Below are 57,671 nucleotides of genomic sequence, written 5' to 3'. Positions count from 1 at the left end.
CCATCCTGGTGCACAGCGACACGCCGGGTTCGACGCAGCTCGCGCGAACCGTCCGCGAGACGATCGAAGCGGGCGGGGGCACCGTCACCCCTGCGACCCAGATCCTGGCTTGATCGATCGGTCATTGGCCGCAGCGACGCGCCAACCGGTGTCGGCCAATGCTGACACGTTCCGGCCAGAATCGCGTCAGGTGCAGACCCATTCGCGCACCGCGCATTGCGTGCCTGTCCGCTCGCACGCCTGCACGGCCTGATCCGCGGCTTGCTGACGCGTCGGCGCCGCCTTTGCGCTCCAAGGTGTGATGCGGTCGCTCTTGTCCTTGGCGACTGCGAGCGCGCCGCAGTGATGATAGGGAAACCCGGTGCGGTCATCATCGTCCCAATGGCGATGATTTCGATTAGCCGTGGCCAAAATCGCCAGCCGTTCGCGCGGACGAGATGCGCCATGGACGGACATTGGACGATTGCCCGAAAACGGACGTTGCCAAGGGGCTCTCCTGACTGCGGCTCCCGAGCCGATCCAGTCAGAGATGCATCGCTCGACATCACCGGTCACGATCGTTGCATGTGAAGCCTAAACGGTTGCAACTATAACAGTCTGCGAACTTCGCGCTGGCTGCTTCGCAGCAGCTCGACAACGGACAGAGGTCTCGCGGAGCAGGATGAAGACCCTCATTGATTCCACCAATGCGCTGATCGGCGGAATGGCGGCGATACGCCGGCAATTCGGCGTGCCCCCGCAGTTTCCGCCCGCGGTCCTTGCGGCGGCGGAAACGGCTGCCCATCGCGCGCCGACCGCGCATGTCGATCGCACGGACCGGCCTTTCGTCACGCTCGACCCCGCGACCTCAACCGATCTCGACCAGGCCTTCACGATCGAGCGCAGCGGCAGCGATCTGCTGCTGCATTACGCCATCGCCGATGTCGCCTGGTTCGTCGACGATGGCGACGTGGTCGACCGGGAAGCCTGGCAGCGCGGCGCGACGCTCTATCTGCCGGACGGCAAGGCCGGGCTGTATCCGCCGGTTCTCACTGAGGGCGCAGCGAGCCTCCTGCCCGCTGTCCTGCGGCCGGCCGTGATCTTCACCACTCGGATCGACGCCGCTGGCAATGCCCATCTCGACGGTGCCGAACGGGCCGTCATCCGCAGCATCGCCAAGCTCGCCTATGACGGGGTCAAGGCCGCCGATCTGCCGGTTGATTTCGATGAGTTCGCCCGCCGTATCGAGGCTGCCGAGAGCCGGCGCGGCGCAGCGCGCGTGGACCCGCCGGAACAGGAGGTCGACGCTCTCGGCGACGGCCGCTACCAATTGCTCTTCCGCCCGCGCCTGCGCGCCGAGGAGCAGAACGCCGCCCTGTCCCTGGCCAGCAATGTCGCAATCGCGGCCGCGCTGCTGGCGGCCCGGACCGGCCTGTTCCGGGTCATGTCGGAACCGGATCAAAAGGCCGTCCAGCGCCTGCGCCAGACCGCGCGTGCCCTGGGATTGTCATGGCCGGACATGCAGTCGCTCGTCCAGTTCGAGAAGACGCTGAATCCCACCGACAGCAGCCATGCCGCCTTCATGCTGGCGGTGCGGAGGGCCAGCGGCGGTGCAAGCTATGTTCCTTATCGCGACGGCATCGTGCCCTGGCATGCGCCGATGGCGGCGACCTATGCGCATGCCTCGGCACCGCTGCGCCGCCTCGCAGATCGCTATGTGGTGCGCGCTGCGCTCGCGGTCGCGAACGGCCAGCCGGTGCCGCCGGCGGTATCGGCCGCATTCGAGCAATTACCCGCGGTGATGGCGAGGGCCGATGCCCGCGACGGGCAAATCGACCGAAACGTGATCGACCTCGCCGAAGCTCTGATGCTTCAGGGCAGCGAAGGAACCACGTTCGAGGCAGTGGTGACCGATGCGGACGAGCACGGCCTGCGCATCCAGCTCTGCGAGTTGCCCGTGGTCGCGCGGGTTCACGGGCAAGGCGGCAAGCCGGGCGATCGGATCCGGGTCAAGCTGACATCCGCCGATCCCCTGCAGCACACGGTCACCTTCGAGCGAGCAGGTTGAGGGCGATGACATTCCGAAAGCCCGTCCTACAGCCGGTGCGGATCGCAGAGCTGCGTCCGCCCCCGATGTCGGTCGGCGGCTTCAGGGCGGTCGAGGACAAACGTCGGATCTGGCGCGTTCGGGATGGCGGCGAGACGCAGGGTTTCCTGGCGCGGCACACGATCCCGGTGATCAGGGGCCCAAGGATCGTCCTTACGTCCCCAGGCAGCTAAGGTCGTGGTGCTGCGAGCCTGAAGCAGGACGAAAAAGGGTGGGAGGGGAGCCGCTCAGCGCGGCTCGTCCATGATGTCGTCGATGCCGGCTGCCAGTGCCTCCCGCGCAATCTCGCCTGTAGGGAGCGAGGGGAGCGTGCCGTCGCGGCGCAGGAACAGTGTCACCGGCAGCCCAGGTGTAGCGCAATAAGCCCACGGACTTCGCTCCGGGGGCTTTTGCAATTTCGGCCACCGCGGGCAGCATGTTCGCCGTCCATGGGACGTGCCACGGAGAACCCGACGCAAGCCGTTGATCGACCTGCTGAGCCATGTCTGGAAGAGGGTGCGGATCGTCGCGGCAATACGGTGCTGCGGCGATCTGCAGAGGTCTCATCCGGCGGCGCGGATGTCCTCGCGCTTGGGCAGCGTCCAGTTCGGCCGTGGGAAATGGCAGGTGTAGCCGGCAGGATAGCGCTCCAGGTAATCCTGGTGCTCCGGCTCGGCCTCCCAGAAATCGCCGACCGGTGTCACCTCGGTCACGACCTTACCGGGCCAGATCCCCGATGCGTTGACGTCGGCGATGGTATCCTCGGCGACACGCTTCTGCTCGTCGTTTTCATAGAAGATCGCCGAGCGGTAGCTCGCGCCGATATCGTTGCCCTGACGGTCGCGTGTCGACGGGTCGTGAATCTGGAAAAAGAATTCGAGCAGGTCACGGTAGCTCGTCTGGGCCGGGTCAAACACGATCTCGATCGCCTCGGCATGGTTGCCATGATTGCGGTACGTGGCATTGGGCACCTCGCCACCCGAATAGCCGACGCGGGTGGAGATCACGCCGGGTCTGCGGCGGATCAGGTCCTGCATGCCCCAGAAGCAACCGCCGGCAAGCACTGCGCGTTCCGTTGTCATGGCTCTCGACCTCCTGATTTTAGGTTGGCCCGAATATAGGCATTGTCGAACACAATATCAGGCAGGGAGCGAGTAGGCGGATGGCGGTGAGATTTCTCTTCGACGGTCCCGAACAGGCGCAACGAACGGTCCTGCTCGCTCACGGCGCTGGGGGGCCGATGGATTCACCCTCGCTGACAGCGACGGCGAAGGCCTTGGCGGGATCGGGCTTTCGCGTGGCTCGCTTCGAGTTCGACTATATGGCCGGCCGACGGACGGCGTCGGGCCGCAAGCCGCCGCCGCGCGCAGAAAAGCTCAATCCGGAATACATCGCCGCCATCGACGCGCTCGACGCAAAAGGTCCGCTCATCATCGGCGGCAAGTCGATGGGCGGCCGGGTTGCCAGCATGGTCGCAGACGACCTCTTCGCCTCCGACCGGGTCCACGGCCTGCTGTGCCTTGGTTATCCCTTTCATCCGCCGGCCAAGCCCGAGCAGTTGCGCACGGCGCACCTTGTCGACCTGAAGATCCCGACGCTGATTGTGCAGGGCACGCGCGACCAATTCGGCATGCGGGACGAGGTGGCCACCTACACGCTGTCACCGGTCATCGAGATTTTGTGGCTCGAGGACGGCGACCACGATTTGAAGCCACGTAAATCCGTTTCCGGCTTTTCTGCCGCCGACCATCTGAAGACCATCGCTGAGGCGGTTTCGGCCTGGGCCGAGCCGATCACGAGCTGAGACGGGACGATGAAAATCGCCACCTTCAACGTCAACGGCATCAACGGACGCCTAGCGGTGCTCCTGCGATGGCTTGAGGACGCGCAGCCGGAGGTCGTTTGCCTGCAGGAGTTGAAGGCTCCTGATGGCCGCTTTCCGATCGGAGCGATCGAGAAGGCAGGCTATGCTGCGATCTGGCATGGGCTTGAAGCCGTGGCCATGCTGCGGGCAAGCGCCTGGTGACTGCCGGCAGGGCATCGCGCCGGCCGCAACTTGCCTGCCGGCTTTCATCCGGCGTGGCGCGAAAGAGCTTCCGCCATTCGCTCGACAGCGTTCGTCAGAACCGCGCGGGTGCAGCCGAAATTCAGACGCACGAACGAACCATATCCCGCACCAAACACCTCGCCGGCATAGAGTCCGAGCATCGCCCTCTCGAGGAAGAAGGCCTGGGGCGAGGTCGGCAGGTCCAGCGCGCTGCAGTCGAGCCAGGCCAGGAACGAGGCCTGCGGCGGATGATAGCAGATGCCAGGAAGCAGCCGGCGGAGTTCCAAGTCGAGATGATCGCGGTTCGCCTGCAGGTAGTCGAGCAACGCCACCCGCCAGGCGCCGGCATCGCGATAGGCTGCCAGGGTCGCCTCCAGCCCCATCAGGTTCACGCTGTCGACGAGACCGCTGCGTGCGCCGTTGAAGGCGTTGCGCAGGGCAGGGTCGGTGATGACGGCGAAGGCGGTCTTCAGGCCGGGGATGTTGTAGGTCTTGCTCGCCGACATCAGCGTGATGGTGCGCTTCGCGATCTCGGGACCCAGGCTGGCGATCGGGACATGCGGCCTGCCGTCGAAAACGAGGTCGCAATGGATCTCGTCTGAAATGATCAGCGTGTCGCCGGCTTCCGCAGCCGCCGCGATCCCGTCGAGATCGTCGCGCGTATAGACGTAGCCGGTCGGGTTGTGCGGATTGCTCAGGAGAAAGGCGTGCGCCTGCCGCACGCCGTCGGCAAGGGTTGCGCGATCGGGGACGTAGCCCTGTTCGCCGCGGACCAACGGAACCAGAAGCGACTCTAGCCCCCAATGGCCCGGCGCGTCCAGGATCGGCCTGTACATCGGCGTCTGGATCAGAACCTTGTCGCCGGGCTTCAATCGTGCCTTCAGGGCCATGTTGAAACCGGCCTCGACTCCCGGCAGGAAGACGATGTCGCCCGGCTTGATCTGCCAGCGGAAGCGGGTCGCGAGGTCGAGGACGATCTGCTCGCGCAGGGCGGCCTGCGCGACGGCATAGCCGAAGACGGGATGGTCGAGCCGGCGCCTCAGCGCCGCCACGATCTCGGGCGCGACGGCGAAGTCGGTGTCGGCGATCCACATCGGCAGAACGTCGGCCGGATAACGGCTCCATTTCGTGCTGCCCGTGTCGCGACGGTCAGGCGCGGTATCGAAGTCGTATTGGGGCATGGCTGCTTTCTGCGGCTTGGCAGGTCAATGACGGCGGTGGCCGATCTCTGGCGCGACCAGGCCGATGAAGTCCGAAAGGATCTGCTCGTACTCTCCACGAGCAAAATTATAGGGTAGTTCCAGCCTGAGTTCCGCGACATGACGCAGCACAGGGTCCCGGTTCAGGGCTTCGAGGATCTGCTCGGCCGAGCCGACGATGTCGGGCGCGAACTGCGTTCTGCGCTCGCCTTGCGGCGACAGGGTGCGCTCATGCCGCGAGGCCGCGAAGTCCTGATATTTCCGCCTGGTCCGGGCATTGGCGCTGTCGAGCGGGAGGATCACCCGCCCGGCCGAGACGCGCGGCGCCGCCTGGCCGGCATAGCTGTTCCAGTAGGCCTCGATCTGCGCCTGCTGGACCGCCTGGAAACTGCCGGCGCCCTCCGTGACGTTGATGTTTCCGACGAGGAGGTTGAAGCCCGATGTGCCGGCCCAGGCCGCCGAGCGCAGCGAGCCTGCGCCGTACCAGAGCCGGTCGCGCAAGCCCTGCGCGTGCGGCCGCACCCGCGGTTTCTGCCGCCCGCCGGCGGAGACGATGACCGCATCCTCCTCGCCGATCCAGCCGCCGGCGAGATTGGCGGCGAGTTCGGCGATGCGGCCATAGCCGGATTGCGAATCCGCCGCGGCGTTGTCGTTGAAGCGGGCTCCGAGCAGGGCGGCAGGCGAGGGCTCCCCGGCGCTCAGCCCGACATTGAGCCGGCCGTTCCCCAGCACATCGACGGTGGCGAGGTCTTCCGCCAGCCGCATGGGGTTCTCGTAGCCCATGTGGATCACGGCGACGCCGAGGCCGATGCGGCGGGTGCGCTGCGTCGCAGCGGCGAGGAAGGTGCTGGCCGAGGAGATGCCGGTTTCCAGATGGCGCTGCCGCACCCAGGCGCTGTCATAGCCGAGCGCCTCGGCACGTGCGAACAGCGACAGCGTGTCCTCAAGCCCTTCGGCGGGGCGCTCCTCGGCATAGTTGCCGGGAATCAGGAAGCCGATATGGCCTATGGCCAGCGAAGCGAGCGACATAGGATGCGTCGATCCCGTCAGTACTTGGGAAGGCCGGGAGGATTGGTCTCCGCTTTGGGGAGTGCCTCGTCGCCGAGGTCCCAACGGTCCAGCGCCTTGCGATAGCTGCCGTCGCGGAACAGGCCATTGAGCGCTGCCGTGACGCCGTTGGCGAGGCCGCTGCCCTTTCGGGTCGTGACGGCGACGTCCGAGCGATCGGGCCAGCCGGCGCTAAGCGTGCCGACGCGCCTGATGTTGCCGTCGCGCGACTGGATGAACAGCAGCTGCGCATGGGGCTGCACGATGACCTCCGCGCGTCCCGCTGCGAGCGCCAGGAGGCGTCCGGGCTCGTCGTCGAAATAGATCAGCTCGAGCGGCTTCAGGCCCTGCGCGACATTCTGCTTGTTCCATTCGAGCAGTATGCGCTCCTGGTTCGTGCCGGCCCCGATGATGATCTTGAGGCCTGCGGCGTCCCTGGGCTGGGCGATGCGCTCGATCTTGCTGTCAGCCTTGACGAAAAAGCCGTGCAGGCCCTGCCGGTAGCTCGAGAAGTCGAACTTCTCCTTGCGCTGCTCGGTGACACCGATGTTGGAGATCGCCGCGTCATATTTGCCCGAGACGATGCCGAGCGGCCAGTCGGCCCAGGCGACGGGCAGAAGCTTCAGCTTCAGCCCGAGTGCGTCGGCCAGCAACTGGGCGATATCGGCATCCGCGCCGACGATGGTTTTGGCGTCGGTGGCGTAGGTCGCGATCGGCGGCGTGCCGGGGTTGATCGCGACCGTCAGGATGCCAGGCTCGACGAATTTGTAGTTTTTCGCCACAGCAGCGACGGCCTCGTCGTTGCGGGTCGTGCGCGGCCGCCCGGCCTGCTCGGGGCCGAGATCGTATTTCGTTTGCGCAAGCGCGCCCGAGGCCGCCAGTGCGGCGCCGAGTGCGAGCCCGGCCAGCCAGGCCGGGGCGAGATAGCGTCTCATCATGTCATGCCACCTTTTGGCCGCGTCGCGGACCGGCCTCAGCTCTTGGGCAGGCCCGGGGGATTGGTGCGGGATTCCTGGATCGCCTCGTGAGGCAGGTTCCAGCGCGCCAGCACCTTGGCGTAATTGCCGTTCTTGATCTGCGCGTTGATCGCCGCCGTGATCGCCTCGGCGAGGCCTGCGCCCTTGCGGGTGGTCACCGCGATCTCGGCCGTCACCGGCCAGCCGCCCGATAGGTTGCCGACACCCTTGGTCTTGCTGTCGAGGGCTGCGCGGTAGCTCAGCAGCGCGTTGGGGCCGAGATAGACATCGGCGCGCCCGCTCTGCAGCGCCAGCTGCAGCACGGCGTCGTCATCGTAATACTGCACCTCCGATTTGGGCAGACCGGCGGCTTCGTTCTGCTTGATCCAGTTGAGCAGGATGCGCTCCTGGTTGGTGCCCGAGCTGACGATGACCTTGAGCCCGGCGACGTCCTTGGGTTCCTTGATGGCGGTGATCTTGCTGTCGGCCTTGACGAAGAAGCCCAGCAAATCGTTGCGGTAGGTCGAGAAGTCGAATTTCTCCTTGCGTTCCTCCGTCACGGTCACGTTCGAGGCGACGGCGTCGTATTTGCCGGAGATCACGCCGAGCGGCCAATCCGCCCAGGCGACGTTGACCAGTTCGAGCTGGAGGCCGAGGCTGTCGGCAACGAGCTGCGAGATATCGGCTTCTGATCCCACCAGCGTCTTGTTGTCGGTCGCGAAGGTGCCGAAGGGCAGCCTTGTCGAGGCATTGGCGATGGTGAGCTTGCCGGGTGTGACCAGTTTCACGCCGGGGCCCAGCAACTTTATCGCGGCCTCGACCTTGTCAGTGCGCACTCGCGACTTCTGTTCGGGCGAGAGATCGGGTTCGAGGGCGCGGGCGCCCGACGACAGTCCCAATGCGAGACCCGCGGCCAGGACCGATACGGCAAGACGTCTGCTCAACATGGAAATCTCCTTTGGTGGAAGCGGGGACAGGTCAATGCTTTTGGGGTCGTCGCGCGCTCACAGGACCTTGGCCAGGAACTCGCGGGTGCGGGGATGGTTGGGGGCGCCGAGCACGACCGAAGGCGGCCCCTGCTCGATGATCTCGCCCTGGTCCATGAAGACCACGGTGTCGGCGACCTCGCGAGCGAAGCCGATCTCGTGCGTGACGATGATCAGGGTCACGCCGGAGCGCGCGAGCTCCTTGATAACGTCGAGCACCTCGTTGACGAGCTCCGGATCGAGCGCCGAGGTCGGCTCGTCGAAGAGCAGGACTTTTGGCCGCATGGCGAGTGCGCGCGCGATCGCCACGCGCTGTTGCTGGCCGCCGGAGAGCTGGCGGGGATAGGCATCCGCCTTCTCCGACAGGCCGACGCGGGCCAGAAGGTCGCGGGCCTGTGCCTCGGCCTCAGTGTGCGGGACGCCGCGCACGGTCACCGGCGCCTCGGTGATGTTGTCGAGCACGGTCAGATGCGGGAACAGATTGAAGTTCTGGAACACCATGCCGACATCGACGCGGCGCTTGAGGATGTCCTTTTCCTTCAGCTCGTAGAGCAGCCCGCCCTCCTGCCGGTATCCGATCAACTCGCCATCGATGGCGATGAAGCCTTGGTCGACGCGCTCGAGATGGTTGATCGAGCGCAGCAGGGTCGATTTGCCGGAGCCGGACTGGCCAAGGATCGCGGTGACGCTGCCTGCCGGTATCGTCAGGCTGAGGCGGTCAAGAACCTTGAGCGGCCCGAAGCTCTTCGAGACGTTGTGGATGGCGACCGTGCCGCCGGCCGCCGCACGCTCGCCGGCGGAGATGCCGCGCGGCTCGATGGCGCTGCGGGCCGAGCCGACGAAGCGCGGCGCCGTGACAGGTGTCGTCGACGGAGTGGGTTGGGGGACGAAGCGGAACTGGCCAAGCCATTCGAGAATGGCGCGCAGCACGGGGGGCGGCGGATTGCGCAGGGCGCCCCGGGCATAGTGGCGCTCGATGAAATACTGGACCGCCGACAGGACCGACAGGATGATGAGGTACCAGATGGTCGCAACCATCAGGAGCGGGATCACCTCGAGATTGCGCCGGTAGATGACCTGGATCGTGTAGAACAGCTCGGGCAGCGCGAGGATGTAGACGTTGGACGTGCCCTTCGCGAGGCCGATGATGTCGTTGAAAGCGGGCGGCACGATCGAGCGCATCGCCTGCGGCAGGATGATCCGCGAGGCCTGGCGCGAGCGCGGCAGGCCGAGCGAGGCGGCGGCCTCGAGCTGGCCCTGGTCGACGGAGAGAATGCCGCCACGGATGATCTCGGAGGTGAAGGCGGCCTGGTTGATCGAGAGGCCGAGAAGCGCCGCCGTGAAGGGGCTGATCAGCTGCGTGGTCTGGTAGCTGAAGAAATTGATGCTCGTGTAGGGCACCCCGATCGTGATCGTCTCGTAGAGATAGCCGAGATTGTTCAGGATCAGCAGCAGGACGATCAGCGGGATCGAGCGGAAGATCCAGGTGAAGGTCCAGGACAGGCCCGACAAGAGCGGTGAACCCGACACGCGCGCCAGGGCCAGAGCGGTGCCCAGCGTGAAGCCGAAGAGAGCGCCCAGCAAGGTCAGCAGCAGCGTGCGGCCGAGCCCCATCAGCACGGGCTCCGACAGGAACCACTCCGCGAAGACGTTCCAGCCCCAGCGCTCATTGCCGAGGATGGAGTTCAGCGTTGCCGCGATGAGCAGCGCCGCGACGATGGTCCCGACCGTCCGGGCCGGATAGCGCGCCGGGACGATCCGGTGCTGCGAGTAGTCGCCGCTCGCTGGCCGGATCGGGGCCAAGGGCGTGTCACGGAAATCGGTCGTCGCGGTCATGCGGAGGTCTCGTCCTTGTCGGGCTGTCACGCACCGACGGCGCGGCGCGCATCGGGGGAGGCGGTGGCTTGGTGCGGGGCGTAAGGAGCATCGGTGCCGCGGCCGAGATGCTTTTCGAAGGGCAGAATGCGCACCGGTCCGGAGTCGACTTCGGGATCCTCCAGCCGGCTGTAGCCGTGGCCGAGATAGAGCCCCTCGGCCTCCGGCTGGCGGAAGCCGGTGGTCAGGAAGATCCGGCTGTAGCCCTGGCGCAGAACCTGAGCCTCGAGCTCGATCAGGACCTTGCGGGCGAGGCCCTGCCGGCGCAGGTCGTGCCGGGTCCAGACGCGCTTGAGTTCGGCGGTCTGCGCGTCGAAGAGCTTGAACCCGCCGCCGCCGATGGTCTCGCCATTGCGGATCAGCAGCAGGAAGTTGCCATGCGGGGGCTGGAACAGCGCGGGCGGATAGCGATGCAATTCGACGACCGCGCCCTCGCGGCCGGGAACGTCGCCATAGCGGCTGTCGTATTCGTGGATCAGCTCGTCGACCAGCGGCCTGGCCCGGGGATCGTCCGTGGTGGTGTAGAGAAACTCGTCGCTCATGGCGTCGTCTCGCCTGTAGGGTTCATGACAGGAAGCGTTCCGTCAGCCGGGTCCAGAAGGTCGCGGCAGGGGCGATCAACGCGTCGTTGAAGTCGTAGGCCCCATTGTGGAGCGATGCGGATTGCCCATTTCCGACAAAGAGAGAGGAGCCTCGCTTCGCTTCGAGGAAATAGGCGAAGTCCTCCGAGGCCGTGCGCGGCGGGAAGGCCGGGTCGACCTGGTTTCGGCCGAATGTGTCGAGCGCGACGGCCGCGGCGAATTCAGTTTCCGCCACATGGTTCGCTACGCTGGGCAAGCCGAGCCGGTAATCGACCTCGGCCATCGCGCCGAATGCTGCGGCTTGGGCTTCGACGAGGTCGGGAATGCGCCGCTGGAGCAGTTGCCGCACAGCCGGATCAAAGGAGCGGATGGTGAGTTGAAGATCAACGCTTTCGGGAATGACGTTGGCAGCGGTGCCGCCATGGATCGATCCGACGGTCACGATCGCCATCTGCCGTGGATCGACATTGCGCGAGACCACGCTCTGGAGAGCGGTGATCAGGTGGGCGGCCACCAGGATAGGGTCGACCGTCTCATGGGGCGCAGCGCCATGCCCGCCTTTGCCGACGACCTTGATCAGGGCCTTGTCGACCGAGGCCATGGCGGCGCCCGCAACGAAACCGAAATACCCGGTGGGAACGCCCGGCCAATTGTGCAGACCGAACACCGCATCGACGGGAAAGCGCTCGAACAAGCCTTCCGCCAGCATCCTCCTCGCGCCCGCACCGATCTCTTCCGCCGGCTGGAAGATCAGGTGCAGCGTGCCGTCGAAGTTTCTCGTCTCGGCCAGATGGCGCGCGGCGGCAAGCAGGATCGTGATGTGCCCGTCATGTCCGCAAGCGTGCATGACGCCGGTTGTTTCGCTGGCATAGGGAAGGCCGGTCTCTTCATGGATCGGCAGGGCGTCCATGTCGGCGCGCAGGCCGATCGCCTTGCCACCCGCGCCATGGCGCAAGGTCCCGACGACGCCCGTGCCGGCGATGCCGGTCGTGACCTCATAGCCCCAGGACGTCAGCAGTTCGGCGACCTTCGCGCTCGTCCGCGCCTCACGGAAGGCGAGCTCGGGATACCGGTGAAAATCGCGGCGCAGGGCGACGAATGTGTCGAGATGCGCGGCGATACCGGGCTCGATGGCGCTGGCGATTGCGGTCGGGTGGGTGTGAACGGTCATGATCTCGCGATCCGGATGCGGCGAGGCTCAGCTCGCGGTCTTCTGCCGGTCGGGAGCGGGCTGCGCATGGCGGCTCACCTTTCGCGGCAGTCCGAGATGGTCGCGCAATGTCGCGCCGGGCAGGTCGCGACTGTAATATCCGCGTGCCTCCAGCACCGGGACCACATGGGTGATGAAATCGTCGAGCCCCTGCGCGACCACGGGGAATCCGAGGATGAAGCCGTCGGCCGCGCCCGCGTCGATCCAGCGGATGATTTCGCCGGCGACGTGTTCGCCTGTGCCGATGAAATTCGGCTTCGGCGTCGCGACCTCCAATGCGACCTCGCGCAAGGTCTGGCCCTTTGATTTTGCGTTGGCCTTGATGCGGTCGGTGGTCGAGCGGAAGCTGTTCTTGCCGAGTTCGCCCAGCTCGGGAAAGGCTTCGTCCAGCGGGTAGGCCGTGAAGTCGTGGTGGTCGAAATAGCGGCCGAGATAGGCGAGAGCTTCGTCGATGCCCAGCAGGTTGCGGATGACCTCGTACTTGGCCTGGGCTTCTTCCGCGGTCTCACCGACGATGGGGCCAATGCCGGGAAATATCTTCACGTCGTCGGCTGAACGGCCGTGGGCGACTGCGCTCGTCTTGACCTGCTTCAGGAAGGTTCGCGTCTCCTCGACCGAGGGCGAATGGGTGAAGACCGCGTCGGCATATTTCCCGGCAAGCTTGATCCCTGGATCGGAGGAGCCGGCCTGAAAGATCACCGTCTGTCCCTGCGGCGAGCGGCCGATGTTGAGCGGACCGTCGACCTGGAAGAAGCGGCCCCGGTGGTTCAGCTCATGCAGCTTGGTGCGGTCGAAGAATTGCCCTGTCTCGCGATTGCGCAGCACCGCATCGTCGTCCCAGGAATCCCACAGCCCCTGCGCGACCTCGAGATACTCATCCGCGATCTCATAGCGTTGTGAATGCTCCGGATGCTGCCGGCTGTAGTTGCGGGCGGAGCCTTCCAGCGGCGTCGTGACGACGTTCCAGCCGGCGCGACCCTTGCTGATCAGATCGAGCGAGGCGAACTGGCGCGCGACGGTGAAGGGGTCGGAATAGGAGGTCGAGACGGTGCCTGCGAGGCCGATCTTGCTCGTCTGCGTCGCCAGCGCCGAGAGAATGGTCAGCGGCTCGAAGCGATTCAGGAAATGCGGAATCGACTTCTCGTTGATGTAGAGCCCGTCCGCGACGAAGGCGAATGCGATGCCCGCAGCCTCGGCCTTTCGCGCCGTCTGGATGTAAAATTCGAGATTGACGCTTGCATCGGCCGGGCCGCTCGCGTGCTTCCACGAATTCATATGACCGCCGGCACCATGCAGCATGATGCCGAACGTGATGTGTTTCTTGCTCATTCGTCTTCTCCGCCGTGAAAGGCAGAGTGACTAAAACATATAGTACAGGGAATTAGTTGCTTATTATATTGGTAGGAAGAGAAGCGATCGACCGCCCATCGCCCTGTCGGGAGCGATCAGTTCCCGACGTCGATCGTTGCCGGCGCCACCGCTCGGCGGGCTGCGTCAGGCCGGCCTCGCCTGAGCGAGCCGGCCAGTCTGCGTCACAAGCGGCGGGAGTTCGAGATTGGAGCGGAAGTCGTCTCCGACATAGTCCGCATCGATCAGGGATCGGCGCCGCAGTTCGGGCAGCAACCCATTCAGCAGCAGGTCCTCCTGATCGGGATTGCCCAGCCCGTGCAGGGTGACCACGTCGAGGACGCCGGCGCGGAAACGTTCTTCGAGGGCATCGGCGAGCTGTTCCGGCGTGCCAGCCACGGACCAGTGACCGGTTTCCTGAGCCTCGATGACAAGTTGCCTCAATGTCAGTCCCTGCTCGGCATAGCGCCGGAAGATCTCGACGCGCCCGCGCCTGCGGTTGATGCTCGTCACATCTGGCAGCAGGCTGTCGGGCAGCGGTCTGTCGAGCGGCAGGGCCGATAGGTCGATGTCGCCGCCGAGCATGTCGGCGAGCTTCAGCCGGCCCTGATCGTAGTCGATACGCTCGTGCTTCTCCTTCAAACGGCGGGCGACGTCGGCCTCCGAAGAGCCGATGACCGAATGGAAGGAGTTCATGATGTTGGGCAGCCTGCCGGCGCGTCCGAAGCCGATGGCCCGGCGGCGAAGCTCGCCAGCGAAGGCGAGGGCATCTTCGAGTGTCGGCTGCGAGGTGTAGACGACCTCGGCATAGCGCGCCCCGACGCTGATGCCGGCGTCCGATTGTCCGGCCTGGAACAGCACTGGGCGTCCCTGCGGCAAAGGCGGCACGTTCAGCGGACCCTCGACGCTGAAATAGCGGCCGCGATGATCGATGCGGTGAAATTTGCGGGGGTCGATGGTGATCGTTCCGGAGGCCTTGCGTATCGCGGCATCCGATTCGTTGGCGTCATAGAGGGCATTGACGATCTCGATGAACTCCGCGGCCCGAGCGTATCGCTCTTCCGGGCTGAGCAGCGCTTCCCCGAAATTCTCTTCTCCCACGGAGGACGTCACCGCATTCCAGGCGGCGCGCCCGCCGCTGGCATGGTCCAGCGTGCCGATCTGGCGTGCGAGATTGTAGGGGTGACTGAAGGTGGTGGAGACGGTGGCGACGAGGCCGATCCGCGATGTCGCCTGGCTGAGTACGGCAAGCGCGACGATCGGCTCCTGGGTTCCCGTAGTTCCGGCCAGCCCGGCCGCGTCGGTCTGCAGGAGATCGGCGGTGAAGAGGCCGGTGATCTTCTCCGCTTCAGCCCGGCGCGCGAGCGCGATCGCGCGCTTGCCACCGATCATCGGGTCCGAATCGCCGGGGGCTGCGACGACGCTGCTGGCCCCGACGAGTGTCTTGAGGCGTCGTGAATGGGCTGCTGTCACGGCAGGATTCCTCGCTGACTCGAAAAAAAATTAATAACTTCAAGGGCTTGATTGATGCCGTTCCGGGAGAATCAGAGGGAAGACCCAGAATCGATGCCTGAACCTCGATTGGAGACGCTCCGGCATGGATCCCGGATCGGCGCTGCTTCACGGCCTGTCCGGGATGACGGCGCGTTGGGGAGACCGACTGACATCATCGCGTCTTTTCAGGCAGCCCTCAGGCTGCGAGCGCGAAATTGGCCGCCGCCAGCAACTCGATGGTTTTTAGCCGCCGGCTGCCGTCCGTCTCCGGGCATTCGAGGATGAACTCGTCTATGCCGAAAGTCCGGTGCAGGCGGTCCAGTTCGGCGCCGACGCACGCAGGCGTTCCACGGACCAGAAGCGGGGTCCGCTCCTCTATGCGATATTGGGTCGCGCCGATCTGCCTGGCATACTCCAACGCCTGCTCGCGGCTGCCGACGTTCACACCCGGGCCGTTTTCGATATCGATGCGGAAGCGGCGGATTTCGCCCCCGAGGGTGGCGGCTTCGGCCTCCGTTTCGGCGATGACGATATTCGTCGCCAGCAGCACCGACGGACCGCCGGCCTCGCGATAGGCCGTGACGGCAGCGGCGATGGCGGCCGCGTCGCCGTTGATGTGACCGGCATAGACGAAGTTCCAGCCTAGCCGCGCCGCGAGCCTGGCGCTGTCGACGCTCGCTCCCAGCAGGAAACGTTCTGGCGGCGTCGTCGGCGTGGGGTACGCGGCGAGCTGTCCGCCGAATTCGTCCGGCCCGGCCTCGCGGGTGCTGTTGTGGCGCAGAAAGCTGTTGAGATCGGCCAGTTGCGTTTCGAAGGAGGGCTTTCTCGCGGGATCATGAGCGCCCTGGAGAGCCTGGGTCGACAGTGGCATGCCGCCGGGAGCCTTGCCGATGCCGAGATCGACCCGGCCGGGCGCCAGCGAGGCGAGAAGATTGAAATTCTCCGCCACCTTGTAGGAGCTGTAGTGCTGCAGCATCACGCCGCCGGAGCCGATCCTGATGCGGCTCGTGTGGGCGAGCAGGAAGCTGATCAGAATCTCGGGTGAAGAACTCGCCAGCGCCTGGGCGTTGTGATGTTCGGCGACCCAGAAGCGAGCAAATCCGGCTTCTTCCGCTTTCTTGGCCAAGGCAAGCGTGCGCCGAAGCGCATCAGTGCCGCTGTCGCCGGCATGAAGCGGGCTCTTGTCCAGAAAACTTAGGGCGTAAGACATCCGGTTCCTCGCCAATCGGTTCAGCCAAGTTAGGTATTGCTTTAATCCATAGCTTTGATGGATTATATCGGCAACCCACGATCTTCGGAGATCGGACTAAGCGCTGGAGGCATGCCTATGACGGACGTTATCATCCGGTCTTCGCTGGTGGACGCGGCGGCCCAGCCGCTGCTGGAGGGACTCGTCAGCGAATATGACGGGCGCTATGGCGCAGCGAGCCGTCCTGGCGGTGCGAGGTCGGAAATCCTGCGCTACCCCGCTGAAGCTTTCCGTCCTCCGCTCGGCGATTTCCTGCTGCTGCAGCGCGGCGGGGAGACGATCGCAGGCGGGGCCTTCATGAGCCACGACGATGACACAGCCGAATTCAAGCGCATCTGGACCCGGCCGGATCTCCGTCGCCAGGGCCTGGCCAAGCGCATCATGCTCGCGCTTGAAGAGAGCGCCGCGGAACTCGGCTACACCCGCGCCTACCTGACCACAGGTTTTCGCCAGCCGGAGGCGACCGCCCTTTATCTTCTGCTGGGATACCGGCCTCTTTTCGACATCGCGGCAAACCTCGAGCTTTATCGCTCGCTGCCTTTCGAGAAGCATATCGGTCCGAAGGCGGGGCAGGGCGGCACATCGCCGGTCTATCCGCCCACGGCCTCCTTCGAGGAGGCGGTCGCCCGCGTGGCGGCGATCAAGGCTGGCCAGGAAGCGAAGGTGTTGTCACGATTGGCCAGCTATGGCGTGACGGTTGCCGCGTAGAGCGCGCTGCTTTCCGGACGGAACCATGCCGTCATTCCGCATGAAGGCGGCAGCTTTTGGGATTCGTTCCTGATTTTGACGGTGCGGGCCTTTCTTTGATCGGCAAGAGCGCCGGCGCACGCGTGTGCGGGCGTGATCGCGCCGCCGACATCGCCGCGCCAAGCGAGTGATCGAATTGAAGCGAGAGTGACGATGACCGAACTGCTCTGCTGCGGGGCGAAGGGCTGCGCAGAGCGCGACAAGCTGCGCATTGTCGTCGCGGAGGCGAAAGCCGGGCGGGACAGGCGCTAGCCCCGGATCACTGCGGCCGCGTGCGGGATGGACGCGCGCCGCTTGGTGGTCTTCCCTACCTCAACGATACAGAACAGCAGGCCGATCGCGTGAGCAGCAATTCCGAGTTCCTCTGGTACATCCCCAACGACGTCAAAGCCGGGCATCGCGGCGACTCCGTCGTCGAAGATCACAACAGCCTGGAGACGCTGACCAACCAGGCGAAAGCGCTGGAGGAGCATGGCTGGAAAGGCGCGCTCATCGGCACCGGCTGGGGCCGGCCCGACACATTTACCCTTGCAGCCTCGCTGGCTGCGCGCACCACCACCTTCGAACCGCTCATAGCGGTCCGCCCGGGCTATTGGCGGCCGGCGCATTTTGCGTCCGCAGCGGCCACGCTCGACCACCTGACCGGCGGCCGCGTGCGCGTCAACATCGTGTCGGGCAAGGACAACCTCGCCGCCTATGGCGACAGCGAGGGCGACCAGTCGCATCGCTACGACCGCACCAGGGAGTTCATGCGGCTGGTTCGCAGATTGTGGACCGAAGAGAACGTGACCTATGTGGGCGAGCATTTTCGAGTCACCGGAGCCACCGTGGTGCCGCGCATCCAGCTTCGCGGCGAGCGTCGGCATCCCGTACTCTATTTCGGCGGCGCTTCGGAGGCGGCGGAACGTGTGGCGGCCACCGAGGCCGATGTCCAGCTCTTCTGGGGCGAGCCGCTCGAGGGCGTCCGGGAGCGGATCGAGCGGCTCAGGGCGCTGAGCAAGGAACTGGACCGCGACCTGCCGCCGCTGAAATTCGGGCTGCGGATCACCACGCTGGTCCGCGACACCACCGAGCAGGCCTGGGCCGATGCCGAAGCGAAGGTCGCCGAGATGGCCAAGGGCAAGGGAGCCGGCTGGAATGACCATCAGCGGGCTGTCGCGGTCGGCCAGCAGCAGCTGCTCGATCTGCATGCGCGCGGCGATGTGCTTGACGACAATCTCTATACCGCGCCGGGCAAGTTTGGGGGCGGCGGCGCCGGCACGACCTGGCTGGTGGGTTCGGCGGCAGATGTCGCGCGTTCGCTAAGCAAATACCGCGATCTTGGCGTCACCCACTTCGTGCTCTCCGACACACCGTATCTGTCCGAGATCAAGCGACAGGGCGATCAACTGCTGCCGCTGCTGCGCGACTGACCACCAAGATCCACGCTCTTGTCGATGCTGAAGGCCGCCCAATCGACCTGAATCGGAGCGAAGGCCAGGCTCACGACGGGAGCTCGGCCGCCGACATGCTGGAACCGCTTCTCAGTCGAAGCAGTAGGTCGCTGACGCGGCGCACTTTCGGGGAGTATCGGATCGCCCGACCTACCAAGTGCGCGCTTCATGATTCGCTGGAAACGAAGCGCCGCCCGGCTTGGTTGCCGGGCGGCGCAGGTCGGATTGCGGAAATTTTCCTACAAGCGCGGCAACGCTATGCCGCGCTTGTCAGCCGGAATAATCAGCTGCACCCGGTCGTGGACCCGCAGGTGTTGCACTTCAGGCAGGTGCCGTTGCGGACCAGGGTGAAGTTGCCGCATTCGCCGCAGCTGTCTCCGACATAGCCTTTCATGATCGCCTCGGCGCGACGCTCGGAGGCCTTGGGCTGGCCGGCGGCAGCGGGGGCCGCGAAGCCGAGCTTGGCCATCTCCGCCTCGCCATAAGGCTGCTCGGCCGGCTCCTGCTTCAGCGCGGTCGCGCCTGCGGTGGCATAGCCATGAGGCTGGCTGGCCTGGCGCGGGGCATCCGGCACCGCGCCGCCCGGGATCAGCATCAGCTTGTCGGCGCGCGAGCGGACGAGACCCTTCGAGACTGAGGTCTGCGGGGTGGCGCCAGCCGTAGCCTGCTGGTTCTGGCCGCCGCTGCCGAGCCCGATATTGCCGACCTCGCTCGGGTCGATATGGGCGAGCTCGTAACGGCCGAGATAGCTGATCGCCAGTTCGCGGAAGACGTAGTCGAGGATCGAGGTCGCATTCTTGATCGAGTCGTTGCCCTGGACGAAGCCCGCCGGCTCGAAGCGGGTGAAGGTGAAGGCGTCGACATACTCCTCCAGCGGCACGCCATATTGCAGGCCCAGCGACACCGAAATGGCGAAGTTGTTGATCAAGGCGCGCAGCGCCGAGCCTTCCTTGTTCATGTCGAGGAAGATCTCGCCGAGGCGGCCGTCATCATATTCGCCGGTGCGCAGGAAGAGCGTGTGCCCGCCGATCTTGGCCTTCTGGGTGTAGCCCTTGCGCCGCGTCGGCAGCTTCTCCTGCTCGCGGTTGCGCTCGACGCGCTCGACGATGCGCTCGACGATCTTCTCGGCGACATGGGCGGCGCGAGCCATCATCGGCTGCTGGTGCAGCGCCTCGACGGCGTCCTCCTCATCATCCTCGTCGGAGATCAGGGCCGAGTTCAGCGGCTGCGAGAGTTTCGAGCCGTCGCGATAGAGGGCGTTGGCCTTCAGCGCCAGCTTCCAGGAGAGCATATAGGCGCTCTTGCAGTCCTCGACGGTGGCGTCGTTGGGCATGTTGATGGTCTTGGAGATCGCCCCCGAGATGAAGGGCTGGGCCGCGGCCATCATGCGGATATGGCTCTCGACCGAGAGATAGCGCTTGCCGATACGCCCGCAGGGGTTGGCGCAGTCGAAGACGTTGTAGTGCTCAAGCTTGAGATGCGGCGCGCCTTCCAGCGTCATCGCCCCGCAGACATGCACGTTGGCGGCCTCGATCTCGGCTTTGGAGAAGCCAAGGAAAGGCAGCAACTCGAAGGACATGTCGGCGAGCTTCTCAGCCGGCACCTTAAGCGTGTTGACGAGGAAATCCTCGCCCAGCGTCCATTTGTTGAAGACGAACTTGATGTCGAAGGCGGCTTTCAGGTCCTTCTCGATCGCGTCGATCTTGTCCTGGGTGAAGCCCTTGGCCTTGAGCGAACCGTGGTTGATGCCGGGCGACTGCGCCAGCGTGCCATGGCCGACCGCATAGGCTTCGATCTCGGCGATCTCGCTCTCACGGTAGCCGAGTGCGCGCAGGGCGTCGGGCACCGCGCCGTTGATGATCTTCCAGTAGCCGCCGCCGGCGAGCTTCTTGAACTTCACCAGCGCGAAATCGGGCTCGATGCCGGTGGTGTCGCAATCCATCACCAGGCCGATCGTGCCGGTCGGCGCGATCACGGTTGCCTGCGCATTGCGGTAGCCATGCTTCTGGCCGAGCGCGAGCGCATTGTCCCAGGCGATGCGGGCGCGTTCCGAGAGCAGGGCGCTGGAGCCGCCCAGGCGCGCCAGCGTGCCATGGTCGAGCGGCACTGGCGTGACCTGCAGGCCTTCATAGCCCGAAGCCTGGCCATGGGCCGCGACGCGGTGGTTGCGAATGACGCGCAGCATATGCGCGGCGTTCTTCTTGTAGCCGGGGAAGGGGCCGAGCTCGCCCGCCATCTCGGCCGAGGTCGCATAGGAGACGCCGGTCATGACCGCGGTCAGCGCGCCGGCGAGCGCGCGGCCCTCGTCGGAATCATAGCCGAGGCCCATGGTCATCAAGAGGCCGCCGATATTGGCGTAGCCCAGGCCCAGCGTGCGGTATTCGTAGGAGAGTTCGGCGATTTCCTTGGAGGGGAACTGCGCCATCGTCACCGAGATCTCGAGGACGATCGTCCAGAGCCGGCAGAGATGCTCATAGGCAGCGACATCGAAGGCCTTGGCCTCGCGATCATAGAACTGCAGCAGGTTGGCCGAGGCCAGGTTGCAGGCCGTATCGTCGAGGAACATGTATTCCGAGCACGGATTGGACGCCCGGATCCGGCCGGAGGCCGCGCAGGTGTGCCAGTCGTTCATCGTGGTGTTGAAGTGCAGGCCGGGATCGGCCGAGGCCCAGGCGGCGTAGCCGATCTTCTCCCAGAGGTCGCGGGCCTTCAGCGTCTTGGTGATCTTGCCGGTGGTGCGGCCGGTCAGGTTCCAGTCGCCATCGGTTTCCACGGCGCGCAGGAAGTCGTCGGTCAGCGAGACCGAGTTGTTCGAGTTCTGGCCCGAAACCGTGAGATAGGCCTCCGAATCCCAGTCGGTGTCGTAGATGTCGAACTGGATGTCGGTGTAGCCCTGCTTGGCGAACTGCATCACCCGCTTGATGTAGTTGTCGGGCACCATCGCCTTGCGGGCGAGCTTGATCTCGCGCTTCAGCGCCGGGTTCTTCTCGGGGTCGAAGCAGGAATCGCCATCGCCCTCGCAGTTCACGCAGGCCTTCATCACGGCCTTCATGTGCTTCTGGACGACCTTGGAGCCGGTGACGAGGGCAGCGACCTTCTGCTCCTCGCGCACCTTCCAGTCGATATAGGTCTCGATATCGGGGTGGTCGACATCGACCACGACCATCTTGGCGGCGCGGCGCGTCGTGCCGCCCGACTTGATCGCACCCGCAGCCCGGTCGCCGATCTTGAGGAAGGACATCAGGCCCGAGGAGCGGCCGCCGCCGGCGAGCTTCTCGCCTTCGCCGCGCAGCAGGGAGAAGTTCGAGCCGGTGCCGGAACCGTATTTGAACAGGCGTGCCTCGCGGACCCAGAGGTCCATGATGCCGCCCTCGTTGACGAGGTCGTCCTGCACGCCCTGGATGAAGCAGGCATGGGGCTGCGGGTGCTCGTAGCTCGACTTCGACTTCACCAGCTTGCCGGTCTTGAAGTCGACGTAGAAATGGCCCTGGCTCGGGCCGTCGATACCATAGGACCAATGCAGGCCGGTGTTGAACCATTGCGGCGAGTTCGGCGCGACGCGCTGGGTCGCGAGCATGAAGCGCAGCTCGTCATGGAAAGCCTGCGCGTCCTCCTCGGAGGAGAAATAGCCGCCCTTCCAGCCCCAATAGGTCCAGCAGCCGGCGAGCCGGTCGAAGACCTGCTTGGACGAGATCTCCGAGACGAAGCGCTCGGCTTCCGGGAGCTTGGCGAGCGCGGCTTCATCAGGCACGGAGCGCCAGAGGAAGGAGGGGACGTCGTTTTCCTCGACCTTCTTCAGGGCCGCCGGAACGCCGGCCTTGCGGAAGTATTTCTGCGCGAGCACATCGCTGGCGACCTGCGACCAGGCTTCGGGCACCTCGATGCCTTCAAGCCGGAACACGATCGAGCCATCGGGATTGCGGATCTCGCTGACGGCAGAGCGGAACGGAATCGCCGCGTAAGGCGATTGGCCGGCGGAGGTGTAGCGGCGCTCGATGCGCATGATCTCGTAATCCCCATGCAATGCCGCGGGCTTCCTGAGCCCCGCGCGGCCGGTTGATCACCGGCTCCTGATGTCAGCCCAACTCGGTTTGTGCCCCGTGGACGTCGCGGCGGCTATGTTTCCGCCTTCACTCGTCCGGTTGCGGCCAGAACAGTCCGCAAACAATCGCTCGCCGCTGCCGTTGCCGGCATGCCACGTGATGATCGCCTCGACCCTTCCGGAAACTCTTTTGCGGGTGTCGATGGCGTTTCCGCCGGCCGTCACGCGACTGTCAAAATTTAGTCCCGAATGGGTCGCCACGTCAAGGATTAGTGCGCATGAAACCCTGTGGACACGACATCTGGTAGGTAGGTGTGAGTTATGGGGATAAGTTTCAAGGCCGACGCTAAGCCTTGGGAATCGCGGGACGAATCCTCTCCGCGGTGCAAGCTTGCCACAGTCGCGCGCTGAAGAAACGCATCAAATGCGCGCCATCATGGTTAACCCAGGGTTAGCCGGACGATCTTTCGGCCGTGGACGAAAGCGGCATCTGCAGTGGCGCGATCAAGTGCTTGAATCCATGCGGGCTTCGCCAAAGCCGGGCGTTATGGGAGACGGTCTCGAATCAAGGCCGAATCGTGGCGCTGATATTCGCGGTCGCTGAGTCATTGAGGGTGGCGATTTCTTTAAGCGAGTGGCCAAGCCCCAAGCCGTCAGTCGGTCACCCCAGGCTTTCCCCGGTCAATTTAGCGGCGAGTTAAGGCGAGAGGGCTAAGCATCGCGTGCATGTGAGTGGTTGGGGGAGAAGCCGATGCGACGCCTCGCCTTGGTTCTATCGGTCTTGGCACTGCCTGGATTTTTGGTGCTGCCTGGATGTACAGATCAAGAACCACTAGCGCCGGCTTTCGCCGGCGAGTGGTCGTCGGCCAAGATGGGCTGCGGCGGCCCTCGCATCGCCATCAACAGAACCGGCATCTCCGCGAGCGGCATGCCGATCGACGGGATGACCTTCACGAGCTCCAGCGTTTCGGGTTCGACCGCCCATGTCGTCATGGAGGTGAGTTCGGCAGCCCGATTCATGGCCCGGGCTCCGAAGCCCACAAGCAAGCCCAATGACCTGAACCCCGAGAATCTGGAGGTCGTTGCGACGCTGATCGCCTCAAGCACCCGGATTCACCCGACCAATGTGATCTTCCGCCACAAGGGCACGCGGCAGCTTCAGGCCGCGCATGAGGATGTGCTGGCAGTCATGACGCTGATCCGCTGCAAGGAGCGGTCGGCCAATGAGAGATTGTCGGGCGGCCCGCGCGTGTAGAGGTCTGGACAGCGCCGCTCCATCTCTCCATAAGTCGCCCAGGCAAACCGACCGCGACGGGCGCACTTTCATGAAGCCTTTGCTGCTCCAGATCTTCACCTGGTGGAACGGCCAGACCATCGGCACGCGCTTCCATACCTGGCGCTTCGGCGAGCGGGTCGGCGCCGACGAGTTCGGCAATGTCTATTACCGCACCAAGGGCGGGGTGAAGGACAAGGCGCTGGGCATCCAGCGTCGCTGGGTCGTCTATAACGGCGAAGCTGAAGCCTCCAAGATCCCGCCGGGCTGGAATGGCTGGCTGCATCACACCGTCGATGTCGCGCCCTCCGAGGAGCGCTACGAGCCGCGCGAGTGGCAAGAGCCGCATCAGCAGAACTGGACCGGCACGGCGCTGGCCTATCGCCCGCAGGGTTCGACGCTGACTGGTGGCCACCGCCCGCCGGCAACAGGCGACTACGAGGCCTGGACGCCAGGGCGCTGAGGCGCCGCCGGCCGGGCAGGGCGCTTCACGCCGAAGCAGAGATCAAATCCAGCACCTCCGCGGTCGGCCTGACATCGCCGAAGCAGCGATAGATTGTCGTCAGCGAGGCCTCGTGCAGGCCGTGGGCGTGGCCGACATTCGCGTCCGAGACCATGACGACGCGATAGCCCAGTTCGACAGCGTCGCGAGCCGAGGATTCGCAGCAGATATTCGTGACCGTCCCGGCAATCAGCAGCGTGTCGAGCCCCCGCCGCTGCAATTGCGCGTGCAGGTCGCAGCGCCCCGGGAAAAAGGCGCTGTAGCCCTGTTTCATGGCGTGGATGTCGCCGGGCTGCGGCGTGAGTTCGTGCCAGAGCCGCGAGCGCGGGTCGTCAGACCGGGCGCCGTCCTGGAAATGGCGCAGGCGCTCCGGGCCATGGATCGCCGCCAGGACAGGGCTCTCCAGCGGCATCGGCGCTGCGGTGACCCAAGCCACCGTGCCGCCGCGCTCTCGCAACGCTGCCGCCACCTGGTTGATCGGGCTGATGATCTCGCGGCAGGCTTCGTCATTCTCGACCGAGGCGCGCATCAGGTCGATGACGACGAGCGCGGTCAGCGCCGGGTTCAGGCTCTCGAAGGCATGGAGACGCCCGCGCCGGGACACGACCTTGGCGACAACGGCCTCGTCGATGCCGCTCGGATGGCGCAATGTCATCTGTCCGTCCTGCGATCGGCCTCTGCCTTTCCCAGGAGAGCCGATTCGCTGTCGCCAGAGCAATCGCCGCGTCAGCCGCCGATGACGAAATCGAACAGCAGCTTGATGTTGAGCGCCGCGATCACGATCGCGATCAGCCAGGCGAAGATGGCGAGCCAGCGCGGAGCGACGAGCGCGCCCATCTTCGCCTTGTCTGCGGTGAACATCACCAGCGGGAAGACGGCGAAGGAGAGCTGCAGGCTGAGTACGACCTGGGTCAGGATCAGGAGCCGCGCCGTGCCGCTGTCGCCATACCAGATGGTCACGGCGGCGGCAGGCACGATGGCGATGGCGCGCGTGATCAGGCGGCGCAGCCAGGGCGCCAGCTTGATCTTGAGGAACCCCTCCATGACGATCTGGCCGGCCAGCGTCGCGGTCACCGTCGAATTGATGCCGCAGCAGAGCAGGGCGATGCCGAACAGGGTTGGTGCGATCGCCAGCCCCAGCAGCGGCCCGATCAGCTTATGCGCCTCGCCGAGCTCGGCGACGTCGGTCTGGCCGGTCTTGTTGAAGGTCGCCGCCGCCAGGATCAGGATCGCGGCATTGATCAAGAGCGCGAAGGTCAGCGCCACCGTCGAATCGATCGTGGCGTATTTCAGCGCCTGGCGCTTCTCGGGCAGGCTCTCGCCATAGGCGCGGGTCTGCACGATGCCCGAATGCAGATAGAGATTATGCGGCATCACCGTCGCGCCCAGGATGCCGAGCGCGAGATAGAGCATCTCGGGATTGGTGACGATCTGCGTCGTCGGCGCGAACCCCTTGATCACCGCCCCCCAATCGGGATCGGCCAGCGCGATCTGGATCGCAAAGCAGATGGCGATGACGCCGAGCAGGGTGATGATCAATGCCTCGACCCAGCGAAAGCCGAGCCGCTGCAGATACAGGATCAGGAAGACGTCGAGCGCGGTGATCAGGACGCCGATCTCGAGCGGGATGCCGAAGATCAGGTTGAGCCCGATCGCGGTGCCGATCACCTCCGCGATATCGGTCGCGATGATCGCGGTCTCGGCGAGAAACCAGAGTGTGAGCGCCACCGGCTTGGGGAAGGAGTCGCGGCAGGCCTGGGCGAGATCACGACCCGAGCCGATGGCAAGCCGCGCGCAGAGCGCCTGCAGCACGACTGCCATGATGTTCGACAGCAGCGCGACGACAAGCAGGGTGTAGCCGAATTTGGAGCCGCCGGCGATCGACGTCGCCCAGTTGCCCGGATCCATGTAGCCGACGGCGACGAGATAGCCCGGGCCGACGAAGGCGGCCGCGCGTCGCCAGCCTGGCTTGGCGGCTTGAACGTCGACCGAGCGATGCACGTCGGTGAGCGAGGCCTCGCCGCGATCCTGGCGCCAACCGGCGGGGGGCTTCTTGACGAAGGCGTCCATTGCGCATCACCTGCTCTTGCGAATTATTTGCAAGATACAGTTCTGCAAATTATTCGCAACAAGGAAAATCACGTGTCGTGTGATGGGAACGCCTGGGCGCCCATGACTACGGGGCATGGCTGGCGCCGAGACCGCAATCGCCCTTTTTCCGCTCGCTTTGCCATGGTAAGCCGCCAGCGCGCGTCGACCTCGCGCGACAGAGAATCGTTTTGAGCATGCCGTCCCGCAGCCTTTCCGTTCTGGCCCTTGCTACGCTTGTTTCGTTTGCGCTGGCTGAGCCCGCTGCGGCCGATCGCATCCGCAATCCGACCGCGGTCTTCGCCGGGCTCGACAAGATCACAGGGCGGATCATCTCCTTCGAGGTGGCGGTCGACGAGACCGTGCAGTTTGGCGCTTTGCAGATCACGCCGCGCGTCTGCTGGACGCGCCCGCCGACGGAAGCGCCGCAGACGACCTCCTTCACCGAGGTCGACGAGGTGACTTTCAACAACGAATACCGGCGCATCTTTACCGGCTGGATGTATGCGGCAAGCCCCGGCCTGCACGGTGTCGAGCATGCGATCTACGATGTCTGGCTGACGGACTGCAAAGGCGGAACGGAACTCGTCGTCGATCCCAAGGAGCCGGAGGCCCCGGTCCCCGAAGAACCGCGCCGGCCGCGCACCGCGCCGGCCCGCGACGTCAATCAGGCGCCGAACGCGCCGGCGCCGGGCGGACGCATCGATGTGCAGCCGCCCCAGGGCGTGCCGGTCGCGCCGCGCCAGGCGCCGAGCCAGCGTTTCTTCCCGACCAACCCTGCCGGTCCCAGAGATCCGGCCGCCGGCGGCAATCGCTGAGACCGCTCGGCATATTCTCGCTTAAGGGCTGAGATCGAGCCAGCATTCCGGCGAGGCCTCAGCTTGAAGTGAGTTCGGCCAGCGCCTGCCGCCCATCGGTGTTCGAGCTCTTGGGCCAGGACCACCAATTGCCGGGTTTGGCGACAGCTCGCTCCAGCAGTCCCTGATAAGCCGAGCGCGGGACCTCCTGAGTGCCGAACTGGGCGAGATGCGAGGTCTGGAACTGTGCGTCAAGCAGGCTGTAGCCGCCGCGCCTGAGCCGCGCGACGAGATGGACGAGGGCGACCTTCGAGGCGTCGGTCTCGCGGTGGAACATGCTTTCGCCGAAAAAGGCGCCGCCAAGCGAGAGCCCATAGAGCCCGCCGACGAGCCTGTTCTCGCGCCAGCATTCGACCGTATGGACATGGCCGAGGCGGAACAATTCACCGAAGATCTCGCGGATGCGGCCATTGATCCAGGTTTCGGGCCGGTCGGGCTTGGGCTCGGCGCAGGCCGCGATGACATGGTCGAAGGCGCTGTCGACCCTGATCTCGAAACGGTCGGAGCGGACGGTGCGGGCCAGGCGGGACGACAAATGGAAGGCGGCGAGCGGGATGACGCCGCGGATCTCGGGCTCGACCCAGAACAGATTGGGGTCGTCGGCGCTCTCCGCCATCGGGAAGATGCCGGCTGTATAGGCGCGCAGCATGATCTCAGGCGTGATCAGCGGCGAGCGGACGGGCACGGAGCGGGCCTTCATGGCGTGATGGGAGCGCGGGCCGCGCGGGGAGTCAAACGGCGGCCACGTCATTCCCAGGCGGGGCAGAGCGCAGCCTCAAGAATCTCGGGCAGAGGACTTATCTCGCGCAGGGCATCATGCCTCTCCCGCGGGAGATGGTCGGGTCAAGCCCGACCATGACGTGGTGTGTCCCGCGAAGAGCGCTCAGCCCTGGTTGGTTTCGCCCATCCCGCCGGCTGCGAGGAATTTCTCCAGCCAGTGGATGTTGTAGTCGCCGTTCAGGATGTCGGGGTTGCGCACCAGCGTGCGGAACAGCGGCAGCGTGGTGTCGACGCCATCGACGACGAACTCGTCGAGCGAGCGGCGCAAGCGCATCAGGCATTCAGCCCGGTTGCGGCCATGGACGATCAGCTTGCCGACCAGCGAATCGTAATGCGGCGGGATCGTGTAGCCCTGATAGGCGGCCGAATCGACACGCACACCGAGGCCGCCTGGCGTATGAAACGACGCGATTTTGCCCGGCGAAGGCCGGAAGGTCGCCGGATGCTCGGCATTGACGCGGCATTCGATGGCGTGGCCCTCGATCACCACATCCTTCTGCATGATCGAGAGTGGGGCGCCGGCCGCGATCCGGATCTGCTCGTTGACGAGGTCGATGCCGGTGATCATCTCGGTGACGGGATGCTCGACCTGGATGCGCGTGTTCATCTCGATGAAATAGAACTCGCCATCCTCGTAGAGGAATTCGATCGTGCCGGCGCCGAGATAGCCGAGCTTGGCCATCGCATTGGCGCAGACCATGCCGATCTTGTCGCGTTCGCCGGCGTTGAGTGCGGGCGAGGGGCCTTCCTCCCAGACCTTCTGGTGGCGGCGCTGCAGCGAGCAGTCGCGCTCGCCGAGATGGATGGCGTGGCCCTTGCCGTCGCCGAGCACCTGGATCTCGATATGGCGCGGCTTCTCCAGGTATTTCTCGATATAGACCGCGTCGTCGCCGAAATTGGCTTTTGCCTCGGTGCGGGCGGTCGAGAGCGCAACCGACATGTCCTCGGCATTGCGCACGACCTTCATGCCCTTGCCGCCGCCGCCGGACGCCGCCTTGATGATGACGGGGAAGCCGATCTCGGCTGCGATCCGCAAGGCTTCGTCATCGTCGGTGACGCCGCCCTCAGAGCCCGGCACGCAGGGGATTCCGAGCGCCTTGGCGGTGCGCTTGGCCTCGATCTTGTCGCCCATGCTGCGGATATGCTCGGCCTTGGGGCCGATGAAGGTGATGTTGTGCCGGTCCAGAATCTCGGCGAAGCGGGCATTCTCCGAGAGGAAGCCGTAACCGGGATGGACGGCATCCGCGCCGGTGATCTCGCAAGCGGCGATCAAGGCGGGGATGTTGAGATAGCTCTCGCGCGCCGAGGGCGGGCCGATGCAGACGCTCTCGTCGGCGAGGCGCACATGCATGGCGTTGGCGTCGGCGGTGGAGTGCACCGCCACCGTGGCGATGCCGAGCTCCTTGGCGGCGCGCAGCACGCGCAGCGCGATCTCACCCCGGTTGGCGATCAGGATCTTGTCAAACATCTTGAAGCCCAAATCGGATCGGCCATCCTCGCTCGGGGCCCGGCTCACTCGATCACCAGCAGCGGTTCGCCATATTCGACCGGCTGTCCGTCCTCGACCAGGATCGCGACGACCTTGCCGGCGCGGGGGGCGACGATGTCGTTGAAGGTCTTCATCGCCTCGACCAGGAGGACGCGCTCGCCCGCCTTCACGATGCTGCCGACCTCGACGAAGGGCTTGGCCTCCGGCGAAGCTCGGCGATAGGCCGTGCCGACCATCGGCGAGGCGACCGCGCCGGGATGGGCGGCGGACGGCTTGCCCTCGGCCGGGGCAGCGGCGACGGGCGCCGCGGCGGCGACGGGCAGGGACGCAGCGGCAGCGGGAACCTGCACGGTTGCCGTGATGGTCCGCGCCACGCGGACACGCAAATCGCCCTTCTCGACTTCGATCTCGGTCAGATCGGTCTCGTTCAGGAGCTGCGCGAGTTCGCGCACCAGTTCGGGGTCGATCGGGCTCTTGGTCGCCATGGCGGTGTCACCGTCTTTGTCGTCTTGGCAGCGGAGCGCTCAGCGCGCTCACGCCATCCTGTGGGAGATACTGGCGGTTCAGGCCGCCGGTTTCGCGAGCCGCTTCTGCAGAAGCGGCACGATCGCGTCGAAAGCAAGATCATAGCTTGCGACGCCGAAGCCGCAGATCACGCCCACGCAGACCGGCGCCATGTAGGAATGGTGCCGGAACTCCTCGCGGGCGTGGACATTGGAGACATGCACCTCGATGGCCAGCGCCTCGGTGCCCTTGATCGCGTCGCGCAATGCGACCGAGGTGTGGGTATAGGCGCCGGCATTGATGACGATGCCTGCGCCGGCCAGGCCCGCCTGCTGGATGAAGCTGACGAGCTCACCCTCGTAATTGGTCTGGCGGAAGGTCAAATCGACGCCGGCCGCGAGCGCCTTGGCCTTGAGCCTCTCCTCGACGCCGGCCAGCGTCACCGCGCCGTAGGTGGCGGGTTCGCGGGTGCCGAGCAGATTGAGATTGGGACCGTTGAGGACGTGGACGGCGACCATGGTGCGCGGTGATTCCAGCGCCGCATGAAAGCGGCAGACGCCGCCCTCATAAACGCTGCAGACCGGCAGGGGAAGGGCGAACCCCGACCAAAGTCGGCAGGCCTCAGCCGCTGCAGGTCGCCTTGCCGCATTTGCGGACGGCGTCGATCTTCGCTTTCAGCGCGGCCTGGCCGACTGCACCGAAGACGACCTCGTCGCCCAGGATGAAGGCCGGCGTGCCGGTAAGGCCCAGACGATCGCCCAGGGCGACGGTATCCTCGATCACGGCCTTGGTCGCCGAGGCGTCCATGTCCTTCTTCAGGCGCTCGATATCCGCGCCGGCGTCCTTGGCGACCTCGAGCGCCTTGGCGCCGTTGACGCGCCCCTTGGTCGCCATCAATTTGTTGTGGAACTCGAAGTATTTCGCGCCCTGGAGCTGATTCATGGCGGCGACAGCGACGCGGCTGGCCTCGACCGAATCCGGTCCGAGGATCGGGAAATCCTTGATCACGACCTTGAGCTTCGGGTCTTCCTTGGCAAGCGCGCGGACATCTTCCAGCGCCCTTTTGCAGAAGCCGCAATTGTAATCCATGAACTCGACGATGGTGACGTCGCCCTGAGGGTTGCCGACGATCGCCGAGGTTGCGGGATCGACGAGGCGGGCCTTCTCGGCCGTGACCGCGCTGCGCTGCGCCTCGGCCTGGGCAACCGTGTTGCGGCGTTCGATCTCGACCAGCGCTTCCTGGACCAGTTCGGGGTTCTGCAGCAGCGTCTCGCGGATCAGATCGACCACGGCCTTGCGCTGCTCGGGGGTGAGAGCGGAGCTTTGCGCGCGGGCCGGCGCCATCGTCAGGCTGCCCGCAACCAGGAGCGCGGAGAGCGCAAGGCCGGCGCGGCGCAGCACCGCGAGGTCAAGGCGCAGCAGGAAGGGAAGCGCGATCATCGTCGTCCTTTCGGGCAGGCCGGCGCTGGCCGGCAGGGCATCTCGCCCCATCATGGTTTCGAAAAAACCTTCAGAATTGCTTCTGGGCTCTTGCCGGGATTGCGTCAAATCACAGCTGTGACAGCGGTTGCGGGATGAGGGCTGCTCGGTTACGGCAACGGGCATGACCCAGCCAGCTCCTTCCGGCCTCCTCATGCCCGCGCTCGCCGCGCGGGCCGAGCGCGTTTCGCCATTCATCGTCATGGATGTGATGAACCAGGCCGCCGCGATCGAGCGGAATGGCGGTTCGGTGGTGCATATGGAGGTCGGGCAGCCTTCCGCGCCGACGCCGGCCTCGATCCGCACGGCGGCCGGTCGCGCGCTGGAGCATGGCCGCATCGGATATACCCAGGCGCTCGGCACGGATTCGCTGAGGGAACGCATCGCGCGGCATTATCGCGATGCTTATGGCGTCGGCGTGGCGGCGCAGCGCGTTGTGGTGACGACCGGCTCCTCTGGCGGCTTCATCCTGGCGTTCCTGGCCTGTTTCCAGCCCGGCGCACGGGTCGCCATCACTGCGCCGGGTTATCCGGCCTATCGCAACATCCTGATCGCGCTGGGGCTGGAGCCGGTCGCGATCGAGGTTGGACCCGAGACCCGTTTCGCACTGACGCCGGAGCTGATCGCCAGGGCGCATGCGCAGGCTCCGCTCGCCGGCGTGCTGACGATGAGCCCCGCCAACCCGACCGGCGTGGTGATGGCGCCCGACGCCATCGCCGCCGTGGCGGCGGAGTGCCGCAAGCTCGGCCTCTGGTACATCTCCGACGAAATCTATCACGGATTGACCTATGAGGCGCCTGCGACGACGGCGCTCGCCGCCGATCCCGACGCCATCATCGTCAACTCCTTCTCGAAATATTACTGCATGACCGGCTGGCGCGTCGGCTGGCTCGTCGTGCCCGAGCGGCTGGTGCGCACGATCGAGCGGCTGCAGCAGAATTTGTCGATCTCGGTGCCTTATCTCAGCCAGGTCGCGGGCGAGGCGGCCTTTGAGGCGACCGAAGAGTGCGAGGCGATCAAGGCCGGCTACGCGGCAAACCGCACCTATCTGCTGAAGGCTCTGCCGGAGATCGGGCTGGGTGATTTCCTGCCTGTCGACGGGGCCTTCTACATCTATCTCGACATCGGTCGATATTCGAATGATTCCATGGCCTTCTGCCGCGATGTTCTGAACCATGCCGGTGTCGCGATCACGCCCGGGCTCGATTTCGACGAAAGCCGTGGAGCCCGTACGGTGCGGCTCTCCTTCGCCGGCTCGCTGACGGAATGCGAGCAGGCAGTCGAACGGATGGGGGCCTGGCTGAAGCGCGGCTGAGCGCAAAGCGGGCTAAGCGAGCCCGGCGCTTGCCAAGAGCGAGGATTCCCGTCCAACTCGCGCTGTCCTTGGTGTTGGGAGCGGTCGATGCGACATTGCTTTGCGTCTTCGAGCAAGTCGGTCGCGTCCTGCGCCCTGGCGCTGCTCTTGTTCCTGTTGGCCAGTCTGGGTTTTGCGTCCGCGGGTTTCGCCCAGGCTCAAGGCGACGCGCCGGCTCAAGGCAACGCGAATGTCACGCTGACCCTGCGCGGCGACGAGACAGCGGAGACGGTGCGCAAGCTGGTCGACGCCTTGTCGACCGGCGGCCGGAAGGTCGAGGTCAGGATCGCGGGCAAAGACCAACCCAGCAAGGACCAGCCCGTCCAGGCCGCACCAGTGACGGTCACGAACGGCGCTGCCACGCCGCCGGCAAACACCAGCCCGGATCAGGGCGAAACACCGGTCGAGGCGTTCTGGGATCATTTCGTCGACGGGCTGACCCAAGGGGTGAGCGCGGTCCCGCGCCTGGCCGCGCTGCCGGCTGCCTGGCGGAGCGCCTGGGCGCAGAACCGCAACGGCGCAAGCGGGCTTCCGGCCGGCTGGGGGATCATCGCTGGCCTGGCGCTCGCGGTCGCCGCGGCAGGGCTATTGCGTTTCGCGACCGCGGGCTGGTTCGCGCGTCGGCTGCAGCCCAAAGGGCCTGAATTCACGCCACGCCTGATCGCATCGTCCTGGGGACTGTTCCAGGATCTGATGACGCTCACAGCCGGCCTGGCGGCGTTGCATGCCGCGCGCATGCTCTGGTTGCCCGAACCCGATCTTGCCGCGACGACCTTGCGCGTCATCACCAACGGCGTCGTGATCGGGGCCGGGCACCTGATGCTCGCGCGCTTCCTGCTGTCTCCCGGCGTACCGGAGCGGCGGATCATGCCGCTGCCGCGGGCCAACCGGCATTTCGGCCTGATTGCCTTCTTCGGCATCGCCTCGCCGATCCTGCTGACGACCGCGGTCGCAAGCCAGCACGCAGCTGGCCCCGGTCCGGTCGCGGGGCTGTTCACGCTGGCCGGCATTGCCGTGACTCTGTTCAAGGCATGGTGGTTCATCGATGCGCGACACGATCTCGCAGCGCTCATCCTCGAATCATCGCATGAGCCGGGGCCAGGCCGGCGGGTGATCGCGGCCGGAGCCGGCTGGCTCTACGCCGCCTCGGCCGTGGCGATCTGGATGGTCGGCAACGCGGCGGCGATGATGGAGGGCGGAGCGCACTGGACCGAGGCGGCCGGATTGACGCAGCTTATCATTGTTCTGGTGCCGATCCTGGCGGTCGGCATCACCAGCCTGATGGCCTGCCGGCAGGCGCATGCCGCCGCCCTGGGCGAGCGCGCGCCGCTGACGCTCGCGCTCGGCCATGCGGCGCGGGCAGCTGCCGGAGGCGTGATCTGGGCCGGCGGCTTCTATCTGCTGGCGCGGCTCTGGGGCGGCTTCCTCCTCGGCGTAAGCTCGACGGAGTTCTCCGCCTTCTCGCAGCGGGCGGCAGGCGTCGCCATGCTCGCCTTCGCGGGTTGGGTCGCGCTCGTCTTCCTGCGGGCCTTCTTCGACGCCTATGCGCCCAAGCGCGGTGCGACCGGCCCTGTCGACGAGGACGCCACGCATGAAGAGAGCATTCCTTCGCGACTCGCGACCGTCCTGCCGGTGCTGCGCGGCGTCGTACTGGGCGCGGTCGTCGGCTTGACCGGACTTGTCGTGCTGTCGCGGCTCGGCGTCGATATCGGCCCCTTGCTCGCCGGCTTCGGCATTCTGGGGCTCGCCATCTCCTTCGGCTCGCAGGCGCTGGTGCGCGACATCGTCTCCGGCTTCTTCTTCATGATCGAGGATGCTTTCCGCGTCGGCGAATATGTCGATACCGGGCGGCTCAAGGGCACGGTCGAGAAGATATCGCTGCGCTCGATGCAGCTGCGCCACCAGAGCGGACAGATCCACACGGTGCCGTTTGGCCAGATTCCCTCCCTCACCAATGCCAGCCGCGACTGGGCGACGCTGAAGTTCAATGTCAGGCTCGATCACTCCGCGGATATCGAAAAGGCACGCAAGGCGATCAAGAAGACGGGCCTGGCCCTGCTCGAAGATCCGGAATTCGCCCCACATTTCATCGCGCCGCTCAAGATGCAGGGCGTCGCCGACATCACGGACAGCGCCATCGTCATCCGGTTGAAATTCACCGCCAAGCCGAACCAGGCTTCCTCGCTCCAGCGCGAAGCGTTGAAACGGGTCTATCGCGCGCTCAACGAGGCGGGTGTGCCCTTCGCCTCGAACGCCGTGACGGTGCGCGGCGGGGAGGCGGGTTCGCAAGCCGGCGCGGCGGCAGCGATCAGCGCCGTGCCGCCGCCGAGCCCGCTCGCGCCGGCCGCGGGATGAAGTTTGCGGGAGAAGGGCAGAATAGGCGCTGCGCCGGTTCGTAGGCGTCCGGGCGCCCAAGCGCTCTTGTTGGCGGCATTATATGAATCCGCGACAGGAAAAAGGCCGCTGCGGTGTCCCGCAGCGGCCTTTTCATTCAGTTCCTGCCGGCCAGCTTGTTCCACCAGCCGCCGCGCTTGGGGCGGTCCGGATCGGGCGGGGTCAGCACCACCGCGACCGGCTCCTCGACCACGCGCGGAACGGGGACGGGTTCTGGTTCCGGAACAGGCGCGGCAGCGACCGGCTCGGCGGCGATGGGCGCAACCACCGGCGTCTCGGCGACGACCGGCGCCGCTTCACCGTCTTCCGTGATCGGCACGACCTTCTTGCGGGCGCGGCTGCGCTTGGGCTTCTCGACCGGGGCGGCTTCAGCCTCGACCGTGACGGCCTCGGTCACAACCTCGGGAGCATCCGCGACCTTGGCGGCCTCGGCCGGAGCCTCAGCCTCGGCCGGAGACTCGGCGTCGGCCTTGGGCTTGCGCCCGCCACGGCGGCCGCGGCGCGGCTTGGCATCCTCGGCTTCCGGCTCTGCTGCCACTTCGGTCACAACCGGCTCGGGAGCGGCAGCGACGGTCTCGGTCTCCTGCGATTCGGCGGCGTTCTCATCGCCGTCCTCGTCGTCGTCCTGACCGTCCTCATCGCCCTCGGCATCCGTGCCGCCGTCGAGACGCACGCCATTGGCGTCACGCTCGCCGCCACGCCGCCGCCGGCGACGACGCCTGCGCTTGCGGCCGCCTTCGCCGCGCGCTTCGCCCTCGCCACGGTCCGGCTTGTCGTCATTGGCGGCCGCGGCTGTCGTGGCCTCGGCTGCTTCGCTGCCCTCGTCTTCGGCGCCGAGCGCCTCGGCTTCAGCCGCGGCGTCGAGCGCGTCATCGTCGATATCGGCGGGGATCGCCTCGGCCTTGAAGGAGGTCGGGACGATGCGACCTTCATTGCCGACGAACTCGCCGCGCTCGACCTCGAAATAGCGCGTGCCGAGCAGGGTTGCGTCGACCGTGATGCTGATCGCGATGGCGAAGCGGGTTTCCAGGTCGGTGAGATGGGCGCGCTTCTGATTCAGCACATAAAGCGCGACCTCCGGCCGGGTGCGGACGGTGAGGTTATGCGAGGCGCTCTTGATCAGGTTTTCCTCGAGCGCGCGCAGGATCTGCAGCGAGACGGACGCCGCCGAGCGCATCATGCCGGCGCCGGCGCAATGCGGGCAGGGCACGGACGAACTCTCGAGCACGCCGGTGCGAATGCGCTGGCGCGACATTTCGAGCAGACCGAAGGCCGAGATGCGGCCGACCTGGATGCGGGCGCGGTCGTCCTTGAGACAATCCTTCAGCTTCTTCTCGACGGCGCGGTTGTTGCGGTTCTCCTCCATGTCGATGAAATCGATCACGATGAGGCCGGCCAGGTCGCGCAGGCGGAGCTGGCGGGAGATCTCCTCCGCCGCTTCGAGATTGGTCTTGAGGGCGGTGTCCTCGATATTGTGCTCGCGGGTCGAACGCCCGGAGTTGATGTCGATGGCGACCAGCGCCTCGGTCTGGTTGATGACGATATAGCCGCCGGATTTCAGCGTCACATTGTTGGAGAACATCGCATCGAGCTGACTCTCGACGCCGAAACCGGCGAAGAGCGGCGTCTGCTCGCGATAGGCCTTCACGCTCTTGGCGTGGCTCGGCATGAGCATGCGCATGAAGTCCTTGGCCTCGCGATAGGCCTCCTCGCCGGCGACGTGAACCTCGTCGATGTCCTTGTTGTAGAGGTCGCGGATCGAGCGCTTGACGAGGTTGCCCTCCTCATAGACCAGCGCCGGCGCGACCGAGGCGAGCGTCAATTCGCGCACGCTCTCCCACATCCGCATCAGATATTCGTAATCGCGCTTGATCTCGACCTTGGTGCGCGAGGCGCCGGCCGTGCGCAGGATGATGCCCATCCCCTCCGGAACCTCGAGCTCGGAGGCGACTTCCTTCAGGCGCTTGCGGTCCTCGGCATTGGTGATCTTGCGCGAGATGCCGCCGCCCTTGCCGGTATTGGGCATGAGCACCGAGTAGCGGCCGGCGAGCGAGAGATAGGTGGTGAGCGCCGCGCCCTTATTGCCGCGCTCTTCCTTGACGACCTGGACCAGGATGATCTGGCGACGCTTGATCACCTCCTGGATCTTGTACTGGCGGCGATGATGGCGCTGGGGCCGCTCGGAGATGTCGTCGAGCGCGTCGCCGCCACCGAGCTGCTCGGGCTCTTCATGCTCGGCGTCCTCGTGAGCGTGCTCTTCGCCGTCCTCTTCGTCCTCGGCCGGCTTACGGGCCTCTTCGCCTTCTGGTGCGGCTTCGTCCGTGGCCGTAGCCTCGACCGTTTCCGTCTCGTAGGTCAGCGAGGGTGCGTTCTCTACAGCGTCCTCGGTCGCAGATTCGGTGATGGAGGGCGCGAATTCCTCGCCGAAGGCAGGTCCGCCTTCATTGACCATCGCGGCGCCCTTGCCGTCGGCCTCGATCTCGGAGGTGACGGTCTCGTCATGGGACGCCTTCTTGGCGCGCCCGTCGCGATCGCCTCGGCGGCCACGGTCACGACGACCGCCACCGCGCTTTTCGCGCTTCTCCTCGTCGCGCTCTTCCTCACGGTCGGCGCGCGCCTCTTCCGCGATCAGCGCCTGACGGTCGGCGACCGGGATCTGGTAATAGTCCGGGTGGATTTCGGAGAAGGCGAGGAAGCCGTGGCGGTTGCCGCCATACTCGACGAAAGCGGCCTGGAGCGAGGGCTCCACGCGCGTCACCTTCGCCAGGTAGATGTTGCCCCGCAGCGGTTTGCGGCTGGCAGACTCGAAATCAAATTCCTCGACGCGGGATCCGCGAACCACCACGACCCGGGTCTCCTCCGGGTGGGTGGCGTCGATGAGCATCTTGTTGGCCATATGAATTTTCCATGGGCGCGGCCGCCATCAAAACCCGCCGGGCTGCGGATGAGAATCCGCTGCCGCGGGCAGGGGCGCCGCGTGAAGGCCGGCGACAGCCGGCATGTTGCAGGAGCAAAAGCCGGCGCAAACCGGCGTCTGGGACGGGGAAGTGTTCGATCGAGACAGGATAGCGGCTCGGGAAATCCGGCCGGGCAAGCGCCCCGGCACAGTCCCGCAGGTATGGACGAATCACCGATGAAAAATGCGGCGTCGTATGCCCCGACATCTGTCCTGACCTGCGACGCACTCGCCGAAAGACGAAGCACGCCGCGTTTGCACGCTCGCGAGACCTAGCCAGGCGCCGAACTTTCGTGGCTGACGCCGGCCGTCCGCGGACGATCCGTTGGCGGTTGCGCTGCTGCGGCCGAACCCGGAAGGGTCGGCCGCCTTAAGCCTGACCCCGGACGCCGACGGATCCTCGGATCCGGATGCGCACCATGGGCGGCTTCGCAATGCAACCATCCCCATTACAGACAGGTGACAGTGATTTGCAAGTCACATCATCCAGCCATTGCAACAGTGAGGCGGGCAAGCACGGTTCACGGTCGGGGACGGGCATGGTAACGCCCTGTTAAGGCCTCACGCCCTTATGGTTAAGCGTCGGTGACGCAGACACGGATCAATTACCCCTTTGCTCCGCTTTCGCAGCCCAGCTTTCCGCAGCCTCCGCGTCGGCCGTGCCCGTCACAGCGCGAGCTTGCTTTCGCGCGTGCTTCTCGGCTCCTGGCTTGCCGCTGTCTGCGTAAGCGCCGGCGGCGCCAATGCCGGGCCCGCCAATGATTTTCCGGTCGCGACCGACGCCAGGATCGAGCAGGCAGGAGAAATCATACGCCTGACCGTGGCGCTTTCGCGGCCAGTTTCCGTCACCACATCGGTGATGGCCTCGCCCGATCGGGTTATCGTCGATTTGCCGTCAGTCAATTTCCAGATGCAGCCCGCGACCGGGCGCAATGGCGCGGGCTTCGTCAGCGCCTTCCGTTTCGGCCTGTTCACGGCCGAGCGCTCGCGCATCATCATCGACCTGGCGCAGCCCGCTCTCGTCGCGCGCGCCGAGATGCGCAACCGGCGCGGCGGCTTCGGCGAGCTCGTGATCGAGCTGAAGCGCTCCTCGCGGGTTGAGTTCCAGGCAGCGGCGAATGAGGCTTCGAAAAACCGCCCCGAGCCGGCCATGTCGCCGGTCGAGATCGTCAAGCCCGCCGGAGATACCCGCCAGATCGTGGTCATCGACCCGGGCCATGGCGGCATCGACCCCGGCACGGTGGTGGCGTCGATTGCGGAAAAGGCGGTCGTGCTGGCTTTCGGCATGACGCTGAAGGAGAGCTTGGAGGCGTCGGGGCGCTATCGCATCCTGATGACCCGCGATGAAGATCGCTTCGTCCCGCTGGGCGAACGGGTGAAGATCGCGCGGGAGGCAGGGGCCGATCTGTTCATCTCGATCCATGCGGATTCGCTGACGCAAGCGCAGGATGTGCGCGGCGCCACGATCTATACCGGCTCCGAACGCGCGACCGATGCGGAAGCGGCCCGGCTGGCGGCCAAGGAAAACCAGGCGGACACGGTCGCGGGCCTCGATTCGAGCGAGGATACGCAGGACGTCGCCGGCATCCTGATGGATCTGGCCAAGCGGGAGACGCGGACCTTCTCCTCGGTGTTCGCGCGCAATCTCGTCGAGGCGCTCGGTGGCTCCGTGAAGATGCACAAGGTGCCGCTCCGCTCGGCGGGGTTTCGTGTGCTGAGCGCGCCGGATGTTCCGTCCGTGCTGATCGAACTCGGCTACATGTCGAGCCCGAAGGACGCGGAATTGCTCAATTCGGCGGCCTGGCGGACGCAGGCCGTCGCGGCCGTGCATGCCGCGGTAGACGGCTATTTCGCCCAGGCCCGCCCGCCTGCCGGCAAGGCTGCAGAGAACCGGCGTTGAGCCAGGTGGCTTTGGCGTGAAATTGTGGTCCTGAGGCCACGGTTCCGCCATCTCTGTTATGCTATAGAATTGATTCACGCTGCCCGTTTTTGGGGCGAGCTAGCCATGACAGTGAGGGCCAGGGCCTCCTATGCGGTTTGTTCTGCGACTCTTCGGGTGGCTTTTTGCTGCCGGCACGATCGTCTTCGTGATTGGCGCCGTGGGCGCAGCCGGCCTCGTCTGGCACTACTCGAAGGACCTTCCCGATTCGGCCCAGCTCAGGAATTATGAGCCGCCGGTGATGACGCGCGTCCACGCCGGCGACGGCAGCCTGATCGCGGAGTTTGCACGCGAGCGCCGGCTCTATATGCCGATCCAGGCCGTGCCCAAGCTCGTCATCCAGGCCTATCTCTCGGCTGAGGACAAGAATTTCTACAAGCATGTCGGCGTCGATCCCGAAGGGCTCGTGCGCGCCGCGATCAGCAACTTCCGCAACAAGGGAGTCCGCAGACCGCAAGGCGCATCGACGATCACCCAACAGGTCGCGAAGAATTTCTTCGTCGGTGCCGAACAGAGCTACGAGCGCAAGATCCGCGAGGCGCTCGTCGCCCTGCGCCTCGAGGCGACCTATTCCAAGGACAAGATCCTCGAGCTCTATCTCAACGAGATCTATCTCGGCGCGCCGGCTCCGGGGCAGGGCAGCTATGGCATCGGCGCAGCAGCGCTGAACTATTTCGGCAAGTCGGTGCATGAACTGAACCTGCAGGAGGTGGCGTATCTGGCGGCGCTGCCCAAGGCGCCGACCGATCTGCACCCCTTCCGCAACCGCGAGCGCGCGATCGAACGCCGCAACTATGTGATCGATCGCATGGTCGAGAACGGCTACGTCACGCGCGAGGCCGGCGACACAGCCAAGAAGCAGCCGCTCGGCGTCAATCCGCGCACGGTTTCGCCCAACAACATCGCCGCCGGCTATTTCGCCGAAGAAATTCGCCGCGAATTGCAGGATCGCTATGGCGAGAAGAAGCTGCTCGAAGGCGGCCTCTCCGTGCGCTCGACCGTCGATCCCAAGATGCAGTTGATGGCGCGCAAGGCGCTGGTCGACGGGCTGGTGCGTTTCGATGAGGCGCGCGGCTGGCGCGGCGCGATCCAGAAGATCGACCTGAACGCTCGCGACTGGGGCCTGGCCATTGGCGAGCTGAAAGTGCTGGGCGATGTCGCGCCCTGGCGTCTCGGGGTCGTCCTGGATGTCACCGGCGACACGGCTCGCATCGGCCTCCACCCGCTCAACGAGACCTCAGGCGCGCTGCGCAGTGAACGGACGACGGTGACGCTCGGCGCCGACGGCATCAAATGGACGCGGCGTGCACGCGTGTCGCAGGCTGTGTCGGTCGGCGATGTCGTCTATGTCGAGCCCATCGACAACCGGCCGGGGCAGGTCCGCTTGCGGCAATTGCCTGAGGTCAACGGCGCCATCACCGTGATGGATCCGTTCTCCGGCCGCGTGCTCGCCATGGTCGGCGGCTTCTCGCATGACCAGTCGGAATTCAACCGCGCGACGCAGGCGCTGCGTCAGCCAGGCTCGTCGTTCAAGCCCTTCGTCTACGCCACCGCACTCGACAACGGCTATACGCCGTCGAGCATCGTGCTGGACGGCCCCATCGAGATCGACCAGGGCGGCGGGCTCGGCATGTGGCGGCCGGAAAACTACGACGGAAAGTCGACCGGGCCTCACACCCTTCGCTATGGCATCCAGTTCTCCAAGAACCTGATGACCGTCCGGCTCGCCAAGGATGTCGGCATGCCGCTGATCGCGGAATATGCCCGCCGCTTCGGCGTCTATGACGATATGCTGCCCGTGCTCTCGATGGCGCTGGGCGCCGGCGAGACCACGGTGATGCGGATGACCGCCGGCTACGCCATGCTCGTCAATGGCGGCAAGCGCATCCGGCCGACCTTGATCGACCGCATCCAGGATCGCTGGGGCGCGACCATCTTCCGGCACGACCAGCGCGTCTGCGAAGGCTGCGACGCCGACAAGTGGAACAATCAGCGCGAACCGCGGCTCGTCGACAACCGCGACCAGGTTCTCGACCCGCTGACCGCCTATCAGATGGTCTCGATCCTCGAAGGCGTGGTCAATGCGGGCACGGCGACGGTGGTGAAGTCCGTCGGCAAGCCGCTCGGCGGCAAGACCGGCACGACCAACGAAGCCAAGGACGTCTGGTTCGTCGGTTTCTCGCCGGACCTCGCCGTCGGCGTCTATATGGGCTTCGACAAGCCGAAGTCACTCGGCACCTCGGCGACTGCAGGCCAGTACGCCGCGCCGATCTTCCGCGATTTCATGATGGCGGCGCTCAAGGACAAGCCGGCGACGCCGTTCCGCGTGCCGGCCGGCATCAAGCTGATCCGGGTCGACCCCAAAACCGGCATGCGCTCCGGCGGCGAGGGCGGCATCCTGGAGGCGTTCAAGCCCGGCACCGCGCCGCCCGACAGCTACTCCGTCATCGGAGCCGCCGGCGACGGCTCGACGCCGCTCAGCGTCTCGCCCGGCGGCGGGCGCTCGGTCGGCTCCGGGACCGGCGGATTGTACTGACCCCGTCACGTCATTCTCGGGCGCAGCCAAGCGCAAGCCCGGGATTCTCAAGAGGGGGAGGCGGGTCGGCCCAAAGCCGACCCTGACGCCACCGGGCGTTTACAGCCGGCGTTTTCACCCCTATCTCAACGCTTCACTTCAAGAAGCTTCAGCGAAAGTTCTGACACGCCCATGCGTCCTGAAATCCAGACCCAGCTCGACAACGCCAAGCAGTCGATTGGACTGCTGAGGAGGCATCTTTGACTGGGATCAAGCACAACGCCGTCTCGCCGAACTGAACGCCCTCTCCGAGGGGCCCGATTTCTGGAACGATGCCGACGCCGCGCAGAAGTTGATGCGCGAGCGCACCTCGCTCGAGGAGCAGATCAACGGCATCGTCAAGCTCGAACGTGATCTCGACGATGCGCTTACGCTGATCGAGCTCGGCGAGATGGAGGAGGATGAAGCCTCCATCACCGAAGGTGAGGGCGCTATCAAGACTGTCGAGGCCGAGGCGGCGCGCCGGCAGGTCGAGACGCTGCTGTCGGGCGAAGCCGACATGCTCGACACCTATCTCGAGATCCATCCCGGCGCGGGCGGCACCGAAAGCCAGGACTGGGCCGAGATGCTGCTGCGGATGTACCGGCGCTGGGGCGAGCGGCGCAAGCTCAAGGTCGAGACGCTGGAATACCAGGACGGCGACACCGCCGGCATCAAATCGGCGACCCTGCAGTTCAAGGGGCACAACGCCTATGGCTGGCTGAAGACCGAATCAGGCGTGCACCGGCTCGTGCGCATCTCGCCGTTTGATTCCAATGCGAGACGCCAGACCTCCTTCGCATCGGTCTGGGTCTATCCCGTTGTCGACGACCGCATCGTCATCGACATCAACGAATCCGATTGCCGGATCGACACCTACCGGGCGCAGGGCGCGGGCGGCCAGCACATCAATACGACCGATTCGGCCGTCCGCATCACCCACATCCCGTCAGGCATCGCTGTCTCGTGCCAGCAGGAACGATCGCAGCACAAGAACAAGGCCAAGGCCTGGGACATGCTCCGCGCGCGCCTCTATGAGGTCGAGCTGAAGAAGCGCGAAGACAAGGCCAATGCCGAGCAGGCCTCGAAGACTGATATCGGCTGGGGCCACCAGATCCGCTCCTATGTGCTGCAGCCCTATCAGCTGGTGAAGGATCTGCGCACGGGGGTGAGTTCGACGGCCCCGAGCGACGTTCTCGACGGCGCGCTCGACCCGTTCATGGAAGCCTCGCTGGCGCAGCGGGTCTATGGCACCGAGGTCGAAGTCGAAGACATCGACTAGAGCAGTTTCCGATCCAATTGGATCAGAAACTACTCTAACCCTTTGTTCTAATGCGTTTTCGAATGGGCGGATGCGAGCCAGGATGGCTCCACTCAGCAAAATGGCCGACCCTGCCGGGTCGGCCATTTTGTTTTCGTCTGGCCTCAGCGTGGCGCCGTCAAGCGGGCAGCGCTCCGCTCTTGGCTTCGTGACATCCTAGAGCGTCGCCCGCCCGGCGAGCTTGGCGCCGGCGCGCAGGAAGCGGGTCGGGTCCATCGGCTCTTCGTTGATCCTGGTCTCGTAATGCAGATGCGGGCCCGTCGAGCGGCCGGTGGTGCCGACACGGCCGATCACCGTGCCCGTCGTCACGACCTGACCGACCGAGGCCAGGATCGCCGACATATGGGCATAGCGCGTGCTGACCCCATTGCTGTGCTCGATCTCGACCATATTGCCGTAGCCGCCGTTATATTCGGCAACGATGACCTTGCCCGGTGCGGTGGCGCGGATCGGAGAACCAGCTTCGGCGCGGAAATCGACGCCGGTATGCATCGCCGGGCCGCGCGTGAAGGGGTCGACGCGATAGCCGTAATTCGAGGTGAAATCGGCATCGCCGGCCATGGGGCGAGCGAGCGGCAATTGTTCGGTGAGGCCGCGCAGGCGGAAAACCGCGGCGATACGTGGCTGCAGCGCATCCAGCGTCGCCTCGAACGGCCCCTTCGACGGGTCGACCTTGAAGGGCACGAAGGGGCCGCCGGTGCCGCCCGCCACGGGAACGACCGGGTTCATCCTGTCAGTGTCGATACCGATTTCAGCGAGCGCGCCGCGCATGCGCTTCTGCGAATCGGCCAGGCTCTCATCCATGTCCTTCAGCGCGGCCAGCTGCGCGCCTGCCGTTGTCGTTATGGCGTGGTCCAGCCGTGTCAGGGCCGCAGCGACCCGCTGAGCAGGGGGCTGGGGCTCGGGTTCACCGGCTCCCGACAACCAGGGAGCGGCCTTGCCGGCATCGCTCTTGTTGATGTCCGCTTTGCCGGTCTCGGCGCCGCGCAGGCTCGGGGTGTCCGGCGCCGGCATCGGCTTGGCGGGCATGATCGGCGCAAAGCTGGTGATGCCGGAAGCGCGAATCGGCTCCTCCGGCTTGAGTATCCGGGGCCGCAGCGGGGCCTTGATGCTTGAGGTGATGCCGCCGGTCTGGAGCGTGTCGGCGAGCGCGGTGACGAGCGCCTGGCGCGATTCGACTTCGGCCTGCCGGGTCGCGAGCTCGTCGACGCGGGCCTCGACACCGTCTTGGTCGAGAAGTGCGCGGCTGGCCAAGCGGTCGATATCGGCCCGCAAGGCGGTGATTCGATCCTCATAGGCGTATTGGCGGGTGGTTTCGCGCGTGATCAATCGCGCTGCCAGGTCGTCCTTGCTGAGGATGTACCAGCCGGCGGCGCCGCTGCAGGCCGTGGTGACAGTCAGCCAGGCAAGGCCGGCAAACACCGTCGCGCGGCGCATCGTGTAGGTCTTGTGGGTGAAGAGCCCGGCGACGGGAAGGGCGGGGGCAGAGGAGGACTGTGTCATACGCGGGACCGGATGTTACGCTGCCGATCCCGCTATTAGGGTTGGTTAAGGTTAATCTTTCGCAAATTGCCTTGCTTTTTGAGGGCAGCCCGTCGGTTCCGCGTCACAGCGCCTGGGCGGCGGCGAGGACTTCGTCGGCATGGCCGGCGACCTTCACCTTGGGCCAGATGCGGGCGATCTTGCCATCCTGGTCGATCAGGAAGGTGGTGCGCTCGACGCCCATATAGGTGCGGCCATACATGCTCTTCTCGACCCAGATGCCATAGGCCTGCAGCGCGGTCAGCGTTTCGTCGGCGGCGAGCGCGAAGTCGAGTCCGTGCTTCTTCTTGAACTTGTCGTGGCTCTTCACCGGATCGGGCGAAATGCCGACGATCTCCGTGCCGGCGTCAGTGAAGGCCTTGCGCAGGCCGTTGAAGGCGATCGCCTCCTGGGTGCAGCCCGGTGTATCGTCCTTGGGGTAGGCGTAGAGGACAACCTTTCGTCCCTTGAGGCCTGCGAGCGAAAGCGTGCCGCCGCCGTCCCGCGCGAGCGTGAAATCGGGGGCCTTGTCGCCTTGCTTCAATGCCATGTTTCGCCTTCCTTTCGTCGCCTTCGGTCTGCAAGAGCAGCGCTCCGCCAGCTGGCTTCAATATGGCGCGCGCAGGCGCAGCCGCTAGTATGTTTTTATTCGTATCGATGCCGATTCGAGCGCGACGCCGAAACATCCTCCGGATTCGGGCGTTGACGTCCGAGCGCTGACGGCCGACCCCCGTGAAAACGCCTTTTCCGAACACAGGACGACGCAGGCATTGCAAGAGCAGCACGCGAACGGGAGCGCCCCGCCGGCGGAGGCAACCGCCGCCGCGCAGGAGGCCTGCGACATCGCGGCTGTGAAGAAGCGGGCGAAGGCCGGGTTGGTCACGATCGCGGTCGCAGTCACCGTCGCCGTTCTGACCCTGGCCGGCGCTGCCGTGACCCTTCTGGTCACGGGGTTGATCCCGCTATCGGGCCTCGAGGGGCGCATCGCGGGCGCGATCGAGGAGAGGCTCGGCGCAGGCTGGACGGTCGAGGCGGCGGCCGCGGAACTTGGCCGCATCGATGGCCACTCGCAGTTGCGCGTCAGGCAGGTCTCGTTTCGTCATACCAGCGGCGCGGTCATCCGCGCGCCGGAGGCCGTGCTCGGCTACGAGCCGCTTCCGCTGTTGCTCGGAGAGATCAAGCTGGTCTCGGTCGATCTGCGCGGCGTGAATGTCCGCCTCGGCGTCGACAAGAACGGGGCGCTGATCGTCAATGCCGATTCGGCTCCCGCGGAGGCGCAGCCCGCCTCGACGCTGCCCGATGCCGGCCAGTGGAACGCCTTCACCGGCATCATGGGAGCGGTCGCGACGCTGGCGCAGGGCGAGGGCCTGCTCGGCGCGCTGCAAACGGCGGGCATGCATGGCGCCCGCCTGTCGCTGATCGACCCTGATGGGCGCCAACGCGCCGGTTTCGAGGATGTCGAGATCAGCCTGTCACGCACGGGCGAACGGACGACGCGCCTGAGCGCGAAGGGCCGCACCGGACAGCGCTGGAAGGAGCTTGCGATCGATCTGTCGAGCGAGGCCGACGGTACGCAGCGCGCTGATATCAACATCGTCCGTTTCGAGCCCGCCGAGGTCGTGGCGCTCGCCTTCGGTAGCGGCGGGATCACCATCGAGGGCCTGCCACTGAAAGGCCGCGCGACGCTGACCCAGAAGCCGGGCGGCCAGAAGGCGATCACGGCCCGACTCGACGTGCTGCCGGGCACCATTCAGTTTCCGGGCGGGCCGTTGGCACCGATCGCCGTCGAATCGGGGCATGTCGAGGTCGCGAGCGAGAATGATTTCTCCGTGCTCCAGGTGTCGATGGCCGAGTTGAACGCCGGTGCGACCCGGCTCAAGGGCGCCGGCACGCTGCGCGAAGAGAATGGCGCCTGGAGGTTGGATCTCGACGCTTCCGGCCAAATCCCCGGGGTCGATCAGGATCCGCCTGTCGCCGTCGACAGCCTGAAGGCCAATCTGCTGCTCGACCCGCGCTCGAACGAGGTGCGGATCGACGCCTTGGCGGTGAGAGGCCCCGCGATCACGGCCGACATGACGGGGCTGGTGCAGAAGACCGGCGAATCGCCGACACAGCGTTTCTCGATCAAAGCGACCGATTCCGATGTCCGGGCCGTGCTGGCGCTGTGGCCGCGCTGGACCTCGCCCGATGTCCATACCGCTTTGTCGCGTCAATTCGTGGCTGGCCGGGTCGGCAGTCTCGCGGTCGAACTCGATTTGCCGGCCGAGGATCACGCCCGCTTGCTGCGCGGCGCCGGCTTGCCCGATGGCGCGCTCAGCGTTGTCGTCGAGGCCAGTCAGGTGCGTTATCTGCCCGGGCCGGGGCTACCGCCGCTGGTCGACGGCGTCGTCTCAGGCAAGACGACAGGGCGAACGGTGCAGCTCCAGATCGCCAAAGCTGCGGCTGATCTGGGCAATGGCAGGCAACTCATGCTGAGTGAGGGCAGCTTCAGCATGGCCGAAACCTGGATCCAGCGAGCGCCGGCGCGCGTGGCGTTCCGCTCGACGGGACCGATGGAGGCGCTGATGGCGCTGTTCTCCTTCCCCGCTCTGAAGGATTTCTCATCAGGACCGGTCGACCCCGCCGCGATCAAGGGCATGACCGACCTCAAGACCGTCATCAACTTGCCATTGGCCGACGACCCCAAGCCCAGCGAGGTCGTGGTGCAGAGCGTCGGCACGCTGTCCAATATTTCGTCCGATGTGATGCTCGGCAGCGAAAAGCTCGAAGGCGGCAATCTAAGCTGGAACTTCGACAAGGCCGGCTTGCTGATAAAGGGGGAGGCTCGCATCAGTGGCGATCGTGGGCAGATCGAGGTCCGACAGGACAACCACGGCAAGGGCGAGGCGAGCTTGTCCCTGCTGCTCGACAGCGCGGCGCGACAGAGGCGCGGGCTAGGGCCTGAGAGCGGCATCGGCGGCCCCATTCAGGTCAAGGTGGCGAAGGCGCTGGGCAAGGGCGTCGATACGCTGCCGCGCGTCGAGATCGACCTGACCAAGGCGACGCTCGATGGTGTCATTCCCGGCCTCAACAAGGCTGCAGGCCGGGCGGGGCGTGTGAGCTTCAGCTATGCCGCCGATGCCAATGGCCCCGACCTCGAGGATTTCGTGCTGGACGCGGCGCCGGCCCTGATCAAGGGCCGGATCGAACTGAACAAGCAGAACGGTTTCGAGAGCGCGACGCTGTCCCAGCTCAAGATCTCGCCGGGCGATAATCTCAAGGTCGATGCCAAGCGCGACGGCAATGTGACCAAGCTCGTCATTCGCGGCGCGGTGGCGGATGTGCGCCCCTTCATCCGCGACCTGCAGAGCGCGTCGGGTCCAGCTGCGCGCGGCGACAAGAATGCAGCCAAGGGCGGCGATCTCGATATCGACCTCGACGTCCCGATCCTGACCGGCTTCAACAATGAAGCGATCAGCAATGCCTCGCTCAAACTGTCGAAGCGCGGCGGCGAGATGCGCTCGCTTGCCTTCCAGGGCCGGATCGGCCGGGCCGAGGTCACGGCCAAGCAGGGGCGACAAGGCGATACGCCGGGCGCGATCGTCATCCAGTCCGAGAATGGTGGCGCGCTGCTGCGTTTCGCTGATCTCTACCGGCGCGCCTATGGCGGCGACTTAATCTTGAGCCTGGGGCCGGGCGATACGCGCCAGAACGGCGAATTGCTGTTCCGCGACTTCATCGTGCGTGACGAGCCGGCTCTGCGCCGGGTCGTCGGCGAGCAGTCCGGCGCGGCACCGGCCGGAGATCGAACCGGCGGCGCGGGGCCGGCGCCGGCTCCGCTGCGGATCGACGTCAGCGAGGTCGCCTTCACCAAGCTCAGGGCCGTCTTCAGCCGCTCGGCCAGCCGGTTCGATGTGTCCGACATGGTGATCTGGGGACAGCAGCTCGGCTTCACCCTGCAGGGCAATGTCGATTATGGCCGGGACCGGGTCGATATCGCTGGCACTTTCGTGCCGGGCTACGCCCTCAACAACGCCTTCGCCCAGGTTCCTGTCGTCGGCGCATTGCTTGGCGGCGGCAGCCAGTATGGCGGGCTTTTTGCGGTGAACTTCCGGATATCGGGCGCCGCAAGTGCTCCGACCATGACGATCAACCCGCTCTCGGCGCTCGCACCCGGCATCCTGCGCCGCTTCGTCGATCCGCTCGGCGGTTCGCCGATTCAGCAGCCGCAGGCAGCCCCGGCGCCGGCGCCGACGCGCTGAGGCCACGACGTCGGAGCGGGCATAGACCGGCGCCGACATTGTCGTTTCTGGTGTTGCGGCGGCTTCTTCGAAAACTGGCGACCGCTTTTCTGGCCGATGCGTCGTTACTGCGCCCGCAGCAGGACGTGCTTCTTCCTGCCGAAGGAGAGCTTGATCACCCCTTCGCCCGAGAGCTCCGAGAGCGTCAGCGTCGCACGTTCGTCCGTGACGGCGGCGTCGTTGACCCGAAGGCCGCCCGCCTTGACCTGCCGTCGCGCCTCGCCGGTCGAGGGCACGAGGCCGGCTTTGACGAAGGCGGTCAGCACGCCGAGACCGGTCTCAAGCTCGGACCTTGCCACGGCGACGCTGGGAAGATCGTCTGCAAGCGCCCCATCCTCGAAGGTCTTGCGCGCAGTCTCGGAGGCCGCATCGGCAGCCTCCCGGCCATGCAGCATGGCTGTAACCTCGGTCGCGAGGACCTTCTTGGCCTCGTTGATCTCGGCACCGCCCAGCGCCGCAAGCCGGGCGATCTCGGCCATCGGCATCGTGGTGTAGAGCTTCAGGAAACGCTCGACATCGGCGTCCTCGGTGTTGCGCCAGAATTGCCAGAAATCGTAGGCGCCCATCAGTTCGGCGTTGAGCCAGACGGCTCCCGAGGCCGTCTTGCCCATCTTGCCGCCGGACGATGTCGTCAGCAGCGGCGAGGTCAGGGCATAGAGCTGGACATTGCTCATGCGGTGCCCGAGATCGATGCCGTTGACGATATTACCCCACTGGTCGGAGCCGCCCATCTGCAGGATGCAGCCCGTGCGCTTGTTCAGCTCGACGAAGTCGTAGGCCTGCAGGATCATGTAGTTGAATTCGAGGAAGGACAGCGATTGCTCGCGCTCCAGCCGTGTCTTGACGCTGTCGAAGGACAGCATGCGGTTGACCGAGAAGTGTCGGCCGACATCGCGCAGGAATTCGAGATAGTTCAGCCCGAGCAGCCAGTCGGCGTTGTTCATCATGGTCGCCGAGCCACCGAAATCGAGGTAGTTGGCGAAGACGCGCTTGATGCCGGTGAGGTTGCGCTCGATGTCCTCGACCGTCAGCAGCTTGCGTGACTCCTCCTTGAAGGAGGGGTCTCCGACCATCGACGTGCCGCCGCCCATCAGCGCGATCGGCTTATGGCCGGTCGCCTGCATCCAGTGCAGCATCATGATCTGGATCAGCGAACCGGCATGCAGCGAGGTCGCGGTGGCGTCGAAGCCGATATAGGCGCTGATCGGCCCTTTGAGCGCGGCAGCGTCCAGGCCCTCGGGATCCGAGATCTGGTGGACATAGCCGCGCTCGGAGAGAACACGGAGAAGGTCTGATTTGAAGCTGGTCATCGCATGATCAATCGGCTGGCTGGTTCGTTTGGCATGGCTCGCGACCATCTCGTGGCACGCGAGCCATCATGGCCCGATCGGGGCCGCCCGTCATGGTCGGGCTTGTCCTGACCATCCACGTCTTCACGCGTCGAGAGCGGTGTTCAAGACGTTGATGCTCGCCACAAGGGCGAGCACGACGATAGGGGCGGTCGGAGCCCGCGGACTACTCCTGCTCCTGCGCCTCGCGCTCTTCCTTCGGAATTTCGGGGCCGACATTGCGGTCGAGATAGGCGCTGACCTGCTCCATCAGCTGGTCGACACGGCCGTCGAAGAAATGGTTGGCGCCCTCGACCACCGCATGTTCGATCAGGATACCCTTCTGGGTCTTCACCTTCTCGATCACCGCCATGACCTCCTTGACCGGCGCGACGCGGTCTTCCGAGCCATGCACGAACAGGCCGGAGGAGGGGCAGGGCGCCAGGAAGGAGAAGTCATAGCGGTTGGCCATCGCCGCGATCGACATGAAGCCCTCGATCTCCGGGCGGCGCATCAGGAGCTGCATGCCGATCCAGGCGCCGAAGGAGACGCCGGTGATCCAGCAGCTCTTGGCCTCGGGATTCAGCGCCTGCATCCAGTCGAGCGCGGCGGCGGCATCAGACAATTCGCCCGCGCCATGGTCGAAATGGCCCTGGCTGCGGCCGACGCCGCGGAAATTGAAGCGCAGCGCCGAAAAGCCCCGGTTCACGAAAGTGTAGAACAGGTTGTAGACGATCTGGTTGTTCATCGTCCCGCCGAATTGCGGGTGCGGATGCAGGATGATCGCGAGCGGCGCGCCGCGCTTCTTGGCGGGCTGGTAACGACCCTCGATCCGGCCGGCCGGTCCGTTGAAAATCACCTCTGGCATTGTCGTCTCGCCTTTTGTTGGGCCAAGGCCGCGCGCGCCGGGCAAAACAGCGCGCAAATGCCGCCGAAAATGCCCGGTCGCCCTTGACGACCCCGCCGCTCGCGCCCTACATCAAGCGCTTAGAATAGTTCTAACAGCCGTGAACAATACGGGAACCGACGGGTAGCGCATCATTTCGGCGCAGCCGTCGTCCCAGCCACGGCCGGTTCGGACGGGCGGCTATAGCACGGCGCATGGGTGCAATTTCAAGCATTTCGTGCCGACCGTCTTCCGCGAGGCAGGATCGGAGCCAGTGAGATCGTGACAGGAGCGACCCGCGCCTATCTCGACCACAATGCGACCACCCCGGTGCGGCCGGACGTGGCGCAGGCGATGGCGCGCGCGCTGATGCTGCCCGGAAACCCGTCATCGGTCCATCATGAGGGCAGGGCGGCCCGCGCCGCGATCGAACAGGCGCGGGCGCAGGTCGCCGCGCTCGTCGGGGCGAAGACCGCCAATGTTGTCTTCACCAGCGGTGGCACCGAGGCCAATGCGACCGTGCTGTCGCCTGGATTGATGGACTGCAGCGGTGGGCGCGACTGCGTCAGGACGCCGGCTTCGCTGCTGCTCCATGGCGCAACCGAGCATGCCTGCATTCGCGACGGGCATCGGTTCCCGGCCAGCGCGGCCGAGGCGATCCCTGTCGATGCGGACGGGTTGGCCGACACGGATTGGCTCACAGGGCGGCTCGAGCGCCTCGCGGCGGAGCAGCCAGGGGCGCGCGCACTGGTCTCGCTGCACCTCGCCAATAACGAGACCGGCGTGCTTCAGCCGATTGCCGGGATTGCTGCCATCGCCAGGCATTTTGGGGCGCTGATGCATTGCGACGCGGTCCAGGCCGCCGGCAAGATCGCCATCGATATCGATATGTTGGGCGTCGATGTTCTGACGCTCTCCGCCCATAAGCTCGGCGGACCCAAGGGCGTCGGCGCGATCGTCTTCCGCACCGGGGCGCTCGAGCTTGCCGACAAACCCATACGCGGTGGCGGGCAGGAGCGCGGCTGGCGCGCCGGCACCGAGAATGTGGCCGGTATCGTCGGCTTCGGAATGGCGGCAGAGATCGCAGCTAAGGCCATCGCGGCGGAAGCCGATCGGCTTTCCGCCTTGCGCGACAAGCTGGAGGCCGGGCTGCTGGTTCTCGCGCCCGATACCATGATTTTCGGCCGCTCTGCGCCGCGCCTGCCCAACACCAGCGCCTTCGCCACGCCCGGAATTCGGGCGGAGACGGCGCTGATCATGCTCGACCTGAATGGCGTCGCGCTGTCTTCCGGCTCGGCCTGCTCGTCGGGCAAGGTCAAGCGCTCGCATGTGCTGGACGCCATGGGCGTCGACCCTGCCATGAGCGCAGGGGCCTTGCGGGCGAGCCTCGGATGGACCACCTGCGAGGCACAGATCGATCAGTTTTTGGCGGCCTATGCGAAAGCATTGGTCGCGACCAAGGGCCGGGAGGTTCAGGCGGCCGCCTGAATGTCTCGATAGACGACCAAACCGGCGGGCCTTGAACCCGCGACTGGAGAGTAGGCAATGGCAGCGGTCCAAGAGACCATTGATCAGGTCAAGTCGATCGACGTGACCGAATACAAATACGGTTTCGTCACCGAGATCGAGATGGACAAGCCCGCCAAGGGCCTGACCGAAGACACGGTGCGCTACATCTCGGCGCGCAAGAACGAGCCGGAATGGATGCTGGAATGGCGACTCGACGCCTTCCGCCGCTGGAAGACGATGACCGAGCCGGCCTGGTCGCGCGTGCAGTACCCGCCGATCGACTATCAGGACATCTACTATTACGCCGCGCCGAAGAAGGGCGCCGATCCGAAATCGCTCGACGAGGTCGATCCGGCGATCCTGGAGACCTACAAGAAACTGGGTATCCCGCTGCGCGAGCAGGAGATCCTGGCCGGCGTCGCGCCGGAGAACCGGGTCGCGGTCGATGCCGTGTTCGACTCGGTCTCGGTCGTCACCACCTTCAAGAAGGAGCTGGCCGAGGCCGGCGTGATCTTCTGCTCGATCTCGGACGCGATCCAGGAGCATCCCGAGCTGGTGCGGAAATATCTTGCCACCGTCGTGCCGGTGACCGACAATTATTTCGCGACGCTGAACTGCGCCGTCTTCACCGACGGCTCCTTCGTCTACATCCCCAAGGGCGTGCGCTGCCCGATGGAATTGTCGACCTATTTCCGCATCAACGAGCAGAATACCGGCCAGTTCGAGCGCACGCTGATCATCGCCGATGAGGGCTCCTATGTGAGCTATCTCGAAGGCTGCACCGCGCCCAAGCGCGACGAGAACCAGCTCCACGCCGCCGTGGTCGAATTGATCGCGCTCGACGATGCCGAGATCAAATACTCGACCGTGCAGAACTGGTATCCGGGCGATGCCGAGGGCAAGGGCGGCATCTACAACTTCGTCACCAAGCGCGGCGACTGCCGGGGCAAGAACTCGAAGATCTCCTGGACGCAGGTCGAGACCGGTTCGGCGATCACCTGGAAATACCCATCCTGCATCCTGCGCGGCGACGGCTCGCGCGGCGAGTTCTACTCGATCGCGGTCTCGAACGGCGCCCAGCAGGTCGATTCCGGCACCAAGATGATCCATCTCGGCAAGAACACGACCTCGAAGATCATCGCCAAGGGCATCGCGGCGGGCAAGTCCGACTCGACCTATCGCGGCATGGTCTCGGCCCACCGCAAGGCGACGGGCGCGCGCAACTTCACCAATTGCGACTCGCTGCTGATCGGCGACCAGTGCGGCGCGCATACCATCCCCTATATCGAGGCCAAGACCGCGACCGCGATCTTCGAGCACGAGGCGACGACCTCCAAGATCGGCGAGGACCAGCTGTTCTATTGCCAGCAGCGCGGCCTCTCCGCCGAGGATGCGGTGGCGCTGATCGTCAACGGCTTCGTCAAGGAGGTGCTGCAGCAACTCCCGATGGAGTTCGCCGTCGAGGCGCAAAAGCTGATCACGATCTCGCTCGAAGGCTCCGTCGGCTGATGCCGTCATGGTCGGGCTCGTCCCGACCATCCCCGTCTTTCTTTTTCACGTTCAAGTCGTGGATGCTCGGCACAGGGCCGAGCATGACGCGGCGGAAATCCGGACCGAAACAATGCTCGAAATTCGCAATCTCGTCGTCAAGATCGCTGACGAAGACAAGCAGATCATCAATGGCCTCAACCTCACCGTCAATGACGGCGAGGTCGCCGCGATCATGGGGCCCAACGGCTCCGGCAAGTCGACGCTCTCCTATGTCATCGCCGGCAAGGAGGACTATGAGGTCCTCGACGGCGAGATCCTGCTGAACGGTGAGAACGTGCTGGAGATGGAGGCCGATGCGCGCGCCGCCGCCGGCATCTTCCTCGCCTTCCAGTATCCGCTGGAGATCCCCGGCGTCGCCACCATGACCTTCCTGAAGGCTGCGATGAACGCGCAGCGCAAGGCGCGCGGCGAGGCCGAATTGCTGACGCCCGACTTCATCAAGCGCGTCAACAGCGCAGCCGATGCGCTCAGCATCGACAAGGCCATGCTGCGCCGGCCGCTCAATGTCGGTTTCTCCGGCGGCGAGAAGAAGCGCATGGAAATCCTGCAGATGGCGCTGCTCTCGCCCTCGATGTGCATCCTCGACGAGACCGATTCCGGCCTCGACATCGACGCGCTGCGCATCGTCGCCGAGGGCGTCAACGCGCTCCGCGACAAGAGCCGCGGCTTCCTCGTCATCACCCATTATCAGCGCCTGCTCGAGCATATCGTGCCCGACACGGTGCATGTCATGTCGAAGGGCCGCATCGTGAAGACCGGCGGCAAGGAACTGGCGCTGGAGCTCGAGAAGAGCGGCTATGCGGCCTATGCGGAGGCGGCGTGATGGCCATTGTCACCCCGCTGAAGACGGCGGCCGAGCAGGCCCTTTCGCAGCAATTCGCCAATGTGAAAGCTGAATTGCCCGGCACGCTGCCCGTGCGCAAGCTGCGCGAGGATGCCTTCGCCGGCTTCGAGGCCAAGGGCCTGCCGCATCGCCGGCTCGAATCCTGGCGCTATACCGATCTGCGCGGCCTGCTGCGCGAGGCGAAGCCGCTGGCGACCGCGGCCAGCGTCACGCCGGCGATCACCGCCCGGCTCGCAGCGCTGCCATTCGATGGCGTCCGGCTCGTGCTGGTCGATGGCGCTTTCAGGCCCGAGCTTTCGACGCTTGAAGGCCTGCCCGACGGCGTGAGCGTTCAGCCATTGACCGAGGCGCTGGTTTCGACCCGCGAGGATCTGGCCCGCATCCTGTCGGGGCCGAGCATCGCCGATAGCGATACCGGCCTGATGCTCAATACCGCGCTGATGCGCGACGGCGTCTTCGTCGAGATCACCGAAGGCACGGAGCTCGCCGCGCCGATCGCGATCGTCTCGCTGGTTTCGGGCGAGGAAGAGACTGCGATCTTCCACCGCTCGGTCGTGCTCGCGGCCAAGGGTGTCAAGGCGACGATCGTCGAGGTCAGCGAAAGCGCTGGGCCCAAGGCCTCCCAGATCAACGGCGCGATCGTTTTCGAGACCGGCGACGAGAGCGATGTGCAGCATCTGCGCCTCGTCACGCGCCAGGTTCCGGAAACCGTGCAGGTGCAGAGCCTGCTTGCGACAGTCGGCGCTCACGCCAAGTTCGAGAGCTTTGCGCTGGTCTGCAAGGCGGCCACGCTGCGCCAGCAATATTTCGTGAAATATGCCGGCGAACACAGCGAGATCGGCCTGCGGGGCGTCAATCTGCTTGGCGGAGCCGAGCATTCCGACGTCACTCTGGTGATGGACCATGCGGTGCCTCACGGCGTCAGCCGCGAGCTGTTCAAGAACATCATCGGCGGCGAGGCCACCGGCGTCTTCCAGGGCAAGGTCATCGTGCGCCCCCATGCGCAGAAGACCGATGGCGGCATGAAGAGCAACACGCTGCTGCTGAACGACGGCGCCTCGATGTTCAACAAGCCGGAGCTCGAAATCTTCGCCGACGACGTGGTTTGCGGCCATGGCGCGACGGTCGCGCAGATGGATGGCGAGCAGCTCTTCTACCTGATGGCGCGCGGCTTGCCGCAGCCGCAGGCCGAGGCGCTGGTGCTGCAGGCCTTCGCCGGCGAGGCGGTCGAGTTCGTGGCCGATGAGGATCTGCGCGCCTTCGTCATGGCCGAGATCCGAGCCTGGCTTTCCCAGCGCGAGGCCTCCTCGGTCGTGAGTACGGTCTGATGCCCTACATCAATCTCCAGATCACCAAGGGCGCGACCCGCGAGCAGAAGGCGGAGATCGTCAAGGAGTTCACCGACACGCTGGTGCGCGTGCTCGGCAAGAATCCGGCGAACACGCATATCGTGATCCAGGAGATCGAGCGCGAGAACTGGGGCCATGCCGGCGCCCTCGTCGACAAGCCGCGCGAGCTGGGAAGGGCGTGACATGAACGCGATGGCGAAACCTTACGACGTCGAGGCGGTCCGCAAGGATTTCACCATCCTGTCGCGAGAAGTCTACGGCAAGCCATTGGTCTATCTCGACAATGCGGCCTCGGCGCAGAAGCCCGAGGCCGTGATCGAGGCGATGACGAAGTTGATGCGCGAGGACTACGCCAATGTCCATCGCGGCCTGCACTACCTCGCCAACGCTTCGACCGAAGCCTATGAGGCGGCTCGCGAGAGCGTCCGGCGCTTCCTCAATGCGGAGCATCTGGAGGAGATCGTCTTCACCCGCTCCTCGACGGGTTCGCTGAACACCATCGCTTCCTCGCTCGGGCGCTATCTGAAGATCCAGGAGGGTGACGAGATCATCCTCTCCATCCTGGAGCATCACTCCAATATCGTGCCCTGGCACTATTGGCGCGAGCAGCAGGGCGCGGTGATCAAATGGGCCCC

General features: G+C 65.5%; 46 protein-coding genes and 2 pseudogenes (2 of these 48 only partly in view). 22 read left to right on the top strand and 26 right to left on the bottom strand.

Annotated features, from left to right (window positions below; translation table 11 throughout):
- Positions 1–113: the 3' portion of a LamB/YcsF family protein gene (locus tag J2Y55_RS13680; RefSeq protein ID WP_310153798.1), read on the top strand. It extends 655 nt beyond the left edge of the window; only the last 113 of its 768 coding nucleotides appear in the window; its start codon lies beyond the left edge, outside the window; its stop codon occupies positions 111–113.
- 73 nt (positions 114–186) lie between these two features.
- Here the strand turns inward: J2Y55_RS13680 and J2Y55_RS13675 are convergent, their stop codons facing one another.
- Positions 187–456: a DUF4189 domain-containing protein gene (locus tag J2Y55_RS13675; RefSeq protein WP_310153795.1), complete on the bottom strand. Its 270-nt coding sequence runs from the start codon at positions 454–456 to the stop codon at positions 187–189.
- Positions 457–661: 205 nt separating this feature from the next.
- Between J2Y55_RS13675 and J2Y55_RS13670 the strand changes: the two genes are divergently transcribed.
- Positions 662–2,047, top strand: coding sequence for an RNB domain-containing ribonuclease (locus J2Y55_RS13670; RefSeq protein ID WP_310153791.1), 1,386 nt, complete (start codon positions 662–664; stop codon positions 2,045–2,047).
- Between the two features lie 581 nt (positions 2,048–2,628).
- On the opposite strand, the gene msrA is transcribed toward J2Y55_RS13670, so the two are convergent.
- A complete protein-coding gene (gene msrA, locus J2Y55_RS13665) occupies positions 2,629–3,147 on the bottom strand; it encodes a peptide-methionine (S)-S-oxide reductase MsrA (RefSeq protein ID WP_310153787.1) in 519 nt (172 codons plus the stop codon).
- 80 nt (positions 3,148–3,227) lie between these two features.
- On the opposite strand from msrA, the gene J2Y55_RS13660 reads away from it, so the two are divergent.
- Together J2Y55_RS13660 and J2Y55_RS13655 are read left to right on the top strand one after the other, a co-directional pair.
- The gene (locus J2Y55_RS13660) at positions 3,228–3,869 is read left to right on the top strand and encodes an alpha/beta hydrolase family protein (RefSeq protein ID WP_310153783.1); all 642 of its coding nucleotides are present in this window, start codon (positions 3,228–3,230) and stop codon (positions 3,867–3,869) included.
- A 9-nt stretch (positions 3,870–3,878) separates the two neighbouring features.
- A pseudogene (locus J2Y55_RS13655) lies at positions 3,879–4,052 on the top strand (endonuclease/exonuclease/phosphatase family protein); the annotation flags it as partial.
- 83 nt (positions 4,053–4,135) lie between these two features.
- On the opposite strand, the gene J2Y55_RS13650 reads toward J2Y55_RS13655, so the two are convergent.
- The 10 genes from J2Y55_RS13650 to J2Y55_RS13605 form a co-directional block, all read right to left on the bottom strand.
- The gene (locus J2Y55_RS13650) at positions 4,136–5,293 is read right to left on the bottom strand and encodes a MalY/PatB family protein (RefSeq protein WP_310153780.1); all 1,158 of its coding nucleotides are present in this window, start codon (positions 5,291–5,293) and stop codon (positions 4,136–4,138) included.
- Positions 5,294–5,317: 24 nt separating this feature from the next.
- The gene (locus J2Y55_RS13645; RefSeq protein ID WP_310153776.1) at positions 5,318–6,340 is read right to left on the bottom strand and encodes an LLM class flavin-dependent oxidoreductase; all 1,023 of its coding nucleotides are present in this window, start codon (positions 6,338–6,340) and stop codon (positions 5,318–5,320) included.
- A gap of 17 nt (positions 6,341–6,357) precedes the next feature.
- Positions 6,358–7,293, bottom strand: a complete 936-nt coding sequence (locus J2Y55_RS13640) for an ABC transporter substrate-binding protein (RefSeq protein WP_404978924.1) — start codon at positions 7,291–7,293, stop codon at positions 6,358–6,360.
- Positions 7,294–7,331: 38 nt separating this feature from the next.
- On the bottom strand, positions 7,332–8,261 hold the full coding sequence (locus J2Y55_RS13635) for an ABC transporter substrate-binding protein (RefSeq protein WP_310153771.1): 930 nt from the start codon (positions 8,259–8,261) through the stop codon (positions 7,332–7,334).
- 57 nt (positions 8,262–8,318) lie between these two features.
- Positions 8,319–10,136, bottom strand: coding sequence for an amino acid ABC transporter permease/ATP-binding protein (locus tag J2Y55_RS13630; protein WP_310153768.1), 1,818 nt, complete (start codon positions 10,134–10,136; stop codon positions 8,319–8,321).
- 26 nt (positions 10,137–10,162) lie between these two features.
- Positions 10,163–10,717, bottom strand: coding sequence for a GNAT family N-acetyltransferase (locus tag J2Y55_RS13625; protein WP_310153765.1), 555 nt, complete (start codon positions 10,715–10,717; stop codon positions 10,163–10,165).
- Positions 10,718–10,739: 22 nt separating this feature from the next.
- The gene (locus J2Y55_RS13620; protein ID WP_310153761.1) at positions 10,740–11,927 is read right to left on the bottom strand and encodes a M20 aminoacylase family protein; all 1,188 of its coding nucleotides are present in this window, start codon (positions 11,925–11,927) and stop codon (positions 10,740–10,742) included.
- A 27-nt stretch (positions 11,928–11,954) separates the two neighbouring features.
- Positions 11,955–13,295 (bottom strand): LLM class flavin-dependent oxidoreductase, encoded by a 1,341-nt coding sequence (locus J2Y55_RS13615; protein WP_310153759.1) that lies wholly within the window; start codon positions 13,293–13,295, stop codon positions 11,955–11,957.
- A 165-nt stretch (positions 13,296–13,460) separates the two neighbouring features.
- Complete coding sequence (locus J2Y55_RS13610) at positions 13,461–14,786, bottom strand: NtaA/DmoA family FMN-dependent monooxygenase (protein ID WP_310153755.1); 1,326 nt, start codon at positions 14,784–14,786, stop codon at positions 13,461–13,463.
- A 217-nt stretch (positions 14,787–15,003) separates the two neighbouring features.
- Positions 15,004–16,017 carry an MsnO8 family LLM class oxidoreductase gene (locus tag J2Y55_RS13605; RefSeq protein WP_310154354.1) on the bottom strand — a complete coding sequence of 338 codons (1,014 nt, stop codon included), beginning with the start codon at positions 16,015–16,017 and terminating at the stop codon, positions 15,004–15,006.
- A gap of 117 nt (positions 16,018–16,134) precedes the next feature.
- Between J2Y55_RS13605 and J2Y55_RS13600 the strand changes: the two genes are divergently transcribed.
- The 3 genes and pseudogenes from J2Y55_RS13600 to J2Y55_RS13590 all read left to right on the top strand — a co-directional run.
- The gene (locus J2Y55_RS13600) at positions 16,135–16,764 is read left to right on the top strand and encodes a GNAT family N-acetyltransferase (RefSeq protein ID WP_310153752.1); all 630 of its coding nucleotides are present in this window, start codon (positions 16,135–16,137) and stop codon (positions 16,762–16,764) included.
- 380 nt (positions 16,765–17,144) lie between these two features.
- A complete protein-coding gene (locus tag J2Y55_RS13595; RefSeq protein WP_310154351.1) occupies positions 17,145–18,215 on the top strand; it encodes an LLM class flavin-dependent oxidoreductase in 1,071 nt (356 codons plus the stop codon).
- Positions 18,212–18,316, top strand: a pseudogene (locus J2Y55_RS13590) (IS5/IS1182 family transposase); the annotation flags it as partial. The gene J2Y55_RS13595 and the pseudogene J2Y55_RS13590, both read left to right, overlap by 4 nt.
- Positions 18,317–18,519: 203 nt before the next feature.
- On the opposite strand, the gene J2Y55_RS13585 reads toward J2Y55_RS13590, so the two are convergent.
- Positions 18,520–22,239, bottom strand: a complete 3,720-nt coding sequence (locus J2Y55_RS13585) for a vitamin B12-dependent ribonucleotide reductase (protein ID WP_310153749.1) — start codon at positions 22,237–22,239, stop codon at positions 18,520–18,522.
- 861 nt (positions 22,240–23,100) lie between these two features.
- Positions 23,101–23,298, bottom strand: coding sequence for a hypothetical protein (locus tag J2Y55_RS13580; protein ID WP_310153745.1), 198 nt, complete (start codon positions 23,296–23,298; stop codon positions 23,101–23,103).
- Here J2Y55_RS13580 and J2Y55_RS13575 point away from each other — a divergent pair.
- Both J2Y55_RS13575 and J2Y55_RS13570 read left to right on the top strand, forming a co-directional pair.
- Entirely contained in the window at positions 23,297–23,533 is a 237-nt protein-coding gene (locus J2Y55_RS13575; RefSeq protein WP_310153742.1) for a hypothetical protein, read from the top strand. The two genes, J2Y55_RS13580 and J2Y55_RS13575, sit on opposite strands and share 2 nt — an antisense overlap.
- 70 nt (positions 23,534–23,603) lie before the next feature.
- A complete protein-coding gene (locus J2Y55_RS13570) occupies positions 23,604–24,014 on the top strand; it encodes an NADH:ubiquinone oxidoreductase subunit NDUFA12 (protein ID WP_310153739.1) in 411 nt (136 codons plus the stop codon).
- 25 nt (positions 24,015–24,039) lie between these two features.
- Here J2Y55_RS13570 and J2Y55_RS13565 read toward each other — a convergent pair whose 3' ends face one another.
- The gene (locus J2Y55_RS13565; protein WP_310153736.1) at positions 24,040–24,708 is read right to left on the bottom strand and encodes an isochorismatase family protein; all 669 of its coding nucleotides are present in this window, start codon (positions 24,706–24,708) and stop codon (positions 24,040–24,042) included.
- A gap of 71 nt (positions 24,709–24,779) precedes the next feature.
- Entirely contained in the window at positions 24,780–26,123 is a 1,344-nt protein-coding gene (locus tag J2Y55_RS13560) for an Nramp family divalent metal transporter (RefSeq protein ID WP_310153733.1), read from the bottom strand.
- A 215-nt stretch (positions 26,124–26,338) separates the two neighbouring features.
- On the opposite strand from J2Y55_RS13560, the gene J2Y55_RS13555 reads away from it, so the two are divergent.
- Positions 26,339–26,959: a DUF2155 domain-containing protein gene (locus tag J2Y55_RS13555; RefSeq protein ID WP_310153731.1), complete on the top strand. Its 621-nt coding sequence runs from the start codon at positions 26,339–26,341 to the stop codon at positions 26,957–26,959.
- A 58-nt stretch (positions 26,960–27,017) separates the two neighbouring features.
- Here J2Y55_RS13555 and aat read toward each other — a convergent pair whose 3' ends face one another.
- The 5 genes from aat to J2Y55_RS13530 form a co-directional block, all read right to left on the bottom strand.
- On the bottom strand, positions 27,018–27,698 hold the full coding sequence (aat, locus tag J2Y55_RS13550; RefSeq protein ID WP_310153728.1) for a leucyl/phenylalanyl-tRNA--protein transferase: 681 nt from the start codon (positions 27,696–27,698) through the stop codon (positions 27,018–27,020).
- A gap of 183 nt (positions 27,699–27,881) precedes the next feature.
- Entirely contained in the window at positions 27,882–29,246 is a 1,365-nt protein-coding gene (gene accC / locus J2Y55_RS13545; RefSeq protein ID WP_310153726.1) for an acetyl-CoA carboxylase biotin carboxylase subunit, read from the bottom strand.
- A 44-nt stretch (positions 29,247–29,290) separates the two neighbouring features.
- The gene (gene accB / locus J2Y55_RS13540) at positions 29,291–29,752 is read right to left on the bottom strand and encodes an acetyl-CoA carboxylase biotin carboxyl carrier protein (protein ID WP_310153722.1); all 462 of its coding nucleotides are present in this window, start codon (positions 29,750–29,752) and stop codon (positions 29,291–29,293) included.
- 78 nt (positions 29,753–29,830) lie between these two features.
- Positions 29,831–30,289, bottom strand: a complete 459-nt coding sequence (aroQ, locus tag J2Y55_RS13535; protein WP_310153719.1) for a type II 3-dehydroquinate dehydratase — start codon at positions 30,287–30,289, stop codon at positions 29,831–29,833.
- Between the two features lie 103 nt (positions 30,290–30,392).
- Positions 30,393–31,262, bottom strand: a complete 870-nt coding sequence (locus J2Y55_RS13530) for a DsbA family protein (RefSeq protein WP_310153717.1) — start codon at positions 31,260–31,262, stop codon at positions 30,393–30,395.
- 112 nt (positions 31,263–31,374) lie between these two features.
- On the opposite strand from J2Y55_RS13530, the gene J2Y55_RS13525 reads away from it, so the two are divergent.
- Positions 31,375–32,565: a pyridoxal phosphate-dependent aminotransferase gene (locus J2Y55_RS13525; RefSeq protein WP_404978907.1), complete on the top strand. Its 1,191-nt coding sequence runs from the start codon at positions 31,375–31,377 to the stop codon at positions 32,563–32,565.
- An 87-nt stretch (positions 32,566–32,652) separates the two neighbouring features.
- Positions 32,653–34,959, top strand: coding sequence for a mechanosensitive ion channel family protein (locus J2Y55_RS13520; protein WP_310153714.1), 2,307 nt, complete (start codon positions 32,653–32,655; stop codon positions 34,957–34,959).
- A 136-nt stretch (positions 34,960–35,095) separates the two neighbouring features.
- Here J2Y55_RS13520 and J2Y55_RS13515 read toward each other — a convergent pair whose 3' ends face one another.
- Complete coding sequence (locus J2Y55_RS13515; protein WP_310153710.1) at positions 35,096–37,894, bottom strand: ribonuclease E/G; 2,799 nt, start codon at positions 37,892–37,894, stop codon at positions 35,096–35,098.
- Between the two features lie 739 nt (positions 37,895–38,633).
- Here J2Y55_RS13515 and J2Y55_RS13510 point away from each other — a divergent pair.
- From J2Y55_RS13510 to prfB, 3 genes are all read left to right on the top strand, one after another.
- Positions 38,634–39,854, top strand: a complete 1,221-nt coding sequence (locus J2Y55_RS13510) for an N-acetylmuramoyl-L-alanine amidase (RefSeq protein WP_310153707.1) — start codon at positions 38,634–38,636, stop codon at positions 39,852–39,854.
- A 130-nt stretch (positions 39,855–39,984) separates the two neighbouring features.
- Entirely contained in the window at positions 39,985–42,429 is a 2,445-nt protein-coding gene (locus J2Y55_RS13505; protein WP_310153704.1) for a penicillin-binding protein 1A, read from the top strand.
- 171 nt (positions 42,430–42,600) lie between these two features.
- A protein-coding gene (gene prfB, locus J2Y55_RS13500; protein ID WP_310153702.1) for a peptide chain release factor 2 occupies positions 42,601–43,729 on the top strand; the annotation gives its coding sequence in 2 pieces (ribosomal slippage) (positions 42,601–42,669 and positions 42,671–43,729; 1,128 coding nt in all).
- A gap of 195 nt (positions 43,730–43,924) precedes the next feature.
- Here prfB and J2Y55_RS13495 read toward each other — a convergent pair.
- Positions 43,925–45,271: a peptidoglycan DD-metalloendopeptidase family protein gene (locus tag J2Y55_RS13495; protein WP_310153699.1), complete on the bottom strand. Its 1,347-nt coding sequence runs from the start codon at positions 45,269–45,271 to the stop codon at positions 43,925–43,927.
- Between the two features lie 103 nt (positions 45,272–45,374).
- A complete protein-coding gene (locus tag J2Y55_RS13490; RefSeq protein WP_310153696.1) occupies positions 45,375–45,839 on the bottom strand; it encodes a peroxiredoxin in 465 nt (154 codons plus the stop codon).
- 220 nt (positions 45,840–46,059) lie between these two features.
- Here J2Y55_RS13490 and J2Y55_RS13485 point away from each other — a divergent pair, with 220 nt between their 5' ends.
- Positions 46,060–49,530: a hypothetical protein gene (locus J2Y55_RS13485; RefSeq protein ID WP_310153693.1), complete on the top strand. Its 3,471-nt coding sequence runs from the start codon at positions 46,060–46,062 to the stop codon at positions 49,528–49,530.
- A gap of 104 nt (positions 49,531–49,634) precedes the next feature.
- Here the strand turns inward: J2Y55_RS13485 and tyrS are convergent, their stop codons facing one another.
- Both tyrS and J2Y55_RS13475 read right to left on the bottom strand, forming a co-directional pair.
- Positions 49,635–50,879, bottom strand: coding sequence for a tyrosine--tRNA ligase (gene tyrS, locus J2Y55_RS13480; protein ID WP_310153690.1), 1,245 nt, complete (start codon positions 50,877–50,879; stop codon positions 49,635–49,637).
- 205 nt (positions 50,880–51,084) lie between these two features.
- On the bottom strand, positions 51,085–51,765 hold the full coding sequence (locus tag J2Y55_RS13475; protein ID WP_069691513.1) for an alpha/beta hydrolase: 681 nt from the start codon (positions 51,763–51,765) through the stop codon (positions 51,085–51,087).
- A 300-nt stretch (positions 51,766–52,065) separates the two neighbouring features.
- Between J2Y55_RS13475 and J2Y55_RS13470 the strand changes: the two genes are divergently transcribed.
- The 6 genes from J2Y55_RS13470 to J2Y55_RS13445 form a co-directional block, all read left to right on the top strand.
- Complete coding sequence (locus J2Y55_RS13470) at positions 52,066–53,271, top strand: cysteine desulfurase family protein (protein ID WP_310153683.1); 1,206 nt, start codon at positions 52,066–52,068, stop codon at positions 53,269–53,271.
- 57 nt (positions 53,272–53,328) lie between these two features.
- Positions 53,329–54,801: a Fe-S cluster assembly protein SufB gene (gene sufB, locus J2Y55_RS13465; RefSeq protein WP_310153680.1), complete on the top strand. Its 1,473-nt coding sequence runs from the start codon at positions 53,329–53,331 to the stop codon at positions 54,799–54,801.
- Positions 54,802–54,913: 112 nt separating this feature from the next.
- Entirely contained in the window at positions 54,914–55,666 is a 753-nt protein-coding gene (gene sufC, locus J2Y55_RS13460; protein ID WP_310153677.1) for a Fe-S cluster assembly ATPase SufC, read from the top strand.
- A complete protein-coding gene (locus J2Y55_RS13455; RefSeq protein WP_310153675.1) occupies positions 55,666–57,015 on the top strand; it encodes a SufB/SufD family protein in 1,350 nt (449 codons plus the stop codon). The genes sufC and J2Y55_RS13455 overlap by 1 nt, the downstream gene beginning before the upstream one ends.
- Entirely contained in the window at positions 57,015–57,218 is a 204-nt protein-coding gene (locus J2Y55_RS13450) for a tautomerase family protein (protein WP_310153673.1), read from the top strand. The genes J2Y55_RS13455 and J2Y55_RS13450 overlap by 1 nt, the downstream gene beginning before the upstream one ends.
- Before the next feature lies 1 nt (position 57,219).
- A protein-coding gene (locus tag J2Y55_RS13445; protein WP_310153671.1) for a cysteine desulfurase crosses the window boundary here: on the top strand, positions 57,220–57,671 show its 5' portion. It continues 787 nt past the right edge of the window; only the first 452 of its 1,239 coding nucleotides appear in the window; its start codon is at positions 57,220–57,222; its stop codon lies beyond the right edge, outside the window.

The organism is Allobosea sp. BE125 (assembly GCF_031456075.1).
Classification (GTDB): domain Bacteria; phylum Pseudomonadota; class Alphaproteobacteria; order Rhizobiales; family Beijerinckiaceae; genus Allobosea.
The sequence above is the reverse complement of the archived record's forward strand: the minus strand, read 5'-3'. Positions and strand labels throughout refer to the sequence as shown.

What these genes read in the sequence shown, in the direction of transcription:
- J2Y55_RS13675 (WP_310153795.1), bottom strand. Translation starts at nt 456, where the DNA reads ATGTCCGTCCATGGCGCATCTCGTCCGCGCGAACGGCTGGCGATTTTG.
- J2Y55_RS13670 (WP_310153791.1), top strand. Translation starts at nt 662, where the DNA reads ATGAAGACCCTCATTGATTCCACCAATGCGCTGATCGGCGGAATGGCG.
- msrA (WP_310153787.1), bottom strand. Translation starts at nt 3,147, where the DNA reads ATGACAACGGAACGCGCAGTGCTTGCCGGCGGTTGCTTCTGGGGCATG.
- J2Y55_RS13660 (WP_310153783.1), top strand. Translation starts at nt 3,228, where the DNA reads ATGGCGGTGAGATTTCTCTTCGACGGTCCCGAACAGGCGCAACGAACG.
- J2Y55_RS13650 (WP_310153780.1), bottom strand. Translation starts at nt 5,293, where the DNA reads ATGCCCCAATACGACTTCGATACCGCGCCTGACCGTCGCGACACGGGC.
- J2Y55_RS13645 (WP_310153776.1), bottom strand. Translation starts at nt 6,340, where the DNA reads ATGTCGCTCGCTTCGCTGGCCATAGGCCATATCGGCTTCCTGATTCCC.
- J2Y55_RS13640 (WP_404978924.1), bottom strand. Translation starts at nt 7,293, where the DNA reads ATGAGACGCTATCTCGCCCCGGCCTGGCTGGCCGGGCTCGCACTCGGC.
- J2Y55_RS13635 (WP_310153771.1), bottom strand. Translation starts at nt 8,261, where the DNA reads ATGTTGAGCAGACGTCTTGCCGTATCGGTCCTGGCCGCGGGTCTCGCA.
- J2Y55_RS13630 (WP_310153768.1), bottom strand. Translation starts at nt 10,136, where the DNA reads ATGACCGCGACGACCGATTTCCGTGACACGCCCTTGGCCCCGATCCGG.
- J2Y55_RS13625 (WP_310153765.1), bottom strand. Translation starts at nt 10,717, where the DNA reads ATGAGCGACGAGTTTCTCTACACCACCACGGACGATCCCCGGGCCAGG.
- J2Y55_RS13620 (WP_310153761.1), bottom strand. Translation starts at nt 11,927, where the DNA reads ATGACCGTTCACACCCACCCGACCGCAATCGCCAGCGCCATCGAGCCC.
- J2Y55_RS13615 (WP_310153759.1), bottom strand. Translation starts at nt 13,295, where the DNA reads ATGAGCAAGAAACACATCACGTTCGGCATCATGCTGCATGGTGCCGGC.
- J2Y55_RS13605 (WP_310154354.1), bottom strand. Translation starts at nt 16,017, where the DNA reads ATGTCTTACGCCCTAAGTTTTCTGGACAAGAGCCCGCTTCATGCCGGC.
- J2Y55_RS13600 (WP_310153752.1), top strand. Translation starts at nt 16,135, where the DNA reads ATGACGGACGTTATCATCCGGTCTTCGCTGGTGGACGCGGCGGCCCAG.
- J2Y55_RS13585 (WP_310153749.1), bottom strand. Translation starts at nt 22,239, where the DNA reads ATGCGCATCGAGCGCCGCTACACCTCCGCCGGCCAATCGCCTTACGCG.
- J2Y55_RS13575 (WP_310153742.1), top strand. Translation starts at nt 23,297, where the DNA reads ATGGCCCGGGCTCCGAAGCCCACAAGCAAGCCCAATGACCTGAACCCC.
- J2Y55_RS13580 (WP_310153745.1), bottom strand. Translation starts at nt 23,298, where the DNA reads ATGAATCGGGCTGCCGAACTCACCTCCATGACGACATGGGCGGTCGAA.
- J2Y55_RS13570 (WP_310153739.1), top strand. Translation starts at nt 23,604, where the DNA reads ATGAAGCCTTTGCTGCTCCAGATCTTCACCTGGTGGAACGGCCAGACC.
- J2Y55_RS13565 (WP_310153736.1), bottom strand. Translation starts at nt 24,708, where the DNA reads ATGACATTGCGCCATCCGAGCGGCATCGACGAGGCCGTTGTCGCCAAG.
- J2Y55_RS13560 (WP_310153733.1), bottom strand. Translation starts at nt 26,123, where the DNA reads ATGGACGCCTTCGTCAAGAAGCCCCCCGCCGGTTGGCGCCAGGATCGC.
- J2Y55_RS13555 (WP_310153731.1), top strand. Translation starts at nt 26,339, where the DNA reads ATGCCGTCCCGCAGCCTTTCCGTTCTGGCCCTTGCTACGCTTGTTTCG.
- aat (WP_310153728.1), bottom strand. Translation starts at nt 27,698, where the DNA reads ATGAAGGCCCGCTCCGTGCCCGTCCGCTCGCCGCTGATCACGCCTGAG.
- accC (WP_310153726.1), bottom strand. Translation starts at nt 29,246, where the DNA reads ATGTTTGACAAGATCCTGATCGCCAACCGGGGTGAGATCGCGCTGCGC.
- accB (WP_310153722.1), bottom strand. Translation starts at nt 29,752, where the DNA reads ATGGCGACCAAGAGCCCGATCGACCCCGAACTGGTGCGCGAACTCGCG.
- aroQ (WP_310153719.1), bottom strand. Translation starts at nt 30,289, where the DNA reads ATGGTCGCCGTCCACGTCCTCAACGGTCCCAATCTCAATCTGCTCGGC.
- J2Y55_RS13530 (WP_310153717.1), bottom strand. Translation starts at nt 31,262, where the DNA reads ATGGGGCGAGATGCCCTGCCGGCCAGCGCCGGCCTGCCCGAAAGGACG.
- J2Y55_RS13525 (WP_404978907.1), top strand. Translation starts at nt 31,375, where the DNA reads ATGACCCAGCCAGCTCCTTCCGGCCTCCTCATGCCCGCGCTCGCCGCG.
- J2Y55_RS13520 (WP_310153714.1), top strand. Translation starts at nt 32,653, where the DNA reads ATGCGACATTGCTTTGCGTCTTCGAGCAAGTCGGTCGCGTCCTGCGCC.
- J2Y55_RS13515 (WP_310153710.1), bottom strand. Translation starts at nt 37,894, where the DNA reads ATGGCCAACAAGATGCTCATCGACGCCACCCACCCGGAGGAGACCCGG.
- J2Y55_RS13505 (WP_310153704.1), top strand. Translation starts at nt 39,985, where the DNA reads ATGCGGTTTGTTCTGCGACTCTTCGGGTGGCTTTTTGCTGCCGGCACG.
- J2Y55_RS13495 (WP_310153699.1), bottom strand. Translation starts at nt 45,271, where the DNA reads ATGACACAGTCCTCCTCTGCCCCCGCCCTTCCCGTCGCCGGGCTCTTC.
- J2Y55_RS13490 (WP_310153696.1), bottom strand. Translation starts at nt 45,839, where the DNA reads ATGGCATTGAAGCAAGGCGACAAGGCCCCCGATTTCACGCTCGCGCGG.
- tyrS (WP_310153690.1), bottom strand. Translation starts at nt 50,879, where the DNA reads ATGACCAGCTTCAAATCAGACCTTCTCCGTGTTCTCTCCGAGCGCGGC.
- J2Y55_RS13475 (WP_069691513.1), bottom strand. Translation starts at nt 51,765, where the DNA reads ATGCCAGAGGTGATTTTCAACGGACCGGCCGGCCGGATCGAGGGTCGT.
- sufB (WP_310153680.1), top strand. Translation starts at nt 53,329, where the DNA reads ATGGCAGCGGTCCAAGAGACCATTGATCAGGTCAAGTCGATCGACGTG.
- sufC (WP_310153677.1), top strand. Translation starts at nt 54,914, where the DNA reads ATGCTCGAAATTCGCAATCTCGTCGTCAAGATCGCTGACGAAGACAAG.
- J2Y55_RS13455 (WP_310153675.1), top strand. Translation starts at nt 55,666, where the DNA reads ATGGCCATTGTCACCCCGCTGAAGACGGCGGCCGAGCAGGCCCTTTCG.
- J2Y55_RS13450 (WP_310153673.1), top strand. Translation starts at nt 57,015, where the DNA reads ATGCCCTACATCAATCTCCAGATCACCAAGGGCGCGACCCGCGAGCAG.